The sequence below is a fragment of the Acinetobacter sp. FDAARGOS_559 genome (assembly GCF_003940475.1).
GTDB lineage: Bacteria > Pseudomonadota > Gammaproteobacteria > Pseudomonadales > Moraxellaceae > Acinetobacter > Acinetobacter baumannii.
On record NZ_RKJG01000005.1, the window covers coordinates 2,709,078 to 2,766,748 of the forward strand.

The following is a 57,671-nucleotide window of genomic DNA, read 5'->3' on the forward strand; positions in this document are numbered from 1 at the left end:
AAATTAATGTTGATCGTGATATGTTGGTGGGACGTCATCAAGATGCCGATTTATTACTACAGGCTGCTGAAATTTCACGACGCCATGCAGCATTGCTATTAAAAGATCAAGCGCTATGGGTGCAAGACCTTAATTCATCGAATGGTACGTTTGTAAACGATATTCGTATTGAGCAAGAAAAACAGTTGCATGATGGTGATATTGTTCAATTCGCAAGTTTAAAATTTTCAGTTTTCGCCCCTGCACAAGAAAATACTGATTTAGCTGAAATTGAGGTGGAGCCAGTACAAACTGCACCAACACAAGATTTAAGCGATCAAGGTATGCCAAGTATTGCGGAGCGTGCAGCGGAAACTGAAGTGAGTCGTGATGGAATGCCTCAGCGAGTTTCTGTGCCAAAACCAGCACCGATTCCTGAAGGGGTAGATATTCATGCTCAGCCAGAACAAACCCCTGTTGCTATTGAGGAGCCAGTTTCTCGGGTTACTGAAGAGAAAGAGCAGCAAAAGAATGCATCTATTGGTCTAGTGACCATTATTATTTTAGTGATTTTAGCTGTATTGGCGTGGTTATTCTTTAAATAATTCGTTGGTGCTTTTACAATCAAGGCATGCTAAACGCATGCCTTTTTAATTTTGAGTAGAAGAAAATGTCTGTTGCACAACTAAGTAAGCGCGATTTAATTTTATTTGATCTAGATGGAACATTGGTTGATTCCGCTGCCGATTTATATCGGTCTATGAACTTAAGTCTGCAATCACTCAGTTGGCCATCGGTAACAGAAGCACAAATACGGGAATGGGTAGGTAAAGGGGCTTCAAAACTTTGTGAAAGTGTTCTGCTTCATATATTTGGAAAATTAGATGTTGAACAACATAAAGTTTTATTACAGAAATTTGTAGAGGTATATGGTGCGGAGCTGTGTGTGAATACTCAAATTTACCCAGGTGTACCTGAGTTTTTAAAACATTGCCAAACTTTAAATATCAAAATGGCATGTGTGACTAATAAGCCTGTCAAACTTGCTCAAGGGTTACTGGATGCGCTAGAGCTTTCTTCTTATTTTCAAGTTGTACTTGGAGGAGATAGCTTACCTGAAAGAAAGCCGCACCCACTACCATTATTGCATTGCATGGAAAGTCTAAAAATATCTGCTTCACAATCATTAATGATTGGCGACTCAAGTAATGATATTGAAGCCGCACGCCGTGCTGGAATTGATTGTATTGTGGTTAGCTATGGCTATAATCATGGAGAGAATATCTATGATTGCCAACCTCAGCAAGTTGTTGATAGTCTTGCTGAGTTAATTGTCTAATGAAGAAAATGGAGATAAGAATGAATAAGCGTATGGTTTTTCGATGGCGTGTCTAAACCGAATCTAGAAAAACACACTTTTAAATCGAAACCATATTAGAGAAGATTCATGACAACATTAGCGCAATTCGAGCAACTTAAGGCTGCTGGTTACAATACTATTCCTGTTTATCGTCAACGTTTAGCGGATACAGAAACCCCATTATCTGTTTTTGCTCGTTTTAAGGATCAAACACAGGCTTACTTATTTGAGTCTGTTGAAGGGGGTGAAAACTGGGCGCGCTACTCTATGATTGGTTTAGGCGAATCAACAGTTTTTTCCTGTAACGCTGGTGTTTTATCTATACAACATGCTGACGGATCAGTAACACAGCAAAATTGTCTAGACCCATTCCAATATATCCGTGAATTCCAAAAACAATTTAAAGTTCCCGCGGCTAAACTCTTACCGGACTTACCAAGCTTTACGGGCGGTTTGGTGGGTTATTTGGGCTACGATGCTGTCCGCTATATCGAGCCACGTTTAAAGAATGTACCTACGGCTGATCCGATTGCGCTACCAGATTTATGGTTGATGCTCTCAAAGACAGTCATAGTTTTTGATAATCTTAAAGATACGCTATTTTTAATTGTGCATGCGGATACAGAGCAGAGTAATGCTTATGAAGACGCTCAGCAAAAATTAGATCAATTAGAACAGTTGTTGGCGACTCCAGTTAGTTTGCAAGCGCGACCACATACGCCTCCGCATTTTGAATCAATTACTGGTAAAGCAAAGTTCTTAGAGACGGTAGAGAAGGTTAAAGAATATATCCGTGCAGGCGATGTGATGCAGGTTGTACCTGGGCAGCGTATGGTTTCTGATTTTGATGGAGAAGCTTTACAGGTTTACCGTGCATTACGTCATTTAAATCCATCACCTTATCTATTCTTGGTTCAAGGGCAAACGATTACTGATAAAAAACCATTTCATATTGTTGGCTCGTCACCGGAAATTTTATCTCGTTTAGAAAACGGTATTGCTACAGTTCGACCTTTGGCAGGAACTAGACCGCGCGGTAAAACTAAAGAAGAAGATATAGCATTAGAAAAAGATTTGCTGTCTGATGAAAAAGAGATTGCTGAACATTTAATGCTGATTGATCTTGGGCGAAACGATGTAGGGCGCGTATCGAAAATAGGTAAAGTCCAAGTCACGGATCAAATGGTGATTGAGCGCTATTCACATGTCATGCATATTGTTTCAAATGTACAAGGTGAAGTGCGTGATGATATCGATGCACTTGATGTATTTAAAGCCACCTTTCCAGCAGGAACGTTATCAGGTGCCCCAAAAATTCGTGCAATGGAAATTATTGATGAAGTAGAACCTGTGAAAAGGGGAGTTTTTGGCGGGGCTGTTGGTTATTTGGGATGGCATGGTGAAATGGATATGTCGATTGCAATCCGTACTTGTGTTATCCGTGATAAAAAGGTGTATGTACAGGCTGGTGCAGGGCTAGTTGCTGACTCAAATCCAGAATCTGAGTGGAATGAAACCCAAATAAAAGCTCGCGCAGTGATCAAAGCGGTTGAATTATCATCAAACGGATTGATTTTATGAGTTTTTAGCGGTTTTTTTTAAAAAACCGCTTGCATCGTTTGGAAGTTTTGCTAAACTGCACACCGTTCCGATACGAAACGTACGAAACACTAAGAAACGCCGGCATAGCTCAGTTGGTAGAGCAACTGACTTGTAATCAGTAGGTCCACAGTTCGAATCCGTGTGCCGGCACCATTTTAAAGTGTTAAGTTAATTGAGTAAAGAACGGCACTGTAGATAAGTGCGATATTGGTGAGATTCCCGAGCGGCCAAAGGGGGCAGACTGTAACTCTGTTGCGAAAGCTTCGAAGGTTCGAATCCTTCTCTCACCACCATCTCTAAACTTCGAGTGAAGTGGTTATTGCTAACGTTGCGGGAGTAGCTCAGTTGGTAGAGCGGCAGCCTTCCAAGCTGCATGTCGCGAGTTCGATCCTCGTCTCCCGCTCCATCGAAGGATAGTCGCTCTTATAGCTCAGTGGTAGAGCACTCCCTTGGTAAGGGAGAGGTCTCGAGTTCAAATCTCGATAAGAGCTCCAGATATTAAAGTTTAATGTGGATTTCCACAAAGTTTTCAAAAAGCAGGCTATATAGTCTGCTTTTCAAGTATTAGGTGTCTAGTTTTTTTAGGCGATATGTCGATAAACTGAGTTAGCTCAGCGCCATTTGTAGGTGGTTCGACGTAAACGAGGAAGATCATCATGGCTAAAGCCAAGTTTGAACGTAATAAACCACACGTAAACGTGGGTACAATCGGTCACGTTGACCATGGTAAAACAACTTTAACTGCTGCGATTGCAACAATTTGTGCAAAAACTTACGGCGGTGAAGCGAAAGATTACTCACAAATCGACTCAGCACCTGAAGAAAAAGCACGTGGTATTACAATTAATACATCACACGTAGAATACGATTCTCCAACTCGTCACTACGCACACGTTGACTGCCCAGGCCACGCCGACTACGTTAAAAACATGATCACTGGTGCTGCTCAGATGGACGGCGCGATCCTTGTATGTGCTGCAACTGACGGTCCAATGCCACAAACTCGTGAGCACATCCTTCTTTCTCGTCAGGTAGGTGTACCTTACATCATCGTATTCTTAAACAAATGCGACCTTGTTGATGACGAAGAATTACTTGAATTAGTAGAAATGGAAGTACGTGAACTTCTTTCTACTTATGACTTCCCAGGTGATGACACTCCAGTAATCCGTGGTTCAGCTCTTGCAGCGCTTAACGGTGAAGCTGGTCCTTACGGTGAAGAATCAGTTCTTGCTCTTGTAGCAGCACTTGACTCTTACATCCCAGAGCCAGAGCGTGCAATCGACAAAGCATTCTTGATGCCAATCGAAGACGTATTCTCAATTTCTGGTCGTGGTACAGTAGTAACAGGCCGTGTTGAAGCTGGTATCATCAAAGTTGGTGAAGAAGTAGAGATCGTTGGTATTAAAGATACAGTTAAAACAACTGTAACTGGCGTAGAAATGTTCCGTAAACTTCTTGACGAAGGCCGTGCAGGTGAGAACTGTGGTATCTTACTTCGTGGTACTAAGCGTGAAGAAGTACAACGTGGTCAAGTACTTGCTAAACCAGGCACAATCAAGCCGCACACTAAATTCGACGCAGAAGTATACGTACTTTCTAAAGAAGAAGGTGGTCGTCACACTCCATTCCTAAATGGTTACCGTCCACAGTTCTACTTCCGTACAACTGACGTAACTGGTGCGATCCAGTTGAAAGAAGGCGTTGAAATGGTAATGCCAGGTGACAACGTTGAAATGTCAGTAGAATTAATCCACCCAATCGCAATGGACCCAGGTCTACGTTTTGCGATCCGTGAAGGTGGTCGTACTGTAGGTGCTGGTGTTGTTGCTAAAGTAACTGCATAAGCATAATATAGTGACGAATTATGTCTCAAGTTGAGAGCTTTGGCTCTCAACTTGCTTTATAGGTCAGTAGTTCAATTGGTAGAGCGTCGGTCTCCAAAACCGAATGTTGGGGGTTCGAGTCCCTCCTGACCTGCCATATTTTGAAATAAAAAGCTTGATGCTGGCTTAGTTGTTCATATAATAAGTCGCGAGTTCTACGACGAGTACAAAAATGTCGAATGATAAATCGCGTGACGCATTGAGCGACGCGCCAATTCCTCAAAGAAATAATTCTGCTGAAGTTGTTCGTTCTGGTTCGCCTTTAGATATCGTTCTATGGGTGATAGCAATTGCATTATTGCTCTCGGCTACCATGGTGAATCAGCATTTACCAGCGTATTGGGCCCCTGCAAATGATGTTTGGGTGCGCGTTGGGGTAATTTTTGCTTGTATCGTTGTGGCTTTAGGTTTATTATACGCCACCCATCAAGGTAAAGGCTTCGTTCGTTTGCTGAAAGATGCACGAGTCGAATTGCGTCGAGTAACTTGGCCAACAAAACAAGAAACAGTCACAACATCGTGGCAGGTTCTATTGGTTGTAGTTGTTGCATCATTAGTTTTATGGTGTTTTGACTATGGTTTGGGTTGGTTAATTAAGTTGATTATCGGGTAAAAGAGCTATGAAACGTTGGTACATTATTCATGCCTATTCTGGTTATGAAAAACAAGTGATGCGTTCACTTAAAGAACGAATCCAGCGTAGCGCTGTTGCCGATAGCTTTGGTGATGTCCTTGTTCCTACCGAAGAAGTGGTAGAAATGAAGGATGGTAAGAAGCGTAAATCTGAGCGTAAATTCTTTCCTGGCTATGTGTTAGTTGAAATGGAAATGAATGACGATACTTGGCACATTGTTAAAGAGTGTCCAAAAGTATTAGGTTTTATTGGTGGTACACCTGAAAAACCTGCGCCAATCACTCAACGTGAAGCAGATGCGATTCTTGCGCGTGTACGTAATACTGGTGAAGCCCCACGTCCTAAGACGATGTTTGAGCCAGGTGAAGAATTACTTGTTATTGACGGTCCATTCACAGACTTTAAAGGTGTGGTGGAAGAGGTTCAATACGATAAGTCACGTTTAACGTTGACGATTAACGTGTTTAATCGACCAACTCAGGTTGAACTCGAATTTCGCCAAGTCGAAAAAACGATTTAATCTTAATTGGTTGAAAAGCGCCCGATTTTATCGGGCATTGTTGTTGTAACAGTATTGTTACGTAGAAATTGGGGAGCCTAACGGCGTTTGTACCCAGAGGTATTTAAAATGGCTAAGAAGATTGACGGCTATATCAAGCTGCAAGTTCCAGCTGGTAAAGCAAATCCATCTCCACCGATTGGTCCTGCACTAGGTCAACGTGGTGTAAACATCATGGCATTCTGTAAAGAATTCAATGCTGCTACACAAAAAGTTGAACCAGGTCTTCCAATCCCTGTAGTGATTACTGTGTACAACGACAAGTCGTTCACATTCATCATGAAAACTCCTCCAGCTTCTATTCTTCTTAAGAAAGCTGCTGGTATCCAAAAGGGTTCATCTGTACCTAACAAAACTAAAGTTGGTAAGTTGACTCGTGCTCAATTAGAAGAAATCGCGACTACTAAAGAACCAGACTTAACTGGTGCTGACTTAGACGCGCGTGTTCGTACCATCGCTGGTTCTGCACGTTCTATGGGCTTGGAAGTGGAGCTATAAGACATGGCAAAGTTAACTAAACGTCAAAAAGCCATTGCTGCTGCTGTTGAAGCGAACAAAGTTTACACTTTGGAAGAAGCAGTACAGGTTCTTAACAGCTTGCCTGCTGCAAAGTTCAAAGAATCTTTAGACATCTCTGTAAACCTTGGCGTAGATCCACGTAAATCTGATCAGGTTGTTCGTGGTGCGACTACATTACCTGCAGGTACTGGTAAAACTGTACGTGTAGCTGTATTTGCTCAAGGCGCGCAAGCAGAAGCTGCGAAAGAAGCTGGTGCTGATGTTGTAGGTTTTGATGATCTTGCTGAAAGCATCCAAGGCGGAAACCTTGACTTTGATGTTGTAATCGCTGCTCCTGACGCTATGCGTGTTGTTGGTAAGCTCGGTACAATTCTTGGTCCACGTGGTTTAATGCCAAACCCTAAAGTTGGTACTGTAACTCCTGACGTTGCTGGCGCTGTTAAAAACGCTAAATCTGGTCAGGCGCGTTACCGTGTAGACAAAGCGGGTATTATTCACGCTGCGATTGGTCAAGTTGGCTTTGATGCTGCTGCAATCCGTCAAAACGTTGAAACTTTAGTTGCTGACTTGAAAAAGTTAAAACCTGCAACTTCTAAAGGTGTATACATCAAGAAGATCACTTTGAGCTCAACTATGGGTCCTGGTCTTACTGTTGATGTAAACAACGTTTCTAACTAAGTTTTAACTTGGTTAAGTAAAGAATTTTAAAGTCCTGATGAGGATTAAGCATAAAACAGAAAAGTTATTTCTGCTTTTGCTTCGGTAGAGTAAAGCTTTATCTATTACTTATCAGGCGGACTTTGAATTGATAAATGAGAATTTATCAGCGTCAAAGACCTCAGGCGAAAAGACGTTATTTTCGAATAGCGATTTTCTTAATAAACCAGCCTGCGTAGACGCGGTGGTGTGATTTGTTCCTCCTCCGCGTGTAAGTCGAAAGACTTACGAACTGGGAGTGTGCCCATTGGGTACATAAATCACCTTAGGAGGTTTTACAATGGCTCTTCTTATTGAAGACAAAAAACAGATCGTTGCAGAAGTAAGTGAAGTTGCTTCTAAAGCGTTTGCAGCCGTTGTTGCTGACTATCAAGGTTTAAGCGTAGAGCAATTAACAACACTTCGTGTTGAAGCTCGTAAGCTAGGTGTAACTACACGTATTGTACGTAACACTTTGGCTAAACGCGCATTTCAAGGTACTCAGTTTGATATCTTGAACGACAACCTTGTTGGTCCAACAATTCTAGGTTTTTCAACTTCTGAAGATGACATGGGTGCAGCTGCACGCTTGTTCGAAGAATTTGCTAAAACTAACAAAGCATTTGAATTAAAAGCTGCTGCATTTGACGGCAAAGTTTATCAAGGTGCTGATGTTAGCGTTATTGCTAATCTTCCGAACCAAGAGAAAGCGCTTACTATGCTTGCCTCTGTCCTTCAAGCTCCTATTTCGAAATTGGGTCGCCTCATTACAGCACTCAAAGAGAAAAACGAGTCAGAAGCTGCTTAATCAATTTTACACACCATTCAATATCCATTTGGAGTTATTCTCATGGCTTTAACTAACGAAGAAATCTTAAATGCAGTTGCTGAAAAAACTGTTCTTGAACTTGTTGAATTAATTTCTGCTTTCGAAGAGAAATTCAACGTATCTGCAGCTGCTGTAGCTGTTGCTGCTCCAGCTGGTGGCGCTGCTGCTGCTGCTGAAGAACAATCTGAATTCAACGTTGAGTTGACTTCTTTCGGTGCTAACAAAGTAGCTGTAATTAAAGCTGTTCGTGAAGCAACTGGTCTTGGTCTTAAAGAAGCTAAAGACTTAGTTGAAGGCGCTCCTCAAGTTCTTAAAGAAGGCGTTTCTAAAGAAGAAGGCGAAGAACTTAAGAAGAAACTTGAAGAAGCTGGTGCTACAGTTACACTTAAGTAATTGTAAAAGGAGTCGGTTTTTAAATCGGCTCCATAAAATGGCTGATGGCTCTTGGGTCATCAGCCTTTTTGCGTTACAATAATCGGCTCGATTTTTGTTAGTTTTGTTTGGTTTTTAGAGAAAGCCTAAATAAAATAAATAAATTCAAATGCTTACCAATATTTTTCATTTTTAAAAATATTGTTAAGCGTTTTTATACCACTAAAAATTGCAGCATTTGTAAACAGTGGTGGCCATATCGGCCTGCGTAATTCCTTCTGAGCCCGTTCTGCAGGCGGGCTTGGTTTACTTTCCGAGGACTCCAGATGGCATACTCATATACCGAAAAGAAACGGATCCGTAAGAATTTTGGTAAATTGCCCCAAGTAATGGATGCACCGTACTTATTATCGATTCAGGTCGATTCGTACAGAACATTCTTGCAAGATGGCAAATCACCAAAAAACCGCGAAGATATCGGTCTCCAAGCCGCATTTCGTTCAGTTTTTCCTATCGAAAGTTATTCTGGCAATGCTGCTTTAGAATTTGTTGAGTATAGCCTTGGTAAACCTGAGTTCGATGTACGCGAATGTATTCTTCGTGGCTCGACTTATGCGGCACCAATGCGCGTTAAAATTCGTTTGATTATTAAAGATCGCGAAACTAAATCAATTAAAGACGTACGCGAACAAGAAGTCTATATGGGTGAAATTCCACTCATGACTGAAAATGGTACCTTTGTTATCAACGGTACTGAGCGTGTAATCGTATCTCAATTACACCGTTCGCCAGGCGTATTCTTTGACCATGATAAAGGTAAGACCCACTCAAGTGGTAAAGTGTTGTATTCAGCACGTATCATTCCTTACCGTGGTTCATGGTTAGACTTCGAATTTGATGCAAAAGACTTAGTTTACGTACGTATCGACCGTCGTCGTAAATTACTTGCTACAGTTGTGTTACGTGCACTAGGTTATAACAATGAACAGATCTTGAATTTGTTCTATGAAAAAGTACCTGTGTATCTTGACATGGGTAGCTATCAAATTGACCTCGTACCTGAGCGTTTACGTGGTGAAATGGCTCAATTTGATATTACTGACAATGAAGGTAAAGTCATTGTTGAGCAAGGTAAACGTATTAATGCTCGTCATGTACGTCAAATGGAAGCTGCAGGTTTAACTAAGCTTTCAGTTCCTGATGAATACTTATATGAGCGTATCACTGCTGAAGATATTACTCTACGTGATGGTGAAGTAATTGCTGCAAATACTCTGTTAAGCCATGAAGTAATGGTGAAGTTGGCAGAAGGCGGTGTTAAGCAATTTAATATCTTGTTCACTAACGATATTGACCGTGGTTCATTCGTAGCTGATACATTACGTGCTGACTTGACGCGTGATCGTGAAGAAGCATTAGTAGAAATCTACAAAGTAATGCGTCCAGGCGAACCACCAACAAAAGAAGCTGCTGAAAACTTATTCAATAACTTGTTCTTCTCTTCTGAACGCTATGACTTATCTCCAGTAGGTCGTATGAAGTTCAACCGTCGTTTAGGTCGTCCTTACGAAGTTGGTACTGATCAGAAGTCACGCGAAGTTGAAGGTATTTTATCGCACGAAGATATTATCGATGTATTACGTACATTGGTTGAAATCCGTAACGGTAAAGGTGAAGTCGACGATATCGACCACTTAGGTAACCGTCGTGTACGTTCTGTTGGTGAAATGACAGAGAACCAATTCCGTGTAGGTTTAGTTCGTGTTGAGCGTGCTGTTAAAGAGCGTTTAAGCCAAGCAGAAACAGATAACTTGTCTCCACAAGATTTGATTAATGCAAAACCAGTTGCTGCTGCAATCAAAGAATTCTTTGGTTCAAGCCAGTTATCTCAGTTTATGGACCAAAACAACCCATTATCTGAGATTACACATAAACGTCGTGTATCTGCGCTTGGTCCTGGTGGTTTAACACGTGAACGTGCAGGATTCGAAGTACGTGACGTACACCAAACTCACTATGGTCGTGTTTGTCCAATTGAAACTCCTGAAGGTCCAAACATTGGTTTGATCAACTCGCTTTCTGTATACGCAAAAGCGAATGACTTCGGTTTCTTGGAAACTCCATACCGCAAAGTTGTAGATGGTCGTGTAACTGATGATGTTGAATATTTATCTGCAATTGAAGAAGTAGGTACTGTTATTGCACAGGCCGACTCTGCAGTAGATAAAGATGGCAACTTAACAGAAGAATTCGTTTCTGTTCGTCATCAAGGTGAATTCGTACGTATGCCGCCTGAAAAAGTAACGCATATGGACGTTTCTGCACAGCAGGTAGTATCTGTTGCTGCATCACTTATTCCATTCCTTGAACACGATGACGCAAACCGTGCGCTCATGGGTTCAAACATGCAACGTCAGGCAGTTCCTACTTTACGTGCGGATAAACCGCTTGTAGGTACAGGTATGGAAGCGAACGTTGCACGTGACTCTGGTGTGTGTGTAATCGCAAACCGTGGCGGTGTAATTGAATATGTAGATGCTTCTCGTATCGTTATTCGTGTAAACGAAGATGAAATGGTTGCAGGTGAGGCAGGTGTAGATATCTATAACCTCATCAAATATACGCGTTCAAACCAAAATACTTGTATTAACCAAAATGTTATCGTGAACTTGGGCGACAAAGTTGCTCGTGGTGACATCTTGGCAGACGGTCCGTCAACAGACATGGGTGAACTTGCGCTTGGTCAAAACATGCGTGTAGCGTTCATGACATGGAATGGTTACAACTACGAAGACTCGATCTTGTTATCTGAGCGTGTACTTCAAGAAGACCGTTTAACCTCTATTCACATTCAAGAATTGTCATGTGTAGCACGTGATACTAAGTTAGGTGCAGAAGAAATTACTGCCGATATTCCTAACGTAGGTGAAGCTGCGCTTTCTAAACTTGATGAATCAGGTATCGTTTATATCGGTGCTGAAGTTACTGCTGGTGACATCTTAGTTGGTAAAGTAACGCCTAAAGGTGAAACTCAGTTAACTCCTGAAGAAAAACTGCTTCGTGCAATTTTTGGTGAGAAAGCAGCTGACGTTAAAGACTCATCTTTACGTGTTCCATCTGGTACTAAAGGTACAGTTATTGACGTTCAAGTCTTCACTCGTGATGGCTTAGAGAAAGATGACCGTGCTTTAGCAATTGAAAAAGCACAGCTTGATTCTTATCGTAAAGACTTGAAAGAAGAATACAAGATCTTCGAAGAAGCGGCTCGTGAGCGTGTAATTCGTTTGCTTAAAGGCCAAGAGTCTAATGGCGGTGGTTCAACTAAACGTGGTGATAAACTTTCTGAAGATTTATTATCTGGTTTAGAGCTTGTTGACTTACTTGAAATTCAACCAGCAGATGAAGCAATCGCTGAGCGTTTAACTCAAATTCAAGTGTTCTTGAAAGAGAAGAGCGCAGAAATCGATGAGAAATTCGCTGAGAAGAAACGTAAGCTTGCAACAGGTGATGAATTAACAACTGGTGTATTAAAAGTTGTTAAAGTTTACTTAGCTGTTAAACGTCGTATTCAGCCTGGTGATAAGATGGCTGGTCGTCACGGTAACAAAGGTGTTGTATCTAACATCTTACCTGTTGAAGACATGCCACATGATGCTAACGGTGTGCCGGTAGATATCGTATTGAACCCGCTGGGTGTACCATCTCGTATGAACGTGGGTCAGATTCTAGAGACTCACTTGGGTATGGCGGCTAAAGGGCTTGGTGACAAAATCGAAAAAATGTTGAAAGAACAACGTACAGTTTTAGAACTGCGCGAATTCTTAGACAAGATTTATAACAAAGTAGGCGGTGAGCAAGAAGATCTTGATAGCTTGACTGATGAAGAAATTCTAGCGCTTGCAGGTAACTTGCGTGCGGGTGTGCCTTTAGCTACTCCTGTATTTGATGGTGCTGAAGAAAGTCAAATTAAAGACTTACTTGAATTGGCTGACATTTCACGTACGGGTCAAACAGTATTGTTTGATGGACGTACAGGTGAACAGTTTGACCGTCCAGTAACTGTTGGTTACATGTACATGCTTAAATTGAACCACTTGGTTGATGACAAGATGCATGCGCGTTCAACTGGTTCTTACTCACTTGTTACACAACAACCGCTTGGTGGTAAAGCACAATTCGGTGGTCAGCGTTTCGGTGAGATGGAAGTATGGGCACTTGAAGCATACGGTGCAGCATATACACTCCAAGAAATGCTTACAGTGAAGTCGGATGACGTTGAAGGTCGTACTCGCATCTATAAGAATATTGTAGATGGTAACCATTATATGGATCCGGGTATGCCTGAATCGTTCAACGTATTGACCAAAGAGATCCGTTCTTTAGGTATCAACATTGAACTAAAAAATGGTGACTAAGTCGTAAGACTCACGATTTTTTAGGTAAAAACAATATTTGTGACCCAGTCGGGTAAGCGAGGCTTCCCGACACACGGAGAAAAAAATTGAAAGACTTGCTCGATATCATGCGTAAGAAAACGGACTCAGATGGTCATGCACCAGTTGAGTTCGACCGTATCCGTATTGGTCTTGCGTCACCAGAAATGATTAAGTCATGGTCTCATGGTGAAGTTAAAAAACCTGAGACAATCAACTATCGTACGTTCAAACCAGAACGTGATGGTTTGTTCTGTGCCAAAATCTTTGGTCCAGTAAAAGATTACGAATGCTTGTGTGGTAAATACAAGCGTATGAAATACAAAGGCGTCATTTGTGAAAAATGTGGCGTTGAAGTAACTACAGCAAAAGTTCGTCGTGAACGTATGGGTCACATTGAGCTTGCTTCTCCAGTTGCACATATCTGGTTCTTAAAATCGTTACCATCCCGTATCGGTTTATTACTTGATATGACACTTCGTGATATCGAACGTGTATTGTATTTCGAATCATACGTTGTTACTGATCCTGGTATGACACCATTTGAAAAGTATCAACTTCTTAATGATGAAGAATACTTTACTGCTCTAGAAGAGCACGGCGACGAATTTGTTGCAAAAATGGGTGCAGAAGCAGTTCAAGACTTGTTGAAAGACATCGACCTTGAAGCTGAAATTTCACGTTTACGTGAAGAAATTCCTCAAACAACTTCTGAAACGAAGTTGAAAAAAGCGTCTAAGCGCTTGAAATTGATGGAAGCATTCAAAGACTCAAACAACAAGCCAGAATGGATGGTAATGAACGTACTTCCGGTACTTCCACCAGATTTACGTCCATTAGTTCCACTTGAAGGTGGTCGTTTCGCGACTTCTGACTTGAACGACTTATATCGTCGTGTAATTAACCGTAACAACCGTTTGAAGCGTCTTCTTGACCTTGCAGCGCCGGACATCATCGTACGTAACGAAAAACGTATGTTACAAGAGTCTGTAGATGCGTTGCTTGATAACGGTCGTCGTGGTCGTGCAATTACTGGTTCTAACAAACGCCCATTAAAATCTTTGGCAGACATGATCAAAGGTAAACAAGGTCGTTTCCGTCAGAACTTGTTAGGTAAGCGTGTTGACTACTCTGGTCGTTCGGTAATTACTGTAGGTCCTACTTTACGTCTTCACCAATGTGGTCTTCCGAAGAAAATGGCACTTGAATTATTCAAGCCATTCATTTTCGCGAAATTACAAGCTTCAGGTCAGGCAACAACCATTAAAGCTGCGAAGAAAATGGTTGAACGTGAGACTCCGGAAGTTTGGGACGTTCTTGCATCTGTAATTCGTCAACATCCAGTAATGTTGAACCGTGCGCCAACACTTCACCGTTTAGGTCTTCAAGCATTTGAACCTATTCTTATTGAAGGTAAGGCAATCCGTCTTCACCCGCTCGTCTGTGCTGCGTTCAACGCCGACTTCGACGGTGACCAAATGGCGGTACACGTTCCATTGACACTTGAAGCACAGTTAGAAGCTCGTGCATTGATGATGTCAACAAACAATATCTTGTCACCAGCAAACGGTGAGCCAATCATCGTTCCTTCTCAGGACGTTGTCTTGGGTCTTTACTACATCACTCGTGATGCAGTAAACGCGAAAGGTGAAGGCATGGTGTTTGCGGATACTCACGAAGTAAACCGTGCACTTGCAACTGGTCAAGTTGCGATCCATGCTCGTGTTAAAGTACGTGTGCATCAAACGGTTATCAATGAAAATGGTGAGCGTGAACAGCAAACTATTATTGTTGATACAACACCAGGTCGTTGCTTACTTTGGGAAGTTGTTCCAGAAGGTTTAAGCTTTGACATGATCAACCTTGAGATGACTAAAAAGAACATCTCTAAGTTAATCAACTCTTGCTACCGTAAACTTGGTTTGAAAGATACAGTTATCTTCGCTGACCAATTAATGTACTTGGGTTTCCGTCAAGCGACTCGTTCAGGTGTATCTGTAGGTATGGAAGACATGTTAATTCCACCTACGAAACACACAATTATTGACAAAGCGGAAACAGAAGTTCGTGAAATCGAACAACAGTTCGAACAAGGTTTCGTAACTGCTGGTGAACGTTATAACAAAGTTGTCGATATTTGGGCGCGTACAAACGACCAAGTTGCTAAAGCAATGATGGATAACTTGTCTTATACACTTGTGAAAAACAAACAAGGTGAAGACGAGAAGCAAAAATCATTCAACAGTATCTATATGATGTCTGACTCTGGTGCCCGTGGTAGTGCGGCTCAGATTCGTCAGCTTGCAGGTATGCGTGGTTTGATGGCAAAACCGGATGGCTCGATTATTGAGACTCCAATTAAAGCGAACTTCCGTGAAGGTTTGACAGTACTCCAGTACTTCATTTCAACACACGGTGCGCGTAAAGGTTTGGCCGATACTGCATTGAAAACTGCGAACTCTGGTTACTTGACTCGTCGTCTTGTAGACGTGGCACAAGACTTAGTAATTACTGAGCCAGATTGTGGTACAAGTGGTGGTCTAGTGATGACTCCATTCATTCAGGGTGGTGATGTCATCGAGCCATTACGTGACCGCGTATTAGGTCGTGTAACTGCTGAAGATGTACGTCGTGCATCTGATGATGAAGTTGTATTACCTCGTGGTACGTTAATTGACGAGAAAATCGCGGCTCAGCTTGAAGAGGCTGGTGTCGATGAAGTTAAAGTACGTTCTGTAATCGCATGTGAATCAACATTCGGTGTGTGTGCGAAATGTTATGGTCGTGACCTTGCTCGTGGTCACTTGGTAAACCCAGGCGAGTCAGTAGGTGTAATGGCTGCGCAGTCAATCGGTGAACCTGGTACACAGTTAACAATGCGTACGTTCCACGTGGGTGGTGCTGCAAGCCGAACTTCTGCTGCAAACAGTGTTCAAGTACGTAACAAAGGTACTGTACGTTTCCATAACGTAAAAACTGTACAACATGCGAAAGGCCACTTGGTTTCAGTTTCACGTTCAGGTGAAATTGGTATTGCCGATGAGTTAGGTCGTGAGCGTGAACGCTACAAACTTCCTTACGGTGCGAGCATCTTGTTGAAAGATGGTGAGCTTGTTGAGGCTGGTGGTATCGTTGCGACATGGGATCCGCATACGCATCCATTGGTAACAGAAGTTGCTGGTAAAGCACGTTTCAGCCAAATTGCTGATGGTGTAACTGCAACATCTAAAACTGATGATGCAACTGGTATGACAACTGTTGAAATCTTGCCTGTAACAGCACGTCCTGCTTCTGGTAAAGATTTACGTCCAGCAATCGTATTAGATACAACTGATGGCGGTGAACAGTTCTACTTCTTACCACAAAACACAATTGTGACTGTTCGCGACGGCGAAACAATTGGTGTGGGTGACGTTATCGGTCGTGTACCACAAGAATCTTCACGTACTCGTGATATTACCGGTGGTCTTCCGCGTGTTGCTGACTTGTTCGAAGCACGTAAGCCGAAAGAACATGCGATCTTGGCAGAAGTGTCTGGTATCGTAAGCTTCGGTAAAGAGACCAAAGGTAAGAACCGTTTAGTGATTACTCCAGATGACGGTTCTGAAATTTACGAAGAGTTGATTCCAAAATGGCGTCAAATCAACGTGTTTGAAGGTGAACATGTGAACCGTGGTGAAACCATTTCTGATGGTCCACAAAATCCACATGACATCTTACGCCTGAAAGGTGAAGTTGCTTTAACTAACTACATCGTGAACGAAGTTCAAGACGTTTACCGTCTCCAAGGTGTAAAAATCAACGATAAGCACATTGAAGTTATCGTACGTCAAATGTTGCGTAAAGTTGATATCATCGATGGTGGTGATACAAGCTTCATCAAAGGTGAACAAGTGGATTACATCCGTGTTGTTCAAGAGAACCAAGCCGTCTTGGCTCAGAACAAGTTCCCTGCGAAGTTTGAACGTCAATTGATGGGTATTACGAAAGCATCGCTTTCTACTGACTCATTCATCTCTGCTGCATCGTTCCAGGAAACAACTCGTGTGTTAACTGAAGCGGCTGTAACAGGTAAAGAAGATGATTTACGTGGCTTGAAAGAAAACGTTGTAGTGGGTCGCTTGATTCCAGCTGGTACTGGTCTTGCATACCACTTAGAGCGTCGTCGTCAAGAAGCGGAAGCAGCAGAACATGCTCTTCACAATGACTTCAGCGAAGTAGACCAAGCATTTAGCCAAGCTTTAAACTCAGAACAATTCTAAGCTTAAACTTGCATTAAAAAGGCGCCTTAGGGCGCCTTTTTTGTGGAAAAAATAAGCCATTTTTACAAAAAGTCTATTAAAGCACTCTTAATTTATTACTTAATGGGGGAAAACCCTCCATGAAAGCATACTATTCTAGGCGCAACTGAGTAGAGGAGTAGCTTTAATGAAAAAAATGATGATGATTGCAGGTGTTGGTTTAATGTCAACTACTCTATTTGTAGGTTGCCAAAATGCTAGCCCAGAAAGCAAACGTATTGGTTCGGCAGCTATCGGTGGTGGTGCAGGTGGTGCCGTAGGTAAACATATAGGCGGTAATATTGGTGCAGGTTTAGGAGCAGCGCTTGGTGCTGGTGTTGCCGCTAATGCTAAAGGCTCTAGCAGTAAAACAGTACGTAATAGTGCCATTGGTGCCGGTGTTGGTGCTGTCTTAGGTGGCGCAATCATTGGTGGTGATTCAGGCGCTGCTGCAGGAGGAGCGCTAGGTGGTAGCGCAGGCGCGGCTTATGAAGAGAAAAAAGGGAAATACTAAAATTACCCTTTAAGATATTTAAAAAAGAAGCTCTTATTTAATGAAGAGCTTCTTTTTTTATCTGGTTTTAAAAGATGAAAATTTAACTCATCACTGCACATAAATTGGCTTTACAAAATATCTATTAATTAGGATGTCAACGGCAATTTAAAACTGACCCCTTTTACCTTAAAACAGCAAAGTAAAATTGACCCCTTTGATGATTTATTAAGACTCAATTTGTGGTTGAATTCCTACTCTCTTTTTATCTTTTAGACGATAACTTTCCCCAGATATTTGTACAACATGACAATGATGTAATAAACGATCCAACATTGCTGCTGTCAAAGTAACATCATCTGCGAATGATTTAGACCACTGGCTAAATGGTAAATTACTGGTCAAAATCGTACTGCCTTTTTCATAGCGCTTGGCAATAACATTAAAAAATAAATTTGCTTCTTCACGACCAAATGGTAAATATCCTATTTCATCGATAATCAATAACTTTGGAGCAAGTACAACACGTTGCATGTAGTTTTTTAATTTACCTTGTTGATAAGCTAGGCTAAGTTGCAACATTAAATCAGCTGCAGTAATAAACTTAGTCTTAATATTATTCATAATTGCCTTATAGCCTAAAGCCATTGATAGATGTGTTTTCCCAACACCACTTGCACCAATAAATACAACATTTTCAGCTCTTGGAATAAAGCTTAAATTAAATAGTTCAAGCAACTGCGACTTTGGAGCACCTAAAGCATAATTAAAATCATAAGCCTCCAACGTTTTGATTTGAGTAAGACCTGAAAGTTGTAAAAGAATCTGTTGACTACGTTGCTGCTTGGCTGTGTATTCATGTAATAGCATAGCTTCAACGAAATCTGCATAACTGCCATCCTTTGCTAAGGTTTGTTGTGCATGATGTGACCATTGTGATGCCACTGTTTGTAGACCAAGCTGACGGCAAAGCTGTTCAATACGCTCATACTGTAAATTCATTAAGAAACCTCCAGTAATTCATCATAGATTGATAAGGGGTGTTGAACACTCTCATGAGGTATGAGTGATGATGGGCTAACATCATCAATTACAGATTTTTTAGAACCATCATTAAATAAAGGTAATGAAGAAAAATATTGTTGTTCTTCAAGCAAACGAGTACTTGGTTTTTCTTTAGTTGTTGCATGAATGCGTTGATTTGCTGTTTCACTAAGCCATCGACCAATATAGGCATTTGCCATATCAACATCTAAGCTAAGGTCAACCACCTTTAAACTTGCTTTTAATGGCACGATAAAACTTGATTTCAAATAACTATTAAAGCGTTCTACTTTACCTTTTGTTTGCGCACGATATGGCTTACAAACACGTGGTCGGAAGTTATATTTCTTAGCACAATCAAGTAATTTAGCATTCCAGCGATGTTGACCATCTTGATAAGCATCACGTTCAATCATAATGGCCTTAGCATTATCAAATAATACATCTTTAGGAACACCACCAAAGAACTGAAAAGCACTTTCTAAGCCATCAATCCATGCATCAGAACGTTCATGATCATAAAACTTAACAAAGGTTGCTCTAGAGTATCCCAAAGTTGCAACAAATGCTTTTAATGTGGTGTGATGACGTCGAATTTTTGTGAAATCAACCTGCATTTGTTGACCTGGTTGAGTCTCAAATCGCTTAATCGGCTCTGGTTGTTTAGTTGGCTTTAATGTATTGAGATAATTTTGTAGTGTTCTAATTTTCCCCGTGTAGCCTTTTTGCAAGATTTCTTGATACAACACTGCAGCCGGTATCCATTCTGGATCGGCGGCATTTACACGTTTGATTAAATACGGTTTATAAGGCTCAAGAATACTCACTTTAGATTGTGTTCGTTGATATTTAGGTGTTACTTGAGATCGTAAATATTTACGCACAGTATTTCTAGAAATACCGAGTTCGCGGCTAATTGCCTTAATAGATTGACCTTGTTGATGAAGTATTTGGATTGTCACTGCTTGCTCCAAAGTTAACATGTTGAGCAGTCCAAAAAGACCACTATATTAACCAAGGGGGTCAATTTTCAAATGCTGTTGGGGGGTCATTTTTACATTGCCGCTAACAAGGACAGTGCAATAACACAAACTGATCAAATTCCTCATAAAAGAAGACTATGCTTTGATTAAAGCCCAAAGGAGTGAGTACGGTCATGAATAAAAAAATTGGTTTAATATCTACTGTCATATTATCAACAGTTATGTTCACCGGCTGTCAAAATATGAGTCCGTCTGACCAGCGTATTGGTGCAGCAGCAGCGGGTGGTGCATTGGGTGGCGGTCTTGGTAACCATGTTGGTGGTGGTATCGGTGCAGGTTTAGGTGCTGCGGTAGGTGCAGGTGTGGGTTCTAATACTCAAGGTGGCAGTAAACAAACCACAACCAAGAGTGCGATTGGTGCAGGTATTGGTTCGGTCGTTGGTAAAGCTATCATAGGTGGTGATACAGGTGCTGCAATTGGTGGCGCAATCGGCGGCGGTGCTGGTGCTGCGATTGAAGAAAAGAAATAAAAATAAGTGAAATGAAAAATAAGCGCCTTCAGGCGCTTATTTTATTAGTAGAAGGTTTTGCTTTTTTACGTCGGATATAAAGTGTCTTTTGGACTTCAGCAATTCTCACACCTGATTCATCGAAAATATTTAAATGATATGTTCTAAGAACAGGAGCATAGTTTTCGGCAAGTTCACGAATTTGTTCAATTTCTGCTAAATCAACGCGAATGTCAGCATAAACGGTACTTCGGCCAGGTGATAAAAAATTAATTTCAGCTGCTTTATCCCAAACAATATATTTTGATCCGAGATGATGCATAAGAATCAACATATAAAAGGGGTCAACCATTGAATAAAGGCTTCCGCCAAAGTGAGTGCCTACCAGATTTTGATTTTTCCAAGTAAGTGGCATTTTTACCCGAACATGACAGAGCTCTAAATTCATGACTTCAATATGAATTCCAGCTCCACGGTAAGGTGGGTAATGGTTAAATAAGAATTTGGAAATTGAAGGAATGTTCTGAAGTTTTTTTAAAATAGCCATAATAGTCAATTTTTTTTATTGCAACACTGGTCATACTAGATAAGTATCATCTTTTTTATATTGATGGCAATGCTTTATCCGTTTAACGACATGATCGATTGAAAAACAAAATAGGAAATGATTATGCAGCCAATGATTTATGCCGTAACGACAAGTGATCAACAAACCCTGTGTGCCAAGGCTTGGGGTGATGAGAAAAATATTCCATTAGTGTTAGTGCATGGTTATCCAGATAATCAGGAAGTATGGGAATCGGTCATTGAGCATTTAATCAATGATTTTTATATTGTGACTTATGATGTCCGTGGGGCAGGCTTATCATCTATTCCTAAACGGATACGGGATTACCGTTTAGAACGTTTATCTTTAGATTTGCAGGAAGTCATAGATGAGGTAATCCCAAATCGACAGTTCCATATGGCTGCGCATGATTGGGGTTCAATTCAGTCTTGGGAATCTGCAACAGAACCTAAATTTAAAGGCCGTTTACTCTCTTATACAACAATTTCCGGTCCATGTTTGGATCATGCGGCACTTTTCTTAAGAGAGAAGTTTAAAACATCACCTGCACAGATCCTAAAAATACTCACAAAATCATGGTATATCGGAGCATTCCATTTACCGCTAATTGCTCCAACTGTATGGTCGCTGTTTAGTCCAGAGAAGTGGGGTAAGATCTTAAAAGATTTAGAGCGAAAAGATAATTTGCCATTAAATAGTAATATTTCCTCAGATGGGAAATACGGTATTAACTTATATCGTGCGAATTTTATTCCACGTTTAACTAGCCCTCGTCAGCGTTATGCGCAATGTCCAGTTAAAGCAATTATTTTAAAGTATGACACTTTTGTCAGCCCAGAATATATTACAGAAGCGATGCCAAAATGGGTTGAAAACTTCGAATATGTTGAGCTTGAAGCAAATCATTGGGCGATTTTGAGTCAGGCTGAAAAAGTGGCAGTTCATATTCGCCAGTTTATTAACTTGCAGAGCTAATAAGTGACTGTTTAATATACAAAACTGGTAATTCGGCGATATTTTCGGCTTCATAGAGGTGAATCTGGTAGAATATCGCCTTTTGTTTTGCTCTGAACTTATTCATGAATGCTGTCGTTATTGCGATTGCAGTGATGTTCTTGTTATCACTGGCGCGCGTTTCTGTCGTACTGACTTTAGTGGTTTCTGCCATTGTGGGCGGCCTCGTAGCGGGTTTAAGCCTTTCTCAAACTGTTGAAGCCTTTAACGCTGGTCTTGGTGATGGTGCTGAGGTTGCACTTGCCTATGCAGTGTTAGGGGCATTTGCTCTGGCACTTTCAAAATCTGGATTACCCGATTTACTTGCCCATAAACTGATTGGTTTATTAGGAATGGAAGCGGGGAAAAGCCGAGAAACTAAAGTGAAATATTTACTATTAGGTATTTTACTGATCGCAGCTATTTTCTCTCAGAACCTTATTCCAGTTCATATTGCTTTTATTCCAGTATTGGTTCCGCCTCTATTACGGGTAATGAACCATTTAAAATTAGACCGCCGCGCCGCAGCTTGTGTTCTTACTTTAGGCTTGGTTGGGACATATATTTTCTTACCTGTTGGCTTTGGTGCGATTTTCCTTGAACAGATTTTGATGGGAAATATCAACAAAATTGGCGCTGCTTATGGCTTACATGTAGAACGTGGCATGATGCCTATTGGTATGGCAATTCCAGTTTTGGGAATGGTTCTAGGCACCTTGGTTGCGGTATTTATCAGTTACCGTAAGCCACGGATTTATGCTGACCGTTCGATAAGCCCTGTAACTACAATTGATTTAGATAAACCTCTTCGTGCAACTGCACAAGATGAAACAGCAGACTTAAAAGCAGACGCAGAAGAACTTAAACATGAGGCAGAGCAAGGCCCTGTTATTGCTAAAAAAACAATTTTTATGGCTTTGCTGGCTATTGGACTCACTTTAGTTGCTCAGCTTTATTCCGGCTCAATGATCTTGGGTGGTTTAGTGGGCTTTGCAGTGCTTTCTACGGCAGGCATTTTTAAATGGCAAGATGCAGATGATGTCTTTGTACAAGGCATGAGAATGATGGCTCTAGTCGGTTTTATTATGATCTCTGCTGCTGGTTTTGCTTCAGTTATGACTCATACCGGAGATATTAACCAGTTGGTTAAAGGTGTGGTAGAAATCATTGGTGATAACCGTGCGCTTGCTGCATTTTTAATGCTTTGTATTGGCCTATTTGTCACGATTGGTATAGGTTCATCTTTCTCAAGTGTTCCTGTATTAGCTGTTATTTATGTACCTTTATGTGTCCAGTTCGGTTTCTCACCATTAGCGACAATTGCGCTTATCGGGACAGCTGCTGCTTTAGGTGATGCTGGATCTCCGGCTTCTGATTCTACCTTAGGACCAACAGCAGGTTTAGGTGTAGATGGGCAACATGACCATATTTGGGATACTGTGATACCAACATTTATTCACTTTAATATTCCGCTATTAATTTTTGGTTGGATTGCAGCCATGGTTTTATAATTTTTATAAAATATTAAATAAGACCTCCTTAGTTTTTATCTAGAGATAATAATTAAGGAGGTTTTTTTATGGTATAAACAAAACATGTATTTAGAATAAACTATATTAAAATACTCGGGTTTTAAAGTTTATTAAAAAGGTTGGTTATATAAAACAATTCTGATTAATTAGGTTGGAATAAAAACCAATTAAAATAGTTGGTTAATATATAATTTTATTTAAAACAGTTATTTAAAAATAAATATAAAAATAATTTTATAATGGGTGTTGCATCAATTTAAAATAAATGTTTATTATAAATATAAATAAGGTTGGAGATATTAAAGTGTTTAAAAAAGCATTAGTTATTGCATTAATGGGGGTGTCTTCATTTACTTTTGCTGGTAATTGGCAAGTAAAATTTGGGGGCAGCGTTATTGCTCCATCGGAAGATACAACAACTGCTTTAGGTGTGGTAAAGGCGGACCATGAATATGCATTTACTCCATCAGTAGAATACTTTTTTGGTCAATCTCCATTTTCGGCAGAATTATTATTAGCAACGCCGGTCAATCATGATGTTTTATTAGATGGTCAGAAAGTAGCGCGTATTAAACAATTGCCACCAACAATTACCGCGAAATATCATTTTAAAAACTCGACTCGTTTTACACCGTATATTGGTATCGGGGCAACAGCATTTATTCCTTGGGATGAACAAGGCGTAGCTGACAAAGTAAAAGAAGATTTTGGTGTGGCTGGCCAAATTGGTTTTAATTTCCAACCTGCTGATGCTAAAAATTGGGGAGTATTTGTAGATGTTCGTTATGCAGATATTAGTCCAGAAGTTACTTTAACAAATGGTGCTAAATTTGACTTAGATATTAACCCGTTTGTTTACACTTTAGGTTATAGCTATAAATTCTAAGCATAATAATAAATAGAAAGAATATAATAATAAACCTAGATTCAGGCACCTCACATAGTTTTTATGTGAGGTTTTTTATTTCATGGTTCTCACTAAAAAACGCATAAAATAGACAGTTTTATACATATTTTATCGTTCTTTATTTCTAAACTATTTTTTATACATTTTTAAAGGAATAACATGATGAATAGAAAATTTGCCATGGGGCTAGCACTTTTTAGTGGTTTAGCTTTTACGCATAGTTTGCAAGCTGCTAGTTTCTCTTGCAATGCTGCAAAAACAAAGACTGAACTCAGTATTTGTAAGAACCGGTCTTTAAATGATGCCGATGTCAAAATGGCAACGACATATCAAATTGTTTTACATGCACTACCAATGGGTGGACGTGATAATCAAAAAGATACACAGCAGCAATGGCTGAAAAAAAGAAATGCTTGTGCAGCTAATGTGAGTTGTATTTCTAAGGCATATCAACAAAGACAAAAACAACTAGACACTATTTTACAAGATAGGGTCTTAAGCCATGGACCATTTTAATTAGAGTAAAATTTTTTAATATTCAGGATTGAAAAATTCTAGAAATACTCCATTCATAAAGCATTCGAGAACAAACAGACTTCAAAATTTAAGGAGTGATTTATGAGTGAACAAGCATCACAAAATTATAGTTTCCAAGCGGAAGTAGCACAGCTTTTACATTTAGTGACGCATTCTCTCTATTCGAACCCTGAAATTTTCTTACGTGAACTTATCTCTAATGCATCAGATGCATGTGATAAATTGCGTTTCGAAGGAATTAATCATCCTGAATATTATGAAAATGACCCTAATTTACATGTACGAATCAGCTTAAATAAAGAAGATAAAACTTTAACAATTTCTGATAACGGTATTGGTTTAAGCCAACAAGAAGCCATTGATAACTTGGGTACCATTGCAAAATCAGGTACTAAAGATTTCATGTCAAAATTGACGGGTGACCAGAAAGCGGATGCTCAGTTAATTGGTCAGTTTGGTGTTGGTTTCTACTCAGGTTTTATTGTTGCCGATAAAATTACGGTTGAATCACGCCGCGCAGGTCTAGATGCTTCTGAAGGGGTGCGTTGGATCAGTGGTGGTACAGGTGAGTTTGAAGTTCAGCAAATTGATAAAGCTTCACGCGGTACTGACATTATTCTTCACTTGCGTGATGACGCGCTTGATTATTTAGAGTCTTATAAAGTTAAGCAAATCGTTAATAAATATTCTGACCACATTAGCTTGCCAATTGAAATGCAAAAAGAAGTTTGGCAAGAAGAAGAGGTTGCTGAAGGTGAGGAGCCTAAAGGCGGCCAAATGGTCAAAACAGATGAGTGGGAAGCAATTAACTCGGCAAGTGCCCTATGGACACGTAACAAAAGTGAAGTGACTGAAGAGCAATATGTTGAGTTCTATAAAAACTTAACTCACGATTTTGAAGCTCCGCTTGCATGGGCACATAACCGTGTAGAAGGTAGTACGGAATATACCCAGTTACTTTATATTCCAAGTAAAGCACCTCATGACATTTTTACACGTGAAGCAAAAGCAGGAATTAAGCTGTATGTAAAACGCGTATTTATTATGGATGATGCGGACAATTTAATTCCAAACTATTTACGCTTTGTACAAGGTGTCGTGGACAGCGCTGATTTACCGCTTAATGTCAGCCGTGAGTTATTGCAAGAAAGCCGTGATGTTAAGACAATCCGTGAAGGTAACGCACGCCGTGTACTCACTTTGCTTGATGGCTTAGCTAAATCTGAAGATGAAAAAGACCAAGAAAAATTCAAAACGTTCTACACTGAGTTTGGCTCAGTTCTTAAAGAAGGTTTGGGTGAAGACTTTGGTAACCGCGAACGTATTTTAAAATTATTACGTTATGCAACTTCAACAAATGATGAAGTAACAACTTCTTTTGCGGACTATAAGGCACGCATGAAAGAAGGCCAAAAAGCTATCTATTATGTGACTGCTGAAAGTTTAGCTGCTGCTAAGAACTCTCCACAGTTGGAGTTGTTTAAGAAAAAAGGCATTGAAGTATTATTAATGGCAGAGCGTGTTGACGAGTGGGCAATGAACTTTGTTCACGAGTTTGACGGTACACCATTGAAGAATGTATCTAAAGGTGCAGTTGATTTAGGTGACTTGCAAGATGCTGAAGAGAAAAAGGCACTTGAGCAAGCGGCTGAACAGTTTAAACCTGTTGTTGAGAAATTAAGTGACTCATTGAAGGCTAAAACCAAAGAAGTCCGTGTAACGACTCGTTTGGTAGATTCTCCGGCATGTTTAGTGACTAGTGAAGGGGAATTGTCTCCTCAACTTATTCGTATGCTCAAACAAGCGGGGCAAGCCGTACCTGAAATCAAGCCAATTTTAGAAATTAACCCTGAGCATCCTTTAGTGAAAAAACTTGAAGGTTCAGAACAATTTGATGATTTGGCGAATGTGATTTTTGATCAGGCGGTGATTGCAGAAGGTGGATTACCGGAAGATCCGGCAGCTTATGTGAAGCGCATTAATAGCTTGTTGCTAAAATAATTTTGCAATAGAAAAAGCCTCTGAATTATCAGGGGCTTTTTTGTGGATAAAGAAAGAGTTATCCACAATTTGATGGTTTTTGTCTAAAAATTAGCTTCCAGATTCATTTGGACACTGAGCTGATGCTTGGGGTCATCATCAAGATGGTTAAAGAAATTAAGATCATTTTGCATAAAAATCCAATCTCTCCATATCGGTTGACGCCATGAAATATAAGGTCCCCAACTATTTAGGCGGATATCGTTATTGGCATATACACCACCGCTATAAATACCGTAAGTCAGACGATTATCTTTTACAAATTCAAATTGTTGGAAAGTCCAATTCCCCCAGTTGTAATCTTCCTTTCCACTCTTATTCACATTAAATGTATTGGAAAATAATGTGTTATCTTGCATTTTCTGCGTTAAGTTCAGCGTCGTTTCAGTGTAATTCCGGCTGGTCGAACCATATCGGAAAATTTGCTCAGTATCTAGACTCATGTTATGTCGTAAATTCCATTTTTTCTTGGCAAGAAATTGTACATAAACATCACTTTCCGAGTTTGAGCCTAGATCAAGATCATTTTCAAACGGCATCCAGGTTGAAATGGTATTCCAACTTGCTGTGAGCGGATTATTTTCTGAAACATGAAGAGTTGAAGCTTTCTTCTTGACCTTGCCAAAGGTTTTATAAGGATGTTTGCGTTGGGCTGCGCGACTCCACAACGTATCATTTCCAAATACAGCCATCAGGTCCTGAATAAGTGCAGTATCTGAACTATGACTTGGTTCTACTTCGCATGGTGAATGTAAAAAAGATACAGACTGACTTTTTGTTTTGAGAGTAACCAAAGACGAATACGGGGTTCGCCTTGTAGAGCGTGAGTGTTTCAAAGAAGTGGGCAAAAGCTGTGTATGAGGAATTAAAACCAGCATACCTAAGCTATAAATGCAAAGTAAGGCAGTAGATCTGTATTCAAATGAAAAAGAAGAGAATTGATTCATTTTCTGAAGATCAGGAATCAAAAATTAGCTCGTTATTGTAAGAAGAAAAGCTTAAATTTTTATTTAAAAGTATTTTATTATTCATCACCTTGGATGGGGAATCCAAGGTGATTTTTAAGCTTAGAAAAGGGCTTCTAATCGTAAGAATGTGCTCACATAATGGTTGCGATCTTCACGATGGTCATTAAAGTAATTGAGGTCGCCTTGTACAAAGAACCATTCACGTAAAACAGGCTGACGCCATGATACAAAGGGTCCCCAACTGTTTAAACGTAAATCGTTGTCATTGTAGTAGCCACCTGTATAAATGCCATAGTTAAAACGGTTATTTGCAAAGAAGCTATGTTCTCGGAAAAGACGGTTTTCCCATGTCAAATCATCGTCTTGATCATCGGCATAAGTTAAGCTGAACTGGTTTGATAAGATCGGCTGATTTGGACGAGCATGGGTAAGTTCAAGATTAGTTCTTAAGTAGTTTTCACTATCTATGCCATAACGATAAATTTGTTCTGCATAAAATTTAAAATCATTACGGAGTTGCCAGTCTCTCGATGCTTTTAAACGGACATAAATATCATCGCCAGAACGGATACCTAAGTCAGCGTCTGTTTCAAAAGGTAGCTTTTTCGAGAAATTTGACCAACGTAATGCGATTGAGCTGTTGTCATCTCGAGTTCGTTTACCATCTAACTTTTTATTTGGATCTTGATTTGGGTTTTGATTGATATTGGCTGGGCTATTATTAAATTCGTCATCTAAAGAGTCATCACCAAATACCACACTTAAACGGTTTTCTAGAGTAGGTAATTTAATCTTACCGCGAATTCTGGGCTTGATTTCATAATTATCATATTCATTCCAATAGTTATCGATCATGACCCGAATGGTGGCTGATGCAGGTTTTTGTGGGTCAACTTCACCAAACCAATTATCAATTTTTCCAGATGTACGATCGGCCCAATTACGGATTTTCTTTTGTTTACGGTCAAACCAAGTCTGATCTTCGGTTTGCTCGGTTGGTGGAACAATCGGTTCGTTGGACTGCTCGGGGAAAATCGTTGGGGTTGCATCAATCCATCTTGGAATTTGGTCTAAAAGATTTTCATCTTTGTTTTCTTCGGCTTGTGCTCCAGATGACAAACCGTTTACTTGTTGGGTTGAGGAAGAATTTACTTCTGCATGAGCCATACATACTGAACCAAATCCTAAGGTCAAAAGGGCAAAAAGGTGCCGATATGTAATGATGTGAAATTTTTTCATATCTATCTTTATGTTTTGTTGTTATTGTCACTTTTGTAGATTTTTCTAATAAAATCAAGAGGACGACACAAAACTTAAGTAAATTTAACTTTTCTTACATATTTGAAATTAATTAAAAAGTTTAAGCTATTAGCGATAATTTTTAAGCAAAAAAAATCCCCCAAACTAGGGGGAGTTTTTGATCAAGGAAACTTCAAATTCCGATCATTAAACACATAAAAAACAGAACATTACAGCGCGAATATTCTAAGCCGCAATCATAAACCGATTTTAAACAATTGAATAGTTCTTTTTTTAGAACGCTCTATTGCTAAAATGGTGATAAAACATACGACTCGTTCACACTTTATCGTTAAGCCTATTTATTTTGTGGAATATCGCATGTTTCATCATTACAAACAGCTGCGTCATCTTGCTCGATATTTTCAGCATTTGCCTTGAGCTGTGCTTGTTCTAGTACTTGTAAAAACACCTCACGAGGTTGTGCTCCTGCAAGTGCGATTCTTTGGTCAAATACAAAGAAAGGTACGCCAGTTACATTGAGTTGCTCATGTGCGATTTTTTCATCATGACGAACAAAGTCACCCAACTCATTTGTATCGAGTACATATTCAACTTCGGCATTATCAAGGCCAATACGAGAAGCAATTTCTTCTACAACTTCGCGTTCGCCAATAGCTAAACCTTCAGTCATATAAGCATGGAAAAAGGCTTCTTTTGCTTCGTTTCCTAAACCTTTACTTTGTGCAAGGTGGATAATACGGTGTGCATTAAAGCTATTGCCTGAGTTGGCTTTTTGCCATTGGAAGTCAATACCTTCAGAAGCAGCCATGGCCGCAATGTTGCGTTCCATTTCTTCCATCTCTTCATAGGTACGGCCATATTTTTTAGCTAAACGCTCAGTATTTGAAGTGTCATGTTTTGCGGGAGCATCAGGATCTAGTTCGAAACTATGCCAGTGAATATCAAGCTCGATACCTGCCTCGGCAGCGACATGTTCAAGGCGTTTTTTGCCGATATAGCAGAAAGGGCATACTACATCAGACCAGACATCAACACGCATGGGAGAATCTCATAAATATAATTTACCCATCATAATAGGGATGATGTACACGGATTTAAAGCATTGAATGGAGAATAGAGTGTTGCGTATTGTGAAATAAATGGCATATAAAGAGCTATAAGCTCTATTTTATAACTATAAAGAGCAAAACTATAAGAATGGAAATAGGAGGTGTTTATGCGCCGAGTTTTGATTGCAATTGCAAGTCTGGTTGTTATTACGAGTATTGTTTTTTTTACCTATCAACATATAAAACAGCAGCAAGCCAAAGATAGCAGTCAAATGTTTGATGTGGTAATGACTGAAAAAATGAATCAGCTTTATGATCAGGCCCAAGACTGGACTAAACCTGTACAACTTGATATTCACGATAAACGGCTGGCAGGACACTACAAACAAGTCTCAGAGTTTCTTTTGAGTTATTGGGTCCAAAATGTAAATGCACGTAATGAATATTTAAGAGAATTAAAAGCTGCGAAATGGGATACGTTTTTAAATGTTGACCGTTTAGATCATGATAAAAAACAAAAATATGCTGAAACCGAAAAAATGCTAGCCGATGTTCGCAGAGCTTCAGATAAGTATCAATCCGAATATGAAAAAATTCATAAAACCTTCTTGGCAAAAATTCAGGAACTGTCTGTTGATAAAGAGATGAGACAAATCCTCGAAATAAAATTAGGAGCTCAGCAAAAAGCCGATCAGGACCATGCAATTTTTATGATTGAGCTACAAATTTTAGATAAAGCAGAAGAAATGTTTAAGCTTTTAAAAACTTATCCATGGCAAAAGAAAGATCAGATGATACTTTTCCATGAAAATGCTCAGGTCAAAAAGTTTAATGCACTGTATCAAGACGTTTTAAAACTTAATGCAAAAATTGAAAAAATTAAGAAAAAGAATGTAGCTGCCTTGGAAGGGGAGTTAAAAGAATAGCGACAGGAGGAGCATCACTTTTTAAATATTGGTGCTCTCAGCTTTTCCTTTTGCCAAGAAAGATTGTAATAAACTTTGAGAAGTTTGCAGTTTGTTTAACTGATCGGACACATGCTTAAGTTCTGTTTGCAGTTTTTCTTGAACCACTGGACACAGCGTAAATACCCGTTCATCTAAATCAAAACATGGCAATAAAACATGAATGTCTTTCAGGTTCATACCTGCGTCATTTAATATTTTAATTTTCTTAATATTTTCAATATCTTTTTGCGTATAACTTCGATAATTATTACTCGCTCGATGAGGCTGTATAAGCCCTAAATTTTCATAATACCGCAGCATACGTGGGCTTACTTTTGTGAGCTCGGAAACTTTAGCTAAGTTCATAAAATAGGGTTGACCTTAACAGTGGTGTCATAGTTTAGCATGTTTTTATATTTCAAAATGGTACTTGTTCCATGATTAGAAAACTCATTTTATTGGTGATATTCGGATTAATGTCATTTGTTACAAATGCCAAAACCCTTGAATTTCAGGAGAAGAACATGCGTCAAATATTTGTGCTTCACGGTTACTCAGCTTCTATTAACGATCATTGGTTTTTGGACCTAAAACACCAAATAGAAGATGAAAATACAACTGTTACTTTAATACCATTTCCAGATTCTGAGCATCCGGACGTCGATGCTTGGCAGAAAGTTTTAGATGAGCAGATTCCTGCAGTTAATGAAAATACTTATTTTGTTGCCCACAGTTTAGGGGTAATTACCTTGCTACACTTTTTACAAAGACATGATTATCAAAATATTGGAGGAATGATTTTAGTATCTGGATTCTCTGGTCCAATTTCAGACTCTTCACCTCTTAGTCCTTATATAACAAAGAGTAAAGTCGACACCAACTATTTCCGTGACATAAAGAAAAAGCTGGTTTATTTGTCTGATAATGATGATTTGGTTCCACCACAACTAACGATTCAATTGGCTAAGGATATTGATGCGCCTTATATTACCGTTCCTAATGGTGGGCACTTTTTAGGTCGGGAAGGTTATACGGAATTTCCGCAATTAGTCGATTCTTTAAAAGAAATGTTAGAAAATTGATAAAAATCCCCGCATTGAGCGGGGATTTTTTATCTTTACTGAAATTTGTAATTTTTATTCCTAATCTATTAAGGCTGGTAAATGATACCCATGACTTTCGCAGGTAAAGCAATAATATCGAAAGTTAAGGTAAACGGAAGCAGTGGTAAACTTGCTAGCTTCTCCTTAGTTGATAAGGGTACTTTTCCGCTTTTATCATGAAGATATTGGATTCTAACGTGATATGGCTTGGATAAAGGGGTTATTTTTTTAAGATTGTTTACAGGAGGATAAACAGTTCCTCTAAGATTTAACTCAAATTTATGTAGTTCTAATGTCTTTTCATAGTCACATGGAATTACACCATATTGTTTGAATAAAGCTGATTCTTTCTCGTTCAATTTCCCATTAGGTGGGGTGTAAGAAAATCTAATATGTCCGTAAAAATGGTTACTATTCGAAGCTGGAGCATTAAAATCTAGCTCATTACTTATTTGAATATATTGTGGATTTAATTGACTAATTAATTGAATGAAATCGTTACCGCCTTTACTAATGACATAACTATATTTTTTCCCTGCGATAACAATACTGTCCTCTGGTTCATTTGGGAGAGATACTGATGGTTTACCGAATGCAATTACATCATCTTCTGTTAAAGTGATCCATTCATAGCCTGAGTCGTATTTTGTAAATAGCTCTCGCGTGTTTTCACCAATAATTCGATTACTCACACAACCAGTGAGAAAGAAACTGGCTAGTAAGCAGCTCATAAGACTATTCTGATTTAATATTTTAAAGTTCATTATTTCTGTCGAATTCAATAGATTTATAAAAAGCTGACTATAAACAAAAAATCGTAATATTTAAATCTGGCAATATAATATGACTTAGCCATATTCAGATTAATTTCTAAAATCTTTTATGAATTTCTTTTTAATAAGTTTAAAAATCTAACGTTATTTACCGTTTATCTGAGCATTACTGAATCAAAAATGACTTTGTTGTAGCCTATTTATAGAACATTTTATTTAGTCATCATTTTGAGTTCGCGTAGGGTGACTGATTTTGGGAGCAAGTTATGAACTTTCTAAAACAATCAGCCTTCATTGCTGTATTTGCTTTTATGGGTTTACCAACTGTTCAAGCAGAAGAAGTGGCTACTTTACCTACAATTCGCGTTATGGCCGAATCTGAGCTACGTGAAGAAGTGGGCTTTGTCCCATTTCAAGAAGATAAAAAAGTGCGTCAGGCTCTACAGCATCGTGAGTATAAAACTCATAACGATATACAGAATGCTTTAGTCCCTGAAGGTATGAAGACAGTAGACTATCAACCTGTCATGGCACAGCCAGACTTGTCTCAGCTTTCTCCATTTCTACAAGAGTATATTTTAGCTGTAGCGGGCGGGATTCAGTCTTCTGATCCAACCAATGGTCTTTTTGAAATGTTAAAGCCGCTGAACATTAACCGAAGTAATGTCGATGCTTATCGTGAAGGTACGATGAAAGTAAATTTAGATGATATTTTGAAATTACAGCAGCAAATTCAAGATGGTTTAAAAGGTCGATAAAAAAATCCCCGCACATAGCGGGGATTTTTTTATCTTGGTGTTAATTAAACACGTTCGATCACTGTTGCGATACCTTGACCAAGGCCGATACACATCGTTGCAAGACCGATTTGAGTATCTTGTTGTTCCATTACATTTAACAACGTAGTGGTGATACGAGCACCTGAACAGCCTAGTGGGTGACCAAGAGCGATTGCACCACCATTTAAGTTCACGATGTCTTGTTTGTCATATAGACCTAAGCCTTTAAGAACAGACAAGCCTTGTGCAGCAAATGCTTCATTTAACTCAACAGTCTGGATATCAGCAATTGATAAGCCAGCACGTTTAAGCGCTTTTTGAGTTGCTGGAACTGGACCATAACCCATGATTGCTGCATCACAACCAGCAACCGCCATAGAGCGGATCACGGCACGTGGTTTTAAACCTAATGCTTGTGCACGTTCAGCAGACATAAGCAACATTGCAGAAGCGCCATCAGAAAGAGCAGAAGATGTTGCTGCTGTTACTGAACCACCTTTAGGGTCAAATACAGGTTTTAATGCTTTGAACGCTTCAAGGTTTGCATCTGGACGAATCACTTCATCGATGTCGCAAAGGATTTTAAAGCCATTTGCATCGTGGCCTTCAACACCAATGATTTCATTTTTGAAACGGCCTTCTTGAGTTGCAGCCCAAGCACGACGGTGAGATTCAACACCGAACGCATCTTGTTCTTCACGGGTAATGCCGTTCATGCGACCTAACATTTCAGCAGTTAAGCCCATCATATTAGATGCTTTAGCGTAGTGTTTAGATGCTTCAGGGTTAAGGTCGATGCCGTGCATCATGCCTACGTGACCCATATGCTCTACACCACCAATAATGAAGATATCACCTTGGTTTGTTGCAATTTGTGCAGCCGCAGTGTGGATCGCTTGCATAGAAGAACCACAAAGACGGTTAACTGTTTGACCAGCCACAGTTTTAGGCAAGCCAGCCAATAAACCGATGTTACGACCAATGTTCATACCTTGTTCTAGGGTCTGGTTTACACAGCCCCAAATCAGGTCTTCAACTTCATTTACATCAAACTGGTTACGGGCAACGAGCGCACGTACAAGTTCAGCAGATAAACTGTCGGCACGTACATTACGGAACATACCGTTTTTAGATTTGCCCATGGCAGAACGAACGCCATCAACAATCACAACGTCACGTGGATTTAAAGTAGCCATTCACGTCGCTCCTTAACCGTAGAATTTTTTGTTGTTAGCAGCCATGTCGCGCAACATTTGTGGCGCTTCATAAGCCTTACCTAAGTGCGCATATTTGTCGCAAAGTGCAACGTATTCAGCAACACCTGTTTGGTCGATGTAACGGCATGGACCACCACGGAATGGAGGGAAACCAATACCCATAATCATTGCCATGTCTGCCTCAGATGCAGTCGCTACAATGTTGTCTTCTAAGCAACGAACAGTTTCATTGCAAAGAGCAAGCATCATACGGTCAATAATTTCTTGGTTATCAAATTCGCGTTTTTCGCCAGTTACGAATGGAGCAATCACTTCATACGCTGTTGGATCAACAGTTTTTGCTTTCTTGCCTTTCTTATCGAGTTCGTATTTGTAGAAACCTACATCATTCTTTTGACCAAGACGCTTCGCTTCGTACATTGCTTCGATCGCGCCTTTGTAGTCTGGCTTCATACGGTCAGGGAAACCTTCAGCCATCACTTCAGCACCATGTACACCTGTATCGATACCTACAACATCGATCAGATAAGCAGGACCCATTGGCCAACCGAACTTAGACATTACATTGTCGATTTGCTGGAAATCTGCGCCGTCTTTTACAAGAAGGTCAAATGCACCGAAGTAAGGGAACAATACACGGTTAACCAAGAATCCTGGGCAGTCATTTACAACGATTGGTGTTTTACCCATTTTTTGAGCAAGCACGACCGTAGTTGCAATTGCTTCTTCAGAAGTTTTTTCACCACGAATAACTTCAACAAGTGGCATCATGTGAACTGGGTTGAAGAAGTGCATACCAACGAAGTTTTCAGGACGTTGTAATGCTTTTGCTAAACGTGTAATTGAAATGGTAGAAGTATTAGAAGCAATGATCGTGTTTTCACGAACATTTTTCTCAGTTTCAGCAAGTACGATTTCTTTTACTTTTGGATTTTCAGTTACCGCTTCGATCACGATGTCGACTTCTTTAAACTCTTCGTAGCTTAAAGTAGGACGGATGCGAGCAAGTGTTTCACCCATTTGCGCAGGTTTCATTTTCTTGCGTTCAACTTGCTTGGTTAACAAGTTGTTTGCTTCTTTCATACCTAATGCAAGTTGTGGGTTACCAATATCTTTCATGATGATTGGAGTGCCTTTGCTTGCCGCTTGGTAAGCAATACCACCACCCATGATACCCGCGCCAAGTACAGCAGCTTGGTTTACAGGGTGAGCACCCTTTTCATGTTGCTTAGATGCTTTTTTAACAACTTGGTCATTAATGAATAAACCAATTAATGCTTCAGCTTGAGGAGTTACGGCTGCTTTGGCAAAGCCTTCAGCCTCAGCTTTTAACGCTTCATCACGTGCAAGGCTTGCACCAGCTTGTAATGAATCAAGTAATAATTTTGGAGCAGGGTATTGAGCAGGATTTGCTTTAGCAAGTACCGCACCTTTTGCTGTGTTGAACGCCATCATTTGTTCAAGTGGGTTCAATTTTACAGCTTCAAGTTTTTCTTGGCGTTTTGCTTTCCAGTTTAAACGACCAGAAATCGCTTGTTTGACCAGGTCAGTAGCAGCGTCAAGTAATTTGTCCGCAGCAACCACAGCATCTACAGCGCCATCTTTAAGTGCAGCAGCCGGTTTCTTTGGAGTAGCCATTGCCATCCATTCAACTGCATTATCAATACCAATGAGACGGCTTAAACGAACACTACCACCGAAACCAGGGTAAATACCGAGTTTGATTTCTGGTAAACCGACTTGTGCAGCTTCTGACATCACGCGATAGTCACAAACTAAACACATTTCAAAACCACCACCCAAAGCCATGCCGTTAATAGCAGCAACTTTTGGAAGGTCTAAATCTTCAAAGCTATTGAAGATTTCGTGAACAGGCATAAGCCAGTCAACAATCGCTTTTTCGCCTTGTGCAAAGTTTTGACCAAATTCGGTAATATCTGCACCAACAATGAATGTAGATTTGCCCGAGGTAACAACTAAGCCTTTAATATCGTTATTAGCTTTTACAGCCGCGATAGCAGCTTTGAAATCTTCAATTGTTGCACGGTTGAATTTATTGACCGACTCACCTTGTAAGTCAAAGCGGAATTCTGCAATTCCGTCCGCAAGCATTTGGACGGTAATGGCATTGCCAGCGTGGATCATGCCTGATCTCCTTAGTTTTGGAGGATTTCTAAGTTGATGTTATGAAGCGTGTGTACAGCTCCGGTACACATTTATGCTTCGCTAATCTTACGATAACTATATCTAAAAAGAACCCGACAAGTTGTATCAAGCCGTGACGCAAGGGTCATCTTATTTTTAATTGAATTCATACCAATTAAATGCATAAAGAAAATCATAGAGATAGCTGCTGAGTAAAGGCTTTTGTTTTAATTTAAGTTTTTATTTATAAAAAGTATAAATCTTTAATTTATTATATAAAAAATGAGAATTTTATCCTATTCACTTCTTGTCAAAAAGGTCAATTGTTCTGGTGTAATGTCTAAAAAAATCGACTACAAAGTCACAATTTTCTAATGAATGATCACCATAACAAATTAAGCGCTTTTTTTATATTAAGGCCTCTTAATTTTCCGAAATACACTTTTAATTTTTTACATTCGCTTTTTATAAGTCAATTTTGTTAAAATTTGCGCCAATTAAATAAACTTCCGGTTGCTATTACCTTAGAAAATTAAGGTAAGGTTGCCCTAAACTTTGAAAGAGTAGCAATATGATTAAGTGGATCATATTAGCGATTTTTGTGATATCTGCATTGTATATCCAACATCGCGGCAAAGTGCGTCACTCGTTTTATCGTCAATTTTTTGACCATTCAACCTTGCTCGCACCGATTAACTTTTTAATGTACATCTTTTCAAAGGTACCGAATCAACCCTATATCGACACTCAACACTTTAAAGATTTAAAAGTGTTAGATGAAAATTGGGAAATGATTCGAGATGAAGCGAAAGCTTTATATGACCAAGGTGGGATTAAAGCATCAAGTACCTACAATGATTTAGGTTTTAACTCGTTCTTTAAAACAGGGTGGAAACGTTTTTACCTCAAGTGGTATGAATCAAGCCATCCTTCAGCTGCTGAACTTTGCCCAAAAACAACGGCTTTACTCAAAACATTACCAACGATTAAAGCGGCAATGTTTACAGAGCTTGCTCCTGACAGCCGTTTGGTAAAACACCGTGATCCCTATGCAGGGTCACTCCGTTATCATTTGGGTCTGATTACTCCAAATGATGACCGTTGTTTCATTGATGTAGATGGTGAAAGATACTCTTGGCGTGACGGTCAAAGTGTCGTGTTTGACGAAACTTATATTCACTATGCTGAAAATAAGACCGATCAAAACCGTATCATCTTCTTTGCCGATGTTGAACGTCCAATGAAAGTAAAATGGATGGAACGTTTCAATCATTGGTTTGGTCGTAACGTAATGACTGCGGCAAGCTCACCGAATGAAACAGGTGACCAAACAGGGGGCTTAAATAAAGCCTTTGGTTATGTTTATCAAATTCGTATTAAAGCTAAAGCTTTAAAAGCTAGTAATCGTAAGTTGTATTACTTCTTGAAATGGTTCCTCATGCTTGGAATTTTCTTCCTGATTTTTGTTCGACCATACGTATTTTAATGAAAGCGCCCGAAAGGGCGTTTTTTTATTGTGATTATTTAAATAATTTAGATTTATTTTTATGCATTTAAAACGATGATTATTAGCGTGGGGAGTATTTTATTTAAAATTTCAGGTGAATTCTATTTTAATTATTGGGATGATAAGGCGACTGGTAAATATATGCCTTTCTTGTACTTAATAAATTTTAAAAATTTGCGTGGAATATAAATGAATACGGTGATGAAACAAGCTTTAGTAATAACTACATTCACTGCAGCAGTGATATTGACTGGATGTGGTAAATCTAAGCCAGAGCCAAAATCAAAAACAGAAAAAGTCGAGGCAATTTCGGATTGGAGCTGTACATACCCTGATAATTTAAATCAGATTCAAACCTCTTTGAAAAAAGAATATTTGAAACAAATCGAACGTAGTTTAAGGCAAAGTCAATATCAGGTTGATACGGATATTCTTAATAAAATTAATCAAGGTTTGAAGTTTGAAATTAAAAATGTTCGCACTTTACCGTTAGAAGATGAAAGCCAAAAAAATACACAACTCAGCTGTGAAAGCCAATTGGTTGTTTCATTTCCTAAAGGTTTACAAAAACGTGCGGAAAAAGCATATATTGAAGAGTTGCGTCATTCTGATAAAGAATCGGATACGCTCAATGACTATTTTTCGGATAATGAATCCTCTTTGACCCTTGAAAATGATCAATTGAAAGGTGACTTTTTCTATAACATTACAAAAACAGATAAAGAAGGTTTGGTGTTTGACTTGCCAACTCAAAATAGTGTGATTGAAGGATTGGTTTTTGTTGCCACTAAAGCTGTGCAATATGCAGCTTATGTTAAAGAAAATGAGTTGATTGAAGAAAATATTGAAGAAAATCTGCAAATATCTGAGCAAAATAATGAAGAGCAGACTGCTCTGGCTCAGGAAGCCATGGATGTTCGTAAAAAAGAATTGGATGCTGACAAAGCGAAGCAAGTGGAACGCTTAAATCTGACTTGGGATAAATTGAGTGCCGATAAAAAAACTCAATTTAAACAAGATCAATCGGATTGGTTTAAAAAACGTGATGTTGAATGTAAGGTGCTGGCACAAAAGACTGTAGATGAAATTCCTGAAAAAGACTTAGAAACTTACCAAAAGCAATCCGATTATTGGACCGCTGAGATGCGTAAGCAAAATCAGGAAATGCAATATACACAATGCTTTATTCAAAAAACTGCAGAGCGAACAGTTTATTTAAATAATTTAAACTAATCTGAAACTCTCTATAAGTGCTTGGTCAATCGTGTTGAAATAGATGGGATTGACTAATCTTTAGTAAGTTCGAAAGGGCGTTTTTTTATAGGTATTAAAAACGACAAATTAATTTTGTGACCTATTTCACAGTGCTGGCAATTTGTTACAACTATTAAAAGCCAACAGATAATTTTGATTCTACAATGGCGCGGTTTTTTCGAAGACTTGGTTAGCGGAAGTAGGTTTTACAATGGCTCATGCTCATCACGCAGCTCATGCATATGTTCACCATATCAAAGTGAGAAAAGAAGAAAGTTCTCAAGGTGACTTAAAAACGAAAGCGATGTTAAGCAAAGCTTCTTCGGGAAATAAAAAACTTCATCGACCGGCTTCTAAACGACATAAATCGGAAGATCAAAATATTGATCTACATAAGTTCTCAAGTAAGCTTGAAAGTATGTCTGCAAAGCACAGTAAAGAAAAATGTGCCAAGAATATTCGCATTGCCTTACAAGCTGCGGGTGCAGATGTATCAAAGCATCCTGTAGCTGCATCTGACTGGGGGCACACCTTAGAAAAGAATGGTTATAAGAAAATCAAGCCGGCATTTAATCGTCCTCAAGAAGGGGATATTTATATTATCGAACGTACCAGTGGTCATACTTACGGGCATATTGCGGGCTATACGGGTAATGGCTGGTTCTCAGATTTTCGTCAAAAAACCTATGCGGTCTATAAAGAAAAAGATGTGAAATATAGTTACTATCGCCTCGACTCTTAAGGAAGTACGACACACTTTGTCGGGCTAGTTTCCTATCCCTTTTCAAATTTAGGTTCTGGCACAGTAAAGCACTTGAAAAGTAAAGGTGAAAACATCACATTAGGTATTCAATATTAAGCCATGTATGCCAATAGTGAATCAAAACGCTCGTCCCCATATTGAAAAAATTTTAGCTAATCTGACCCAACTTCCAGGCGTTTATAAGATGCTAGGGAAAGAGGGGGAGTTGTTATATGTTGGTAAAGCTAAAAATCTAAAAAATCGGGTGTCGAGTTATTTTGTTAAAACCATTGAGCACCCGAAAACTCAAGCTTTAGTCGCTCGAATTTATGATATTGAAACGCTAGTTACGCGTTCAGAAACCGAAGCGCTGCTTTTAGAACAAAACTTAATTAAACAACATCGTCCGCCTTATAACATTATGCTGCGAGACGACAAGTCATACGTCTATATCTTTGTATCGGCAGATAAACCTTATCCGCGAATTGCCAGTGGACGTGGCAAAGGTAAGCACCAAATTGGTAAATTCTTTGGGCCTTATCCAAGTGCTTATAGTGCCCGAGATACCTTACTGGTTTTACAAAAGCTTTTTAATGTCCGTCAGTGTGAAAATAGTTACTTTTCACAGCGCAAACGTCCATGTTTGCAATATCAAATCAAGCGTTGTTCGGCTCCGTGTGTAGGCTTGGTCTCACCAGAAGATTACAAAGAAGATGTGAATAACAGTATTCGTTTCTTACAAGGTGATACCAAAGAGTTAAACCAGGAACTGATTGCGAAAATGGAGCAGGCAGCGGCAGATCTTGAATTTGAAAAAGCGGTTTTTTATCGAGATCGGTTGTCTTTACTTCGCGAAGTACAAGCACAGCAAGCTGTTTTCAAAGTGAAAGGTGAAGCTGATATTTTGGCAATTGCCTATCAGGCTGGCGTGACATGTGTGCAGATTATGCATGTACGTAACGGACGTATGTTGGGAGGTAAAAGCTATTTCCCTGATATGTTAGGCGATGACCTTGGTCAAATGCTAAGTGACTTCATGGCAAACTTTTACTTTCAGGTTGCCGATGAAGTACCAAGCGAACTGATTGTGAATACTGCCTTACCTGACCGTAAAGAGCTGGAAGAAGCCTTAGCACAGCAGTTTGGAAAGAAAGTCCAGATTAAGAGCAGTGTACGAGAAACACGTGCTGAATGGTTAGAACTTGCCGAAATGAATGTTCAACATGCAATTAAAGGGCAGTTGAGTAACCACTTAGAACTCAATGAGCGTTTCCACCAGCTTGAGCAGGTAGTTGGCCGTCCAATTGATCGGATTGAATGTTTTGATATTAGTCATACCATGGGCGAAGCACCGATCGCATCATGCGTCGTGTTTGACCAAGGTGGAGCACGTAAACGGGACTATCGCCAATTTGCCATTCAAGATATTACTGCGGGTGACGATTATGCAGCAATGCGCCAAGCTTTAACGCGTCGCTATAAAAAGGCAATGTTACCAGATCTGCTTTTAATTGATGGTGGTAAAGGCCAGCTCCATATGGCCATGGAAGTAATGCAAGAGCTTGGGTTAGAAGCTTTTATGGTAGGTGTATCGAAAGGTGAAGGCCGTAAACCGGGGCTTGAAACGCTTCATTTTACCGATGGCACAAAAATCCAGTTACCTGAAGATAGTAAGGCGCTACATTTGATTCAACAGGTGCGTGATGAAGCTCACCGTTTTGCCATTACTAAACACCGCGCTAAACGTGATAAACGCCGTAGCACCTCAGTTTTAGAAGCAATTCCGGGCTTAGGACCTAAACGCCGTCGAGATTTATTAACACATTTTGGTGGGATTCAAGGTGTTTTAAAAGCATCTGAAAAAGAACTGACAGTCGTGCCGGGCTTAGGTGAAGTGATGGCAAGAACGATTTATAAAATTTTGCATGAGTAGTCATGTCTTGAGAAGATGAGTGACAAAAGCGCTCGTAAATTAATAGCTGAATGATCATTCACATATTGGTCAAAATGATGAAAGATATTTCTTAACCATGCGCATGATTTAGGGATATGAATGTCATTACTGCAACTATGGGAAGATGTAAAACAAAATGAATGGATTGATATACCTGCATGATGGTTACAGGGCCGCACCGTTTTTGGTGGCCTTGTTGCTGGGTTATTAATGCAAAAGGCATGCTCCTATATTCAAGATTCAAATAAAAGATTATTAAGTTGTAGTGTTACTTTTGTAGGCCCTGTACAACAAGGCGCTGCCCGATTGACTATTGAAGTTTTAAGAGAAGGAAAGTCAGTCACTACGCTTGAAGCGCGTTTATGGCAAGATGATGCGGTACAAACGATTTTGGTTGCAAGTTTTGGGGCTTCTCGTGCATCGAGTATTGAGGTAAAGCAAGAGCCAGTCGTCCCTGCTTATGTACCACCTGAAAATTTATCTGTCATTCCTTTTGCGAAACATATGCCTGAATGCTTTCAGCATTTTGAAGTCTGTTGGGCTGAGGGGAATTATCCGGTAACGGGAAGTAAACACCCCGACTTTGGTGGCTGGTCAAGGTTCTCACCAGAGCAGCATGCGAATCGTCAAATGACATTATCTGATTTGATTGTTCTTATGGATATTTGGCCACCGGGTGTTTTGCCTATGTTTAAGCAAGTTGCACCTGCAAGTTCTTTATCATGGCATATTACTTATGTTCATCCGGTTCGGCACCAGTTGTGTGACTGGTTTAAATATAAAGTAACTACTGAATATGCAGCTGAGGGGTACTCCACAGAATATGCATATCTTTGGGATCAAAATGATCATTTAATTGCAATCTTGCGGCAAACTGTTACGGTATTTACCTAAGTAATCTACTTTCTCGATTCACATATTTCGTATAAAGTGGCTGTTACAGATAGATACAATATTGAAGTATGTGTCTTTGTCTGTTAAAAGATGCGTGAAGACTAAATTGGCGGTGTTTATGACCACAGGGCGAATCCTGAATATCCCAAATATCCTAACTTTGGCGCGTATTGCGCTTATTCCTGTATTTTTGGTGATTGCATATTGGCCGCCTGCAATAGGTATTGGTGAGCACGTAGGAAGTATGACACGTCATATTATCTTGACGGCTATTTTCGTGCTGGCTGCCGTAACCGACTGGTTTGATGGCTATTTAGCACGAACTTTAAACCAGACTTCAGCATTTGGCCGTTTCCTAGACCCGGTTGCAGATAAACTTATGGTTGCAGCTGCACTTATTGTTTTAGTGCAGTGGAAACCGACAATTGCAATGGCTTTCGCTGCAATTGTTATTATTTCACGGGAAATTACTGTGTCTGCTTTACGTGAGTGGATGGCAGAACTTGGCGCGCGGACCAGTGTAGCCGTATCAACAGTCGGTAAATATAAAACTGCATTTCAAATGATTGCGATTAGCGTGTTCCTGTTGAATTGGCAGCCTTTAGAAGTATTGGCCTATGCTTTGTTATATACCGCCGTTATTTTGACTTTATGGTCAATGTTTATTTATTTAAAAGCTGCATGGCCATACCTAAAGCAGCCATAAAATTAAAAAGATGTTCAAAAGCCTTTCCTTGCGAAAGGCTTTTTTATTGGAAAGTGCAAGAATCGGGTCGTCATGGTGTCTTGGCTACTTTAAAGTAAGATTGAGTACTAAGGAGGTGACAGATGCAAATGCTTTCTTCTCGACAATTTGCTGCGATTGCCACAATTATTGAATATTTATATGAACATCTAGACCAGCAACCAAGCTTAGAAGATGTCGCTACATATATGAATTTAAGTCCGAGTTATATCCAGCGGCAGTTCCAAGAATGGGTAGGCATTAGCCCTAAGAAGTTTGTGCAATATATGAGTTTGCAGCAAGCAAAATATTATTTAATGCAGCAACGTAGCTTATTAGATACTGCTTTAAATACTGGACTGTCGGGTACGGGTCGTTTACATGATTTGTTTATTCAGCTTGAAGGGATGACCCCTGGTGAATACAAGCAGCAAGGTGATGGCGTTGAACTGAATTATTCAGTTGAAACGAGTCCATTTGGTGACTTATTGGTAGTAAGTAGTGATAAAGGGATTTGTTCTGTTCGCTTTGTTGATCATAGTGAGAACATACAAGAAATCGTTAAACAGTATTTTCCGAAAGCTCAGTTAAAAAATCACTCTCCGATTTGGCATCAACAGATTGCACAGTGGTTTAGACAAGACTTCTCAGAACATTTACAGCAGAAATTACCGCTTAATCTTGCAGGAACACCATTTCAGCTACAAGTATGGGAGGCACTGCTTACTATTCCCGAAGGGCAGTTACGAACCTATCAAGATATTGCTGAGCAAATTGGAAAACCTAAAGCAGTCAGAGCAGTGGCTACAGCAATTGGCCAAAATCCGATTGCGTATTTAATTCCATGTCATCGGGTCATTCGCGCAACAGGAATGGTCGGTGAGTACCATTGGCAAAAAGGGCGTAAACTGGCATTGTTAGCTTGGGAGATGGCTAAGCAGCAAGGGGAGATTGCATGACATTAGATTTATTTTCTCCGGAACCTTGTTCAAACTTATTGCCTTATGATGGTGAGGTTCAGGATTATGGATGTATTTTAACTGCCGAAGAAGCTGAACAATATTTTCATTATTTGTACCACCATTTGGCGTGGCGACATGATGAAGCGAAGCTATATGGCAAGCACTTTATAACACCTCGTAAAGTTGCTTGGTATGGAGATGAGCATTATCGATATAAATATTCTGGTGTCTTTCGTGATTCTTTACCGTGGGACAAAGCACTTGCTCAGCTAAAACAGCAAGTAGAGAAGAGCCTTTCAGAAAAATTTAATTCTTGCTTGGCAAATCTTTATGAAGACGGAACTCAAGGAATGGCTTGGCATAGTGATTCGGATGTGTCTTTAGCCAGAACCACTACAATTGCCTCTTTAAGTTTTGGAGCAACGCGAAAGTTCTCTTTTAGGCATATTCAAACTAAAGAAAAAGTTGAGATGTGGTTACAACCGGGTCAACTTATTGTGATGCGTGGTGAGACTCAACAATATTGGCAACACCGTTTAAATCGTTCAACCAAGATTTTACAACCACGCATTAATCTGACTTTTCGTCAGTTCAAATTTTCATAAGTTTTTTCTAAAAATTGGGCAAGAAAAAAGCCCATGATGGCAACATGAGCTTATTCCTCTGAGGGAGAGCCTACTATTGATGAGCTGCTGATGAAAAGAATCATCAATAGGTGCTAAAATCATAATATGAGAATATTTGGATATTTTCAATGCTTCAAAGTGTAAGAAAACTTTAAATTATCAAAAATATTATTTTAGATCTCGCCCTTTTCTGAAAGTTCCATAAAGCGCTGCTCAATCAATGCCGCGTTTTCTTGCAAAATTTCAATCAACTTTTCAATATTTAAAAAATCAAAGCGGTTCTTTGATGCGACTAACGTTAAAGCCAAAGGAACTTCTTTACTCGAAAAACGAACGGGTACAGCAAGCCCTGAAACATTCGGGTCAATCTCACCTTGCGAGAAATAGAAGCCTTGTTTTTTTATTTTACGCATACGTTGAATAAAGCTAGGTTCGTCTACAGCAAAACCTGATTCAGACAGCTCATGTTGAAAACGTTCATAGTAGTCATGCATGCGCTGTTTACTTAAATGTGAAACCATCGTTTTTGGTGAAGCCCCAACATAAATTGGGCGTGGGCAGCCTCGACCATATGAAAGTAATTCAGTATCTTTAAAAATCTCATGATGAATATCAATGCAGTAGTCATCATTTAAATAGGTGAGTAAACAGCAAAGTTCAGTACGCTCTACAATATTTCGCATAAATGGCGTGCTGATTTGGACCAATGGATCGGTTGTTCTAGATACATAGTCAAGAACTGCTATTTTTGAGCCTAAAGTGTAATCGCCAGAAGTACCATTAATACGTTTTAATAAGTCGGCTGATACGAGTTCTTTCAGATAACGGTAGCTGGTCGGTTTAGACAAGCCAAGTTCTTCGCAAATAATATCGACATTAATCACTGGTCGTGAAACGGAAAATAAATCCAGTACGGTTAAAATTTTGCCAAAACTTGAAATTGCCATGATGTCTTATTCGTATCCTTAATAAACGGGTCACACTTGAGTTCTTATAACAGAAAAATTGAAGCTTTGTCTCAATTCCAAGATAACTGCCTGATTTAAATATTTTACGCTCAGAATCAGAAAAGTTCTCTTGATTCACACATCATATATGATTAACTAAAAACATATCAAATTATCAAATAAAGATATTTTAGTTGACTAAATCACTTTAATTTGAAAAAATTGTGCAACAAAATATCTAATCGAGAAAGTGGTTTATTCTGCCGGCTTTCTCGATGTCTCTTCTTTCCTAAGCTTGGTCGTATAAATAGCGGTCAAACTGAAATCATCTCGGTACATCATGCAGAGATGTAGGAAAAATCATTGTATTGAAGGATGCTCTCATTAACTCATTTGTCTTATAGGCAAATGACAAAGTCGTATTGTCTTTTTTTAAAAGCAAATGGACACTGATGAGCATGCTCATCAGTTCAAATCTATATTTGAGATGAGTTCATGTTATTAAAGCAAATACTGGCTTTTCGCCCGAGTAAGCTTGATCTAATTTTTGCAATAAAGACATTTATTGCCGGTATGTTGGCATTATTTGTTTCGTTCGAATTAGACCTGATTAATCCAATGTGGTCGATCGGTACCGTCCTGATTATCGCCAATCCTTATTCGGGTATGGTGTCGTCTAAGTGTGTTTATCGTTTATTGGGAACGGTAGGCGGGGCCATTATTGCCTTAACCATTACTCCGCATCTGATTAATACGCCGTGGATTTTTACGGTTGTGTTATCACTATGGGTGGGCTTTGCGCTTTATGTGTCTTTATTAGATCGGACTCCTCGCAGTTATGCATTTATGTTGGCAGGTTATTCAACCGCAATGATTGTGTATAACGCGATTACTTATATTGATCAGTACAATATTTTTGATATTGCTTTGGCACGTGTACTTGAGATTTCAATTGGTGTGATTTCTAGTGCGGTTGTGTCTGCGACTATTTTGCCCATGCATATTGGTTCGGCAATCAAACAGCGTGTAACGAAAACCCTCAAAGATACAGAAAACCTGTTTGCTAATTTGTTAAATGCAGATCAACAGCAAAACAATACACAGCTTTTAGCTGCGATTACTCGTGATACGACCGATATTCATGCTCTGGCAGTTCACTTGAGCTATGAAAAAGGTGAGTTGCATGGCATGACTAAACCTTTGCAAGAAATGCTCCATCAAATGTCGATGGTGGTCGCAAACTTGGTTGCCTTATCTGAACGAATTAAACAACTGCAAGAACTCAATTTTATTGAAAGTCATTCAGATAAATTAAAGCAGCTTTCAGGGCATGTGATTCATTTTCTGGAACAAAAAGATCAGATGACTGATGAAAATATTCTGCAGTTACCTGACGAGTTTGAAAATGATTTCTTGAACTTAAATGATTCGGCTTCTGAACATCAGCAAGTGTTATTGGCTGCCATGAAAATGGATGTGCGTCATTTCATTAGTAATGTTTTAGCTGTAAAAGTTTTATGGCAACGCATCAAGCAAGGTAATAAAGAGATTCCAGATAACATTACCCCAATGACTACGACCTATCCAAGTTTACACCGAGATCATGGTGTGGCAGTCAGAGGTGGTATTAGTGCAGTGCTGATTACATTTATTGTGACTGGTGTGTGGATTCTTTCTGGCTGGAAAGCTGGGTTCATGATGGCACAGATCGGTGCAGTCACTGCCTGTATCTTAACAGCCCTAGATAACCCTGTTCCTGTCTTGCGTATTTTTATATGGGGCAGTGTGGCATCGGCGGTTTTAGTTTTTATTTACGCGTTTGGTATTTTTCCTCATGTCACAACGTTTTGGGAACTTGGACTCGTTTTATTACCAATGTTCTTGTTTGCGGTTTCCATGATGGCGAATCAGGCACTCATGCCAGTCGGGATGGTGCTAGGTATTAATACCATGATGGGGCTGAACTTGCACAATGCTTATAGCATGGACGCAGTGTCTTATTTAGATAGCTCATTTGGTATGGTCATGGGCGTATTGGTGTCATTAGTCGTTATTGATGTTGTGCGTGCCATGTCACCCGATACCAGTGCAAACCGTATTTTGGCTTTACATTACCGTGCGATGCGCCAAGCCATATACATTCCTTATGGTATTGAATTTAAAGTTCACTTACGGGGGATGTTAGACCGTGTTGGTGTCTTAAATACTAAAATGGTTCAGTCAGAAGAGATTAAAAAATCTATTCAACAGGCTTTGGTTGAATCCAGTGCGATCATTGATTTAAGCCGACTACAAGAGTTAGCAAATCAAGTTCCGATATCTTCGGAATTAGCCCATCACATTGGCCGTTTGCAACAAGATTTAGATGAGCTATTTAGAGCTAAAGAAAATGAAAAAGGTGAAAGTGATGTATTGGTACAGCACATTCACCAAACCTTATTTGAACTTAAACAACTTGCTTCAAATATTGAAGATATGACTCTGCGTCAAAGATTATTTATTTCACTAAATAATATTGCTTATAGCATGTGTCATGTTTCATCAAACCAAATGAATGCAGATCGTACGCTTACAGGAGCCACAGCGCATGGGTGAGTTTAATGTCTACGGTATTTACGTGCCTGCTTTGCTCGTCCAAGCCATTTTTGCATATATATGTTTTCGCTGGTTAAGTCCCTTAACCAACAAATGGATTGCACAAGGCTGGATTGCATTACCCAGTATTTTCAATTTGTGTTTTTACCTTTTACTACTTTTGGTGATACACCAAATTTTTGTTGGGTTAGGTGCTTAAAGATGATTGCCAGATTAAAGATTGAGTTAGGTGAGTAAAATGAATCAATTGGAGTTGAAAAAAGTCATCCGTCCAGTGATTTTGGTTGTCGCATTAATGATTGCTGTCTATACCATTGTGCATTTATGGAACTACTATAATGCAGCGCCGTGGACACGTGATGGTCGAGTTCGTGGTGACGTTATTCAGGTCTCTTCAGATGTAGCAGGACTTGTAACGGAAGTATTGGTTCAAGATAACCAGACTGTAAAAAAAGGTCAGGTGCTTTTTAAAATTGATGTCTCTCGCCGAGCTTTAGATGTAGAGCAAGCAAAATCTGATTTGGCAAAAGCAAAAGCGGCCTATGCTCAAGCACAAGCAGGTCTGGCCCAAGCCAAAGCAAACTTGATTAAGTCGAGTACTAACATTAAGTTAGCCGAGAAAAACGCAAACCGTTATTCAAACTTAATGGATGGTGCGATTTCTAAGCAGGAACAAGATCAGGTCTTTGCAACTCGTGATCAATCACACGCGGAACATGAGCAACTCCAAGCTGCTATTCAACAAGCTGAAGCGACTATTAAACAGCAACAGGCACTGGTTGAAGCAGCAACAAGTAATTTACATTTAGCAGAACTCAATATGCACCGTGCGGCTGTTGTGGCGCCAGCAGATGGAACATTATCTAACTTTGATTTGCGTCCGGGTAATTATGTTCAAGTTGGACAAGCGGTTGCAGCATTGCTAGATCGTAAGCAGCTTTATGTTGTGGGATATTTTGAAGAAACAAAATTAGACCGTATTCATATTGGCGATGAAGCAACTGTGCAATTAATGGGTGATAGACAGAAAATTAAAGGCCATGTGCAGGGTATTGCATCGGGTATTGAAGACCGTGAGCGTTCAAGTAGTTCGAAACTGCTTGCAAATGTAAACCCGACATTTAGCTGGGTTCGTTTAGCGCAGCGTGTACCTGTAAAAATTGTATTAGACGAAGCACCAAAAAATGAGTTGGCTTTTGTGTCTGGCCGTACTGCTACAGTACATATTATTGAAAAATAAAAAGCTTAAGTTTTTAAACTCAATAAAAAAGCATGTTTGAAACATGCTTTTTTATTTTATGGCGTTAAACCAACAGGATTGCGATACCAGCTCTGAATTAGCAAAGCTGCGGCAAAACTATCGGCTGACAACTTCTTGGCACGACCTTGTTCTTGATAAAAACCAAGTTCTTCTCTTGCCTCACGAGTGGTGAGTCGTTCATCGACCATCCACGTTTCAATATTGGTTTGATGGCGTAGGCGACGTGCAAACTTACGTGCCCGTGTTGAAAGTTCTGACTCGCTATCATCCATATTCAATGGAAGACCAACAATAAATAAATCAGGCTGCCACTCTTTCACAATTTTTAAAAGTTGGTCCCAGTTGGGAATACCATCTTTCATCACAAAAAGTGGTAATGGGTTAGCACTTTCAATTGCAGACTGACCAATCGCCATTCCCATCTTTTGAGTGCCAAAGTCAAAAGCCATAATTGATTTTGATTGCGTTGCGGTCATTAGGCGTGCCCGATTTCAGAAGCCAGCCATGTACGATCTACACCAATTTTTTTATAGGCTGCATCCCAACGATCATCGTACGGCAAGTTAAAAATCAGATCCATGTCGGCATCACAGATAAGCCAGTCACCACGAGCGATTTCATCTTCTAGCTGGTTTTTACCCCAACTCGCATAACCAAGGGCGATTTGGTAGCGGCCAACACCTTCGTTATGCGCAATCGCATCGAGAATATCTTTACTCGTAGTAATACAGACATTCTCACCCACAGCAATAGAAGAGTGCCATGTTGGTTGGCCTGTATGAAGAACAAAGCCCGCCTCAGGGCGTAAAGGACCACCTTGTAAAACCTCATGCGGATTTACATTGTCTGCATCAATGTCTAAATCATTGAGTAACTCTTTAATTTGGATACCGGCAGGGCGATTGATAATAATACCTTGGGCACCTTCTTCGTCATGACGGGCAAGATAAATTACTGTATTTGCAAAAAAGTCATCTGCCATTTCTGGCGGGGCAATCAGACAACGGTGAGTCATATATTGTTTGGTCACCTAAGCGGTTCTCCCTCAAAAAATGTCGCTATAGGGTCTCTCGACCCTTTTTATCTATATAGGTTCTTTTTATCAACATACAAGAGTTAATCGGATTTCGCCAATCTTTTTCTCTCATTTTCTTTATTAAGTTGAAGAAGCCTGAAATTTAAGTTGACGTAATTGTTTAGCATGCTGCAAGGTTGTTTCATTAATTTCAACACCTCCTGACATGCGTGCTAGCTCGGAAATAATTTGATTTTCATCAAGTTGTACAATAGTACTACTTGCCGGATCAGTTTGTTGTTTTTTGACTAACAAATGTTGATCGGATTGTGCAGCCACCTGTGCTTGGTGGGTAATACATAGAAGTTGGACATGCTGAGCCAAGTCGGCCAATAAACGTCCAACCACTTCAGCTGTACCACCACTAATTCCGACATCAATCTCGTCAAATACCAAAACTTCTGCTTCGGTCTTTTCAGCATTCATGACTTGCATAACGAGTGCAATACGAGAAAGCTCACCACCAGATGCTACACGTGCCAATGGTTGAGGAGGTATGCCTTTATTGGCAGTAAATAAAAGTTGAATAAAACTTAATCCTTCTGCATTTGGTTGTTCTAATGGTTCAAACTTAAACTCAAAATGTGCCTCAGGCAGCGCTAAAGGTTTAACCTGTTCAGTTAATTGTTTTGCAAGTGGAGCAGCAGCTTCACGACGAATATTATCCAAATGCTGGGCTTTTTCTAAAAATTCTTGATGTGACTTTTCTACTTGTTCAGCCAGAGTTTCAGGGTCTTCTAACTGATGTAATTGTTCAAGCTCACTTTGCCAAGTTTCGTACTCTTCTTTCAGCGTCTCTGGCTGAGTACGGTATTTACGAGCAAGTCGATGGAAAACTTCTAGCTTGGAGTTCAGTTCTTCCATCCGTTCAGGATCGAAACTCTGACGGTCAATAAATTGACGTAAATTTGATGTGGCATCATCAATTTCACTTTGCGCATTTAATAACGAATTATAAATTTCGGAAAGCTGCTCACTACGCCCCGCATGAGACTCTAGGCGGCGAATGATCGACGACATTTCTTGAGTAATGTTTTGTTCAGCTTCATCAAGCGCATTTAGACTATAGCTACAGTCTTGCATGATATGTTCATGATGACTAAGGCGATCGAACTCTTGCTCGATTTCTTTGTAATCGGTTTGAATGACTTCCTCAAGCTCCTCAATTTGTAACTCTAAGGTCGCAATACGTTGTAAACGGGTCGCTTGAGCATCGAGCGCAGCCTGATGCTGGCGGATATTACGCTGCCATGTACTATATGCTTCACGAACATCATTTGCTTCGGCGTAAAAATTACTATAACGGTCTAGCCAATGCTTTGGATAAGGCGGTTCAAGTAGTTGTTGTTGGCTGTGCTGGCTATACAGCTGAACCAATAAGCGGCCTAATTCTTTAAGCTCAGACAGACTACTTGGACGGCCATTTACCCATGCTTTGCTACGGCCAGTTGCAAAAATAACCCGACGTAAATGAATTTCCCCTGAATCATCATCTAGTTCATGTTCTTTTAACCATTTTGCTTCAGGGCTATTGTCCTGATAAGTAAAAACTGCGGTTACATCCGCTTTGTCCGAACCATAACGGACATAATTTGTATCTGTACGTTCCCCTAAGCAGGCAGATAGTGCATCCAGTAATAATGATTTTCCTGCACCTGTCTCACCTGTTAGAACATTAAATCCTTGTTCTATATCAATAGCTAAATGATCAGCTAATGCAAAATTGATTAAAGTTAAATGTGTGAGCATAAACGCATCCAACGCGCCAAATTATGGGTTAAAGATAGAGAAGTTTTGAATTTGCTACAAGTGATCTATTATTCTAACTGAAATTATAGAACAGCAAGATTGCGGATCTTTACAATGAAAAAAACATTAAGCTTACCGAAAGCACCAATAGGGATGATCAACCGCCATAAAAAAATTAATCCTGCTGAAATGAATAAAATTTTAAATCAGCATTTTAATGCATTTAAACAGGCTGCTGCACAAGGTGATTATGTCAAAGCATATCAACATGTAAAAAAAGCAGTAAGTCTGGTTCCCGGACATCCCGGAGCATTGTCTGATTTAGCTTATACCGAGCTACGGTTACGCCGTTATGACGATGCATATCAACATTATATGCAAGCCATTAAAGCAAGTGGTTCTAACGTTAATACAAATCTATACGATGGATTGACCGAAGTTTGTCATCATTTAAATAAAAAAGAAGAGAAGATTAAATTTGGGCGTTTAGCCATTTCAACCAAAAAAGAACTCACAAAGAATGAGCCTACTTTAAATATACCCACTCATAAACCCGTGCCCTTTAGCCCAAATCCACAAGAAAATATTATTGCTTTTTCTCTATTTGGAGCAAATGCTCGGTACTGTGAAACGTCCATTTTAAATACTAAGTTAGCTCAAGAAATCTATCCTGAATGGACGTGTCGATTCTATGTGGATGAGAGCGTTCCCGAACTTGTACAACAGAGGTTACAAGCAAATGGTGCACAAGTCGTACATGTCAGCCCCACTCAAAAACAGTTATCAGGTTTATTTTGGCGCTTTTTAGTTATGGATGATCCGGTGGTTAAACGGTTTTTAGTACGTGATGCCGACTCTATCGTGTCTTATCGTGAAAAAACCGCTGTTGATGCTTGGCTTAAGAGTGATCAATGGTTCCATTTAATGAGAGATAGCTATTCTCATACTGAATTAATTTTGGCGGGTATGTGGGGCGGTTGTACAGGTATTTTTCATAATATTGAAGCACATATCAGGGATTATGTTGCCACTGGAAGGTATCCGGACAATCGAGTCATAGATCAACATTACCTGCGTTATTGTATTTGGCCGACTTTAAAACAAAGTGTGCTTGTACATGATAGCCAGCAATTTGATGAAAATAGTGCCGATTTTCCGGTTTATGATCTAACTTCAATGCAAAATGACCAAGACAATTTTCATGTAGGGATGGATAATGGTTCACCAGTAGTTACAACTGCGGTTAATCATCCAACGGCAGAAAAAGTTTACTGGATTTTATTCGATGAAAATCACGATGAAGTTTGCAGATATGATGCAATTGTGTCGAAGAGTCGAAATATTGAAGTGAATTTACCCCACGCTTTTGCTAAAAAAATTCAGTTACAGCAGTGGAAATTACAAGTCTATCCGTATGAAAACTGATTGATTAGTTATTTAGGCACAATTAAACTACATTCATCATAATTTATATAAATGCGGCATTATCTGGAGAGTGTGCATGAGTTCAACCCAATTTGATCATGTAACGGTCATCAAAAAATCAAATGTTTATTTTGGTGGAGCATGTATCAGCCATACCGTGCAATTTGAAGATGGAACGAAAAAAACATTAGGTGTTATTTTGCCGACTGAACAGCCTTTAACATTTGAAACCCATGTTCCTGAGCGTATGGAAATTATTTCAGGTGAGTGTCGCGTTAAAATTGCAGACAGCAATGAAAGTGAATTGTTCCGCGCTGGGCAATCTTTTTATGTACCAGGCAATAGTGTTTTCAAAATCGAGACTGATGAAGTGCTTGATTATGTTTGCCACTTAGAAGGCTAAGAAATTACTGTTTAAATCGGGTACACTATGCCCAAAGAAATCCTGTGAAGTTGGCTTTACAGGATTTTTATTTTTTGCTCAAACGTTGTTAGAGGTCATGCATGGCAAAACCGGAATATTATTATGGCGTTCACTCAGTGGAGTCATTGTTAGAACTTGAGCCGGAGCGCGTGCTGACCCTGTTTACATTGAAAGGGCGCGACGATCAGCGTTTGCAGAAGATTCTGCAATTGGCCGAGCCTTTTGGGATTAGTGTACAAAAAGCAAGCCGTGATAGCCTCGAAAAGCTTGCGGGTTTGCCATTTCACCAAGGCGTAGTTGCAGCAGTACGTCCGCACCCGACTTTAAATGAAAAAGATCTAGACCAGCTCTTGGCTGAAACTCCAGATGCCTTATTGCTGGCATTAGATCAGGTGACAGATCCACATAACTTAGGGGCATGTATCCGTACTGCCGCTGCAATGGGTGTTCAGGCAGTGATTGTGCCTCGCGATCGCTCAGCAAGCTTAACTCCAACTGCTCGTAAAGTCGCAGCGGGTGGGGCTGAAAAAGTTAAATTTATTCAAGTGACTAATTTGGCTCGTACTTTAGCGCATCTTAAAGAGACAACTCATGTCCGTGTGATTGGTACGATGCTTGATGAAAATGCATTACCTATTCAGAAGTGTGATTTCTCGGGTGCTGTTGTGATTGTAATGGGTGCAGAAGACACAGGTTTACGTCCAATTACTCAGGCACAGTGTGACCAAAAAGCCTATATTCCAATGTCAGGTAACTTACAAAGCTTAAATGTAAGTGTGGCAACGGGTATGGCACTTTATGAAGCTTGTCGTCAGCGTTCTGAGGTATAATTTAGCTGCCTTCCTAGTTTTTATGCAGTCTTGATATGTCTCCCCGTACGCAAGGTTATTTTTTTGTATTGGTGACCATGTGTATTTGGGGCGGGTTTACGCTTTTTGCCCGCTTAAATGCACAATGGCACATCAGTGCTTGGGATATTGCCGCACTACGCTTTGCTATAGCCTTCCTAATTTTGATGCCTATCTTAATTTATAAAAAAGATCTCGCTTTTTTATGGAGTAAGCATGCGGTTATTTTGACATTGATTGGTGGAGTCATTTACTGCCTTACGGTTTATACAGCTTTTCTTTATGCACCAGCTGCACATGCTGCAATATTTTTAAATGGCTGTATTCCTATCTGTACCGCTATAGCTGCTTATATTTTATTTAGACAGCCATTTGATAAACATACATGGGTGAGTCTGGCAATTATGATTACTGCCTTGGTTCTCATGAGCGCATTGATGTTGCAAAGTAGTACCTCTGCTTTTGGAATTGGAGATTTACTTCTGTTTATCAGTGCGATTTGGTGGGGGATTTTTACTGTACTACTTAAACAGTGGAAGCTCTCTGCTTGGCATTCTATGGCAAGCGTCGCAATCTGGTCCGCAATTATTTATTTGCCGATTTATTTGTTGTTCTTACCTAAGCACTTTATGGATGTAGATCCTTTGCACTTAGCTGTACAAAGTATTTTCCATGGCGTGTTTGTCGTTATTATTGCGACATTAACCTATGTTGCTGCTATTCAGCGTCTTGGCGCATTTAAAACGGGAAGTATTGTAACTTTGGCGCCGTTTATTGCTGCTATTTTAGCTGTACCTTTACTTGGTGAATCATTAAGCCCATCAATTGTAGTGGGCTTAGTAGGTATGGGAATAGGTGCTTTACAGCCTTGGCGTTGGTTTAGACAAGATAGCCTGACACAAAAGATTAAGCAGCAAAATACACAAAATTAGTTTGCACGCTTCAAATAGCTTTGATGTAAAGGCTCTAATTGCTGATATAAATGTTCGAGTAATCCGTCATTAAACACGATGTCATTTGCAAGCTCACGTTTTCGTTCGCGTGGCATTTGTGCAGCAATAATTTTCTGGATTTGTTCTTGGTTTTGTCCATCGCGCTGGCTCGCACGCTGAATTTGAGTTTGTTCACTCGCATCAATCAGTAGCGTGTGATTGACCAGTTCATGTTGATTTGTTTCAAACAATAATGGCGAAACTAAAATCACATACGGACTTTTAGGATTTTGTAGCTGTTGAATAATAGATTGACGGATTGCGGGATGGGTAATTTGCTCGAGTGTATGACGCGCTTGTGGATTTTGAAAAATATATTCACGTAAGGCACGGCGGTCCAAACTGCCATCGGGTTGAAGCACCCAATCTCCAAAGGTTTGTTGAATTTTTTGAAGGGCAGGTTGCCCTTTTTCAACTACTTCGCGAGCAACAATATCGGCATCGACGACTTGGATTCCTTGGGATTCAAACCATTGTGTTGCAGCTGATTTACCACTGCCTATACCACCTGTGATTCCCAGAATAAAAGCCATCTTAACCTCCCAAATAAATTTTCATAATCTGATCACCCCATAAAAAGGCAACCCAACCAGCAATGGCAATATATGGCCCAAAAGCAAAAGGCTGATTGTCATTTCTTAATTTTAATAAAATGATGCCAATGATTGCGCCAAGTAACGATGACAATAACAC

General features: G+C 39.7%; 52 protein-coding genes, 5 tRNA genes and 1 pseudogene (2 of these 58 cut by a window edge). 42 read left to right on the forward strand and 16 right to left on the reverse strand.

Going from position 1 to position 57,671, the window contains the following annotated elements; genetic code table 11:
- The 18 genes from EGS71_RS14525 to EGS71_RS14610 all read left to right on the forward strand — a co-directional run.
- On the forward strand, nt 1–584 hold the 3' portion of the coding sequence (locus EGS71_RS14525; protein ID WP_000219964.1) for an FHA domain-containing protein. It extends 46 nt beyond the left edge of the window; the window shows 584 of its 630 coding nt (coding positions 47–630); its start codon lies beyond the left edge, outside the window; it ends in the stop codon at nt 582–584.
- Nucleotides 585–649: 65 nt separating this feature from the next.
- Nucleotides 650–1,318: a phosphoglycolate phosphatase gene (locus EGS71_RS14530; RefSeq protein WP_000109465.1), complete on the forward strand. Its 669-nt coding sequence runs from the start codon at nt 650–652 to the stop codon at nt 1,316–1,318.
- A gap of 108 nt (nt 1,319–1,426) precedes the next feature.
- Nucleotides 1,427–2,920, forward strand: coding sequence for an anthranilate synthase component I (gene trpE / locus EGS71_RS14535; RefSeq protein ID WP_000209085.1), 1,494 nt, complete (start codon nt 1,427–1,429; stop codon nt 2,918–2,920).
- Between the two features lie 98 nt (nt 2,921–3,018).
- A tRNA-Thr gene (locus EGS71_RS14540) sits at nt 3,019–3,094 on the forward strand.
- Between the two features lie 56 nt (nt 3,095–3,150).
- Nucleotides 3,151–3,234 (forward strand) — tRNA-Tyr (locus tag EGS71_RS14545).
- Between the two features lie 37 nt (nt 3,235–3,271).
- Nucleotides 3,272–3,347: transfer RNA gene (locus EGS71_RS14550), tRNA-Gly, on the forward strand.
- A gap of 13 nt (nt 3,348–3,360) precedes the next feature.
- Nucleotides 3,361–3,435 (forward strand) — tRNA-Thr (locus EGS71_RS14555).
- 162 nt (nt 3,436–3,597) lie between these two features.
- A complete protein-coding gene (gene tuf, locus EGS71_RS14560) occupies nt 3,598–4,788 on the forward strand; it encodes an elongation factor Tu (protein WP_001029610.1) in 1,191 nt (396 codons plus the stop codon).
- Nucleotides 4,789–4,848: 60 nt separating this feature from the next.
- Nucleotides 4,849–4,924, forward strand: a tRNA-Trp gene (locus EGS71_RS14565).
- Between the two features lie 75 nt (nt 4,925–4,999).
- A complete protein-coding gene (gene secE, locus EGS71_RS14570; RefSeq protein ID WP_000063880.1) occupies nt 5,000–5,440 on the forward strand; it encodes a preprotein translocase subunit SecE in 441 nt (146 codons plus the stop codon).
- Nucleotides 5,441–5,447: 7 nt separating this feature from the next.
- Nucleotides 5,448–5,981, forward strand: a complete 534-nt coding sequence (gene nusG / locus EGS71_RS14575; RefSeq protein ID WP_000832994.1) for a transcription termination/antitermination protein NusG — start codon at nt 5,448–5,450, stop codon at nt 5,979–5,981.
- Between the two features lie 108 nt (nt 5,982–6,089).
- Nucleotides 6,090–6,518, forward strand: a complete 429-nt coding sequence (gene rplK / locus EGS71_RS14580) for a 50S ribosomal protein L11 (RefSeq protein ID WP_001074682.1) — start codon at nt 6,090–6,092, stop codon at nt 6,516–6,518.
- A gap of 3 nt (nt 6,519–6,521) precedes the next feature.
- Complete coding sequence (rplA, locus tag EGS71_RS14585; RefSeq protein ID WP_001096694.1) at nt 6,522–7,217, forward strand: 50S ribosomal protein L1; 696 nt, start codon at nt 6,522–6,524, stop codon at nt 7,215–7,217.
- 319 nt (nt 7,218–7,536) lie between these two features.
- A complete protein-coding gene (gene rplJ / locus EGS71_RS14590) occupies nt 7,537–8,043 on the forward strand; it encodes a 50S ribosomal protein L10 (protein ID WP_001196213.1) in 507 nt (168 codons plus the stop codon).
- Nucleotides 8,044–8,085: 42 nt separating this feature from the next.
- Nucleotides 8,086–8,457 carry a 50S ribosomal protein L7/L12 gene (gene rplL / locus EGS71_RS14595; protein WP_001229360.1) on the forward strand — a complete coding sequence of 124 codons (372 nt, stop codon included), beginning with the start codon at nt 8,086–8,088 and terminating at the stop codon, nt 8,455–8,457.
- Nucleotides 8,458–8,762: 305 nt separating this feature from the next.
- Nucleotides 8,763–12,851, forward strand: a complete 4,089-nt coding sequence (gene rpoB / locus EGS71_RS14600; RefSeq protein ID WP_000331899.1) for a DNA-directed RNA polymerase subunit beta — start codon at nt 8,763–8,765, stop codon at nt 12,849–12,851.
- 86 nt (nt 12,852–12,937) lie between these two features.
- Nucleotides 12,938–17,131 carry a DNA-directed RNA polymerase subunit beta' gene (rpoC, locus tag EGS71_RS14605; protein ID WP_000653927.1) on the forward strand — a complete coding sequence of 1,398 codons (4,194 nt, stop codon included), beginning with the start codon at nt 12,938–12,940 and terminating at the stop codon, nt 17,129–17,131.
- 166 nt (nt 17,132–17,297) lie between these two features.
- Nucleotides 17,298–17,663 carry a hypothetical protein gene (locus tag EGS71_RS14610; protein WP_000738605.1) on the forward strand — a complete coding sequence of 122 codons (366 nt, stop codon included), beginning with the start codon at nt 17,298–17,300 and terminating at the stop codon, nt 17,661–17,663.
- 207 nt (nt 17,664–17,870) lie between these two features.
- Here the strand turns inward: EGS71_RS14610 and istB are convergent, their stop codons facing one another.
- Together istB and istA are read right to left on the reverse strand one after the other, a co-directional pair.
- Nucleotides 17,871–18,644 (reverse strand): IS21-like element ISEc57 family helper ATPase IstB, encoded by a 774-nt coding sequence (gene istB / locus EGS71_RS14615; RefSeq protein ID WP_001053381.1) that lies wholly within the window; start codon nt 18,642–18,644, stop codon nt 17,871–17,873.
- Complete coding sequence (istA, locus tag EGS71_RS14620) at nt 18,644–19,669, reverse strand: IS21-like element ISEc57 family transposase (RefSeq protein WP_002009888.1); 1,026 nt, start codon at nt 19,667–19,669, stop codon at nt 18,644–18,646. The genes istB and istA overlap by 1 nt, the downstream gene beginning before the upstream one ends.
- A gap of 173 nt (nt 19,670–19,842) precedes the next feature.
- On the opposite strand from istA, the gene EGS71_RS14625 reads away from it, so the two are divergent.
- Nucleotides 19,843–20,199 carry a YMGG-like glycine zipper-containing protein gene (locus EGS71_RS14625; protein ID WP_001034851.1) on the forward strand — a complete coding sequence of 119 codons (357 nt, stop codon included), beginning with the start codon at nt 19,843–19,845 and terminating at the stop codon, nt 20,197–20,199.
- A 28-nt stretch (nt 20,200–20,227) separates the two neighbouring features.
- Here EGS71_RS14625 and EGS71_RS14630 read toward each other — a convergent pair whose 3' ends face one another.
- A complete protein-coding gene (locus EGS71_RS14630) occupies nt 20,228–20,725 on the reverse strand; it encodes a DUF4442 domain-containing protein (RefSeq protein WP_000996189.1) in 498 nt (165 codons plus the stop codon).
- A 117-nt stretch (nt 20,726–20,842) separates the two neighbouring features.
- Between EGS71_RS14630 and EGS71_RS14635 the strand changes: the two genes are divergently transcribed.
- From EGS71_RS14635 to htpG, 5 genes are all read left to right on the forward strand, one after another.
- Nucleotides 20,843–21,721 (forward strand): alpha/beta fold hydrolase, encoded by an 879-nt coding sequence (locus tag EGS71_RS14635; RefSeq protein WP_161808439.1) that lies wholly within the window; start codon nt 20,843–20,845, stop codon nt 21,719–21,721.
- A 104-nt stretch (nt 21,722–21,825) separates the two neighbouring features.
- On the forward strand, nt 21,826–23,250 hold the full coding sequence (locus tag EGS71_RS14640; RefSeq protein WP_000994938.1) for a Na+/H+ antiporter family protein: 1,425 nt from the start codon (nt 21,826–21,828) through the stop codon (nt 23,248–23,250).
- A 325-nt stretch (nt 23,251–23,575) separates the two neighbouring features.
- Nucleotides 23,576–24,157 (forward strand): OmpW/AlkL family protein, encoded by a 582-nt coding sequence (locus tag EGS71_RS14645; protein WP_000472944.1) that lies wholly within the window; start codon nt 23,576–23,578, stop codon nt 24,155–24,157.
- Nucleotides 24,158–24,340: 183 nt separating this feature from the next.
- The gene (locus tag EGS71_RS14650; RefSeq protein WP_001080202.1) at nt 24,341–24,694 is read left to right on the forward strand and encodes a lysozyme inhibitor LprI family protein; all 354 of its coding nucleotides are present in this window, start codon (nt 24,341–24,343) and stop codon (nt 24,692–24,694) included.
- A 102-nt stretch (nt 24,695–24,796) separates the two neighbouring features.
- Nucleotides 24,797–26,716, forward strand: coding sequence for a molecular chaperone HtpG (gene htpG, locus EGS71_RS14655; RefSeq protein ID WP_001294942.1), 1,920 nt, complete (start codon nt 24,797–24,799; stop codon nt 26,714–26,716).
- Between the two features lie 83 nt (nt 26,717–26,799).
- On the opposite strand, the gene EGS71_RS14660 is transcribed toward htpG, so the two are convergent.
- The 3 genes from EGS71_RS14660 to EGS71_RS14670 all read right to left on the reverse strand — a co-directional run bounded on the left by EGS71_RS14660 (nt 26,800) and on the right by EGS71_RS14670 (nt 30,025).
- A complete protein-coding gene (locus tag EGS71_RS14660) occupies nt 26,800–27,702 on the reverse strand; it encodes a hypothetical protein (protein ID WP_002016241.1) in 903 nt (300 codons plus the stop codon).
- Between the two features lie 120 nt (nt 27,703–27,822).
- Nucleotides 27,823–28,962, reverse strand: coding sequence for a hypothetical protein (locus EGS71_RS14665; protein WP_004735799.1), 1,140 nt, complete (start codon nt 28,960–28,962; stop codon nt 27,823–27,825).
- 358 nt (nt 28,963–29,320) lie between these two features.
- Entirely contained in the window at nt 29,321–30,025 is a 705-nt protein-coding gene (locus EGS71_RS14670) for a DsbA family oxidoreductase (RefSeq protein WP_001261851.1), read from the reverse strand.
- A gap of 177 nt (nt 30,026–30,202) precedes the next feature.
- On the opposite strand from EGS71_RS14670, the gene EGS71_RS14675 reads away from it, so the two are divergent.
- Nucleotides 30,203–30,961 (forward strand): hypothetical protein, encoded by a 759-nt coding sequence (locus tag EGS71_RS14675; protein WP_001255246.1) that lies wholly within the window; start codon nt 30,203–30,205, stop codon nt 30,959–30,961.
- 21 nt (nt 30,962–30,982) lie between these two features.
- Here EGS71_RS14675 and EGS71_RS14680 read toward each other — a convergent pair whose 3' ends face one another.
- Nucleotides 30,983–31,348 (reverse strand): MerR family transcriptional regulator, encoded by a 366-nt coding sequence (locus EGS71_RS14680; protein ID WP_001046657.1) that lies wholly within the window; start codon nt 31,346–31,348, stop codon nt 30,983–30,985.
- A 71-nt stretch (nt 31,349–31,419) separates the two neighbouring features.
- Here EGS71_RS14680 and EGS71_RS14685 point away from each other — a divergent pair, with 71 nt between their 5' ends.
- Complete coding sequence (locus EGS71_RS14685) at nt 31,420–32,064, forward strand: RBBP9/YdeN family alpha/beta hydrolase (protein WP_085943463.1); 645 nt, start codon at nt 31,420–31,422, stop codon at nt 32,062–32,064.
- Between the two features lie 68 nt (nt 32,065–32,132).
- Here EGS71_RS14685 and EGS71_RS14690 read toward each other — a convergent pair whose 3' ends face one another.
- Complete coding sequence (locus EGS71_RS14690) at nt 32,133–32,849, reverse strand: hypothetical protein (protein ID WP_001009591.1); 717 nt, start codon at nt 32,847–32,849, stop codon at nt 32,133–32,135.
- Nucleotides 32,850–33,124: 275 nt separating this feature from the next.
- Here EGS71_RS14690 and EGS71_RS14695 point away from each other — a divergent pair, with 275 nt between their 5' ends.
- A complete protein-coding gene (locus tag EGS71_RS14695) occupies nt 33,125–33,616 on the forward strand; it encodes a hypothetical protein (protein ID WP_001010124.1) in 492 nt (163 codons plus the stop codon).
- Between the two features lie 44 nt (nt 33,617–33,660).
- Here the strand turns inward: EGS71_RS14695 and fadA are convergent, their stop codons facing one another.
- Nucleotides 33,661–34,833, reverse strand: coding sequence for an acetyl-CoA C-acyltransferase FadA (gene fadA / locus EGS71_RS14700; protein WP_000212712.1), 1,173 nt, complete (start codon nt 34,831–34,833; stop codon nt 33,661–33,663).
- Between the two features lie 12 nt (nt 34,834–34,845).
- Nucleotides 34,846–36,999 (reverse strand): fatty acid oxidation complex subunit alpha FadB, encoded by a 2,154-nt coding sequence (gene fadB / locus EGS71_RS14705; RefSeq protein WP_000580938.1) that lies wholly within the window; start codon nt 36,997–36,999, stop codon nt 34,846–34,848.
- 571 nt (nt 37,000–37,570) lie between these two features.
- Here fadB and lpxO point away from each other — a divergent pair.
- The 8 genes and pseudogenes from lpxO (at nt 37,571) to EGS71_RS14745 (ending at nt 45,641) form a co-directional block, all read left to right on the forward strand.
- Nucleotides 37,571–38,485 carry a lipid A hydroxylase LpxO gene (gene lpxO / locus EGS71_RS14710; protein ID WP_000598896.1) on the forward strand — a complete coding sequence of 305 codons (915 nt, stop codon included), beginning with the start codon at nt 37,571–37,573 and terminating at the stop codon, nt 38,483–38,485.
- A 210-nt stretch (nt 38,486–38,695) separates the two neighbouring features.
- A complete protein-coding gene (locus tag EGS71_RS14715; protein WP_001099004.1) occupies nt 38,696–39,739 on the forward strand; it encodes a lysozyme inhibitor LprI family protein in 1,044 nt (347 codons plus the stop codon).
- A gap of 232 nt (nt 39,740–39,971) precedes the next feature.
- The gene (locus EGS71_RS14720; protein WP_000929592.1) at nt 39,972–40,502 is read left to right on the forward strand and encodes a peptidoglycan hydrolase; all 531 of its coding nucleotides are present in this window, start codon (nt 39,972–39,974) and stop codon (nt 40,500–40,502) included.
- 133 nt (nt 40,503–40,635) lie between these two features.
- Nucleotides 40,636–42,435: an excinuclease ABC subunit UvrC gene (uvrC, locus tag EGS71_RS14725; protein WP_012300759.1), complete on the forward strand. Its 1,800-nt coding sequence runs from the start codon at nt 40,636–40,638 to the stop codon at nt 42,433–42,435.
- A gap of 120 nt (nt 42,436–42,555) precedes the next feature.
- Nucleotides 42,556–43,350: pseudogene (locus EGS71_RS14730) on the forward strand (thioesterase family protein).
- A gap of 118 nt (nt 43,351–43,468) precedes the next feature.
- Nucleotides 43,469–44,056 (forward strand): CDP-diacylglycerol--glycerol-3-phosphate 3-phosphatidyltransferase, encoded by a 588-nt coding sequence (gene pgsA, locus EGS71_RS14735; RefSeq protein WP_000206941.1) that lies wholly within the window; start codon nt 43,469–43,471, stop codon nt 44,054–44,056.
- Nucleotides 44,057–44,178: 122 nt separating this feature from the next.
- Nucleotides 44,179–45,033 (forward strand): methylated-DNA--[protein]-cysteine S-methyltransferase, encoded by an 855-nt coding sequence (locus tag EGS71_RS14740; protein WP_001178154.1) that lies wholly within the window; start codon nt 44,179–44,181, stop codon nt 45,031–45,033.
- Nucleotides 45,030–45,641, forward strand: a complete 612-nt coding sequence (locus EGS71_RS14745; RefSeq protein ID WP_000171255.1) for an alpha-ketoglutarate-dependent dioxygenase AlkB family protein — start codon at nt 45,030–45,032, stop codon at nt 45,639–45,641. The genes EGS71_RS14740 and EGS71_RS14745 overlap by 4 nt, the downstream gene beginning before the upstream one ends.
- A gap of 194 nt (nt 45,642–45,835) precedes the next feature.
- On the opposite strand, the gene EGS71_RS14750 is transcribed toward EGS71_RS14745, so the two are convergent.
- Complete coding sequence (locus EGS71_RS14750) at nt 45,836–46,609, reverse strand: IclR family transcriptional regulator (RefSeq protein ID WP_001018361.1); 774 nt, start codon at nt 46,607–46,609, stop codon at nt 45,836–45,838.
- Between the two features lie 495 nt (nt 46,610–47,104).
- On the opposite strand from EGS71_RS14750, the gene EGS71_RS14755 reads away from it, so the two are divergent.
- Genes EGS71_RS14755 through EGS71_RS14765 form a run of 3 tightly spaced genes read left to right on the forward strand, consistent with a single transcriptional unit; the run spans nt 47,105 to nt 50,444 of the window.
- On the forward strand, nt 47,105–49,204 hold the full coding sequence (locus EGS71_RS14755; protein WP_000925020.1) for an FUSC family protein: 2,100 nt from the start codon (nt 47,105–47,107) through the stop codon (nt 49,202–49,204).
- Nucleotides 49,197–49,403, forward strand: a complete 207-nt coding sequence (locus EGS71_RS14760) for a DUF1656 domain-containing protein (protein WP_000503613.1) — start codon at nt 49,197–49,199, stop codon at nt 49,401–49,403. Before EGS71_RS14755 ends, EGS71_RS14760 begins: the two co-directional genes overlap by 8 nt.
- A gap of 39 nt (nt 49,404–49,442) precedes the next feature.
- On the forward strand, nt 49,443–50,444 hold the full coding sequence (locus tag EGS71_RS14765) for an HlyD family secretion protein (protein WP_001072477.1): 1,002 nt from the start codon (nt 49,443–49,445) through the stop codon (nt 50,442–50,444).
- Nucleotides 50,445–50,500: 56 nt separating this feature from the next.
- Here EGS71_RS14765 and ruvX read toward each other — a convergent pair whose 3' ends face one another.
- The 3 genes from ruvX to recN form a co-directional block, all read right to left on the reverse strand.
- Nucleotides 50,501–50,941: a Holliday junction resolvase RuvX gene (gene ruvX, locus EGS71_RS14770; protein ID WP_000127528.1), complete on the reverse strand. Its 441-nt coding sequence runs from the start codon at nt 50,939–50,941 to the stop codon at nt 50,501–50,503.
- Nucleotides 50,941–51,495, reverse strand: a complete 555-nt coding sequence (locus EGS71_RS14775; RefSeq protein WP_001979301.1) for a YqgE/AlgH family protein — start codon at nt 51,493–51,495, stop codon at nt 50,941–50,943. Before EGS71_RS14775 ends, ruvX begins: the two co-directional genes overlap by 1 nt.
- Before the next feature lie 126 nt (nt 51,496–51,621).
- A complete protein-coding gene (recN, locus tag EGS71_RS14780; RefSeq protein ID WP_000955429.1) occupies nt 51,622–53,289 on the reverse strand; it encodes a DNA repair protein RecN in 1,668 nt (555 codons plus the stop codon).
- A 114-nt stretch (nt 53,290–53,403) separates the two neighbouring features.
- On the opposite strand from recN, the gene EGS71_RS14785 reads away from it, so the two are divergent.
- The 4 genes from EGS71_RS14785 to EGS71_RS14800 all read left to right on the forward strand — a co-directional run bounded on the left by EGS71_RS14785 (nt 53,404) and on the right by EGS71_RS14800 (nt 56,918).
- The gene (locus EGS71_RS14785; RefSeq protein WP_000753283.1) at nt 53,404–54,714 is read left to right on the forward strand and encodes a tetratricopeptide repeat protein; all 1,311 of its coding nucleotides are present in this window, start codon (nt 53,404–53,406) and stop codon (nt 54,712–54,714) included.
- 76 nt (nt 54,715–54,790) lie between these two features.
- Nucleotides 54,791–55,117, forward strand: coding sequence for a pyrimidine/purine nucleoside phosphorylase (locus tag EGS71_RS14790; RefSeq protein ID WP_000099685.1), 327 nt, complete (start codon nt 54,791–54,793; stop codon nt 55,115–55,117).
- Between the two features lie 101 nt (nt 55,118–55,218).
- On the forward strand, nt 55,219–55,968 hold the full coding sequence (gene rlmB / locus EGS71_RS14795) for a 23S rRNA (guanosine(2251)-2'-O)-methyltransferase RlmB (RefSeq protein WP_001118149.1): 750 nt from the start codon (nt 55,219–55,221) through the stop codon (nt 55,966–55,968).
- A 35-nt stretch (nt 55,969–56,003) separates the two neighbouring features.
- Nucleotides 56,004–56,918, forward strand: a complete 915-nt coding sequence (locus EGS71_RS14800) for a DMT family transporter (RefSeq protein ID WP_002009339.1) — start codon at nt 56,004–56,006, stop codon at nt 56,916–56,918.
- Here the strand turns inward: EGS71_RS14800 and coaE are convergent.
- The gene (gene coaE / locus EGS71_RS14805) at nt 56,915–57,511 is read right to left on the reverse strand and encodes a dephospho-CoA kinase (protein WP_000874125.1); all 597 of its coding nucleotides are present in this window, start codon (nt 57,509–57,511) and stop codon (nt 56,915–56,917) included. The genes EGS71_RS14800 and coaE overlap by 4 nt on opposite strands.
- A 1-nt stretch (nt 57,512) precedes the next feature.
- Nucleotides 57,513–57,671, reverse strand: partial view of a prepilin peptidase gene (locus EGS71_RS22895; RefSeq protein ID WP_001152283.1) — the 3' end only. Its footprint extends 702 nt past the window's final position; the window shows 159 of its 861 coding nt (coding positions 703–861); its start codon lies beyond the right edge, outside the window; it ends in the stop codon at nt 57,513–57,515.

Bases quoted from the DNA above. Each gene is read 5' to 3' on its own strand.
- EGS71_RS14660 (WP_002016241.1), bottom strand. From the start codon at position 27,702: ATGAATCAATTCTCTTCTTTTTCATTTGAATACAGATCTACTGCCTTA.
- rplA (WP_001096694.1), top strand. From the start codon at position 6,522: ATGGCAAAGTTAACTAAACGTCAAAAAGCCATTGCTGCTGCTGTTGAA.
- pgsA (WP_000206941.1), top strand. From the start codon at position 43,469: ATGACCACAGGGCGAATCCTGAATATCCCAAATATCCTAACTTTGGCG.
- rpoB (WP_000331899.1), top strand. From the start codon at position 8,763: ATGGCATACTCATATACCGAAAAGAAACGGATCCGTAAGAATTTTGGT.
- EGS71_RS14800 (WP_002009339.1), top strand. From the start codon at position 56,004: ATGTCTCCCCGTACGCAAGGTTATTTTTTTGTATTGGTGACCATGTGT.
- EGS71_RS14630 (WP_000996189.1), bottom strand. From the start codon at position 20,725: ATGGCTATTTTAAAAAAACTTCAGAACATTCCTTCAATTTCCAAATTC.
- EGS71_RS14680 (WP_001046657.1), bottom strand. From the start codon at position 31,348: ATGAACTTAGCTAAAGTTTCCGAGCTCACAAAAGTAAGCCCACGTATG.
- istB (WP_001053381.1), bottom strand. From the start codon at position 18,644: ATGAATTTACAGTATGAGCGTATTGAACAGCTTTGCCGTCAGCTTGGT.
- recN (WP_000955429.1), bottom strand. From the start codon at position 53,289: ATGCTCACACATTTAACTTTAATCAATTTTGCATTAGCTGATCATTTA.
- secE (WP_000063880.1), top strand. From the start codon at position 5,000: ATGTCGAATGATAAATCGCGTGACGCATTGAGCGACGCGCCAATTCCT.
- tuf (WP_001029610.1), top strand. From the start codon at position 3,598: ATGGCTAAAGCCAAGTTTGAACGTAATAAACCACACGTAAACGTGGGT.
- EGS71_RS14755 (WP_000925020.1), top strand. From the start codon at position 47,105: ATGTTATTAAAGCAAATACTGGCTTTTCGCCCGAGTAAGCTTGATCTA.
- EGS71_RS14690 (WP_001009591.1), bottom strand. From the start codon at position 32,849: ATGAACTTTAAAATATTAAATCAGAATAGTCTTATGAGCTGCTTACTA.
- EGS71_RS14750 (WP_001018361.1), bottom strand. From the start codon at position 46,609: ATGGCAATTTCAAGTTTTGGCAAAATTTTAACCGTACTGGATTTATTT.
- rplJ (WP_001196213.1), top strand. From the start codon at position 7,537: ATGGCTCTTCTTATTGAAGACAAAAAACAGATCGTTGCAGAAGTAAGT.
- EGS71_RS14670 (WP_001261851.1), bottom strand. From the start codon at position 30,025: ATGCGTGTTGATGTCTGGTCTGATGTAGTATGCCCTTTCTGCTATATC.
- EGS71_RS14720 (WP_000929592.1), top strand. From the start codon at position 39,972: ATGGCTCATGCTCATCACGCAGCTCATGCATATGTTCACCATATCAAA.
- EGS71_RS14665 (WP_004735799.1), bottom strand. From the start codon at position 28,962: ATGAAAAAATTTCACATCATTACATATCGGCACCTTTTTGCCCTTTTG.
- coaE (WP_000874125.1), bottom strand. From the start codon at position 57,511: ATGGCTTTTATTCTGGGAATCACAGGTGGTATAGGCAGTGGTAAATCA.
- EGS71_RS14650 (WP_001080202.1), top strand. From the start codon at position 24,341: ATGAATAGAAAATTTGCCATGGGGCTAGCACTTTTTAGTGGTTTAGCT.
- EGS71_RS14745 (WP_000171255.1), top strand. From the start codon at position 45,030: ATGACATTAGATTTATTTTCTCCGGAACCTTGTTCAAACTTATTGCCT.
- EGS71_RS14610 (WP_000738605.1), top strand. From the start codon at position 17,298: ATGAAAAAAATGATGATGATTGCAGGTGTTGGTTTAATGTCAACTACT.
- rplL (WP_001229360.1), top strand. From the start codon at position 8,086: ATGGCTTTAACTAACGAAGAAATCTTAAATGCAGTTGCTGAAAAAACT.
- trpE (WP_000209085.1), top strand. From the start codon at position 1,427: ATGACAACATTAGCGCAATTCGAGCAACTTAAGGCTGCTGGTTACAAT.
- EGS71_RS14685 (WP_085943463.1), top strand. From the start codon at position 31,420: ATGATTAGAAAACTCATTTTATTGGTGATATTCGGATTAATGTCATTT.
- EGS71_RS14785 (WP_000753283.1), top strand. From the start codon at position 53,404: ATGAAAAAAACATTAAGCTTACCGAAAGCACCAATAGGGATGATCAAC.
- EGS71_RS14530 (WP_000109465.1), top strand. From the start codon at position 650: ATGTCTGTTGCACAACTAAGTAAGCGCGATTTAATTTTATTTGATCTA.
- EGS71_RS14715 (WP_001099004.1), top strand. From the start codon at position 38,696: ATGAATACGGTGATGAAACAAGCTTTAGTAATAACTACATTCACTGCA.
- EGS71_RS14765 (WP_001072477.1), top strand. From the start codon at position 49,443: ATGAATCAATTGGAGTTGAAAAAAGTCATCCGTCCAGTGATTTTGGTT.
- EGS71_RS14635 (WP_161808439.1), top strand. From the start codon at position 20,843: ATGATTATGCAGCCAATGATTTATGCCGTAACGACAAGTGATCAACAA.
- EGS71_RS14695 (WP_001010124.1), top strand. From the start codon at position 33,125: ATGAACTTTCTAAAACAATCAGCCTTCATTGCTGTATTTGCTTTTATG.
- rlmB (WP_001118149.1), top strand. From the start codon at position 55,219: ATGGCAAAACCGGAATATTATTATGGCGTTCACTCAGTGGAGTCATTG.
- nusG (WP_000832994.1), top strand. From the start codon at position 5,448: ATGAAACGTTGGTACATTATTCATGCCTATTCTGGTTATGAAAAACAA.
- fadB (WP_000580938.1), bottom strand. From the start codon at position 36,999: ATGATCCACGCTGGCAATGCCATTACCGTCCAAATGCTTGCGGACGGA.
- EGS71_RS14740 (WP_001178154.1), top strand. From the start codon at position 44,179: ATGCAAATGCTTTCTTCTCGACAATTTGCTGCGATTGCCACAATTATT.
- EGS71_RS14640 (WP_000994938.1), top strand. From the start codon at position 21,826: ATGAATGCTGTCGTTATTGCGATTGCAGTGATGTTCTTGTTATCACTG.
- fadA (WP_000212712.1), bottom strand. From the start codon at position 34,833: ATGGCTACTTTAAATCCACGTGACGTTGTGATTGTTGATGGCGTTCGT.
- EGS71_RS14760 (WP_000503613.1), top strand. From the start codon at position 49,197: ATGGGTGAGTTTAATGTCTACGGTATTTACGTGCCTGCTTTGCTCGTC.
- rplK (WP_001074682.1), top strand. From the start codon at position 6,090: ATGGCTAAGAAGATTGACGGCTATATCAAGCTGCAAGTTCCAGCTGGT.
- lpxO (WP_000598896.1), top strand. From the start codon at position 37,571: ATGATTAAGTGGATCATATTAGCGATTTTTGTGATATCTGCATTGTAT.
- EGS71_RS14675 (WP_001255246.1), top strand. From the start codon at position 30,203: ATGCGCCGAGTTTTGATTGCAATTGCAAGTCTGGTTGTTATTACGAGT.
- EGS71_RS14790 (WP_000099685.1), top strand. From the start codon at position 54,791: ATGAGTTCAACCCAATTTGATCATGTAACGGTCATCAAAAAATCAAAT.
- htpG (WP_001294942.1), top strand. From the start codon at position 24,797: ATGAGTGAACAAGCATCACAAAATTATAGTTTCCAAGCGGAAGTAGCA.
- ruvX (WP_000127528.1), bottom strand. From the start codon at position 50,941: ATGACCGCAACGCAATCAAAATCAATTATGGCTTTTGACTTTGGCACT.
- istA (WP_002009888.1), bottom strand. From the start codon at position 19,669: ATGTTAACTTTGGAGCAAGCAGTGACAATCCAAATACTTCATCAACAA.
- EGS71_RS14625 (WP_001034851.1), top strand. From the start codon at position 19,843: ATGAATAAAAAAATTGGTTTAATATCTACTGTCATATTATCAACAGTT.